48 protein-coding genes and 1 pseudogene (1 of these 49 only partly in view) are annotated in these 57,450 nt (G+C 72.5%); 27 read left to right on the plus strand and 22 right to left on the minus strand.

The features are described from left to right. From ABWI04_RS12935 to ABWI04_RS12950, 4 genes are all read left to right on the plus strand, one after another. Positions 1-607: copper resistance CopC family protein (locus ABWI04_RS12935; RefSeq protein WP_353832529.1), on the plus strand; the 607-nt coding region annotated here is incomplete at its 5' end. A gap of 70 nt (positions 608-677) precedes the next feature. Beyond that, positions 678-1,445, plus strand: coding sequence for a group II truncated hemoglobin (locus tag ABWI04_RS12940; protein ID WP_353832530.1), 768 nt, complete (start codon positions 678-680; stop codon positions 1,443-1,445). A 47-nt stretch (positions 1,446-1,492) separates the two neighbouring features. Next, entirely contained in the window at positions 1,493-2,191 is a 699-nt protein-coding gene (locus ABWI04_RS12945; protein ID WP_353832531.1) for a GNAT family N-acetyltransferase, read from the plus strand. A 145-nt stretch (positions 2,192-2,336) separates the two neighbouring features. After that, positions 2,337-2,873 carry a GNAT family N-acetyltransferase gene (locus tag ABWI04_RS12950; RefSeq protein ID WP_353832532.1) on the plus strand — a complete coding sequence of 179 codons (537 nt, stop codon included), beginning with the start codon at positions 2,337-2,339 and terminating at the stop codon, positions 2,871-2,873. Positions 2,874-2,935: 62 nt separating this feature from the next. Here ABWI04_RS12950 and ABWI04_RS12955 read toward each other — a convergent pair whose 3' ends face one another. Beyond that, entirely contained in the window at positions 2,936-3,406 is a 471-nt protein-coding gene (locus ABWI04_RS12955) for a carboxymuconolactone decarboxylase family protein (protein WP_345180354.1), read from the minus strand. A 138-nt stretch (positions 3,407-3,544) separates the two neighbouring features. On the opposite strand from ABWI04_RS12955, the gene ABWI04_RS12960 reads away from it, so the two are divergent. The 4 genes from ABWI04_RS12960 to ABWI04_RS12975 all read left to right on the plus strand — a co-directional run bounded on the left by ABWI04_RS12960 (position 3,545) and on the right by ABWI04_RS12975 (position 8,478). After that, positions 3,545-4,159 carry a TetR/AcrR family transcriptional regulator gene (locus ABWI04_RS12960; RefSeq protein ID WP_353832533.1) on the plus strand — a complete coding sequence of 205 codons (615 nt, stop codon included), beginning with the start codon at positions 3,545-3,547 and terminating at the stop codon, positions 4,157-4,159. 98 nt (positions 4,160-4,257) lie between these two features. Beyond that, positions 4,258-5,940, plus strand: a complete 1,683-nt coding sequence (locus ABWI04_RS12965) for an AMP-binding protein (protein WP_353832534.1) — start codon at positions 4,258-4,260, stop codon at positions 5,938-5,940. Continuing rightward, entirely contained in the window at positions 5,937-7,577 is a 1,641-nt protein-coding gene (locus ABWI04_RS12970) for an AMP-binding protein (protein ID WP_345180361.1), read from the plus strand. The genes ABWI04_RS12965 and ABWI04_RS12970 overlap by 4 nt, the downstream gene beginning before the upstream one ends. A gap of 79 nt (positions 7,578-7,656) precedes the next feature. Then, the gene (locus ABWI04_RS12975; protein ID WP_353832535.1) at positions 7,657-8,478 is read left to right on the plus strand and encodes a helix-turn-helix transcriptional regulator; all 822 of its coding nucleotides are present in this window, start codon (positions 7,657-7,659) and stop codon (positions 8,476-8,478) included. Here the strand turns inward: ABWI04_RS12975 and ABWI04_RS12980 are convergent. Next, on the minus strand, positions 8,424-9,809 hold the full coding sequence (locus tag ABWI04_RS12980) for an MFS transporter (RefSeq protein WP_353832536.1): 1,386 nt from the start codon (positions 9,807-9,809) through the stop codon (positions 8,424-8,426). The genes ABWI04_RS12975 and ABWI04_RS12980 overlap by 55 nt on opposite strands. A gap of 537 nt (positions 9,810-10,346) precedes the next feature. Between ABWI04_RS12980 and ABWI04_RS12985 the strand changes: the two genes are divergently transcribed. The 4 genes from ABWI04_RS12985 to ABWI04_RS13000 all read left to right on the plus strand — a co-directional run bounded on the left by ABWI04_RS12985 (position 10,347) and on the right by ABWI04_RS13000 (position 14,075). Then, complete coding sequence (locus tag ABWI04_RS12985) at positions 10,347-11,189, plus strand: polysaccharide deacetylase family protein (protein ID WP_353832537.1); 843 nt, start codon at positions 10,347-10,349, stop codon at positions 11,187-11,189. A 132-nt stretch (positions 11,190-11,321) separates the two neighbouring features. Beyond that, positions 11,322-12,620 (plus strand): sensor histidine kinase, encoded by a 1,299-nt coding sequence (locus tag ABWI04_RS12990; RefSeq protein WP_353832538.1) that lies wholly within the window; start codon positions 11,322-11,324, stop codon positions 12,618-12,620. Next, positions 12,584-13,228, plus strand: a complete 645-nt coding sequence (locus ABWI04_RS12995; RefSeq protein WP_353832539.1) for a response regulator — start codon at positions 12,584-12,586, stop codon at positions 13,226-13,228. The genes ABWI04_RS12990 and ABWI04_RS12995 overlap by 37 nt, the downstream gene beginning before the upstream one ends. Before the next feature lie 64 nt (positions 13,229-13,292). After that, complete coding sequence (locus tag ABWI04_RS13000) at positions 13,293-14,075, plus strand: hypothetical protein (RefSeq protein ID WP_353832540.1); 783 nt, start codon at positions 13,293-13,295, stop codon at positions 14,073-14,075. A 17-nt stretch (positions 14,076-14,092) separates the two neighbouring features. On the opposite strand, the gene ABWI04_RS13005 is transcribed toward ABWI04_RS13000, so the two are convergent. Further along, positions 14,093-14,866: an enoyl-CoA hydratase/isomerase family protein gene (locus ABWI04_RS13005; protein ID WP_353832541.1), complete on the minus strand. Its 774-nt coding sequence runs from the start codon at positions 14,864-14,866 to the stop codon at positions 14,093-14,095. A 667-nt stretch (positions 14,867-15,533) separates the two neighbouring features. Between ABWI04_RS13005 and rho the strand changes: the two are divergent. Then, positions 15,534-16,601: pseudogene (gene rho, locus ABWI04_RS13010) on the plus strand (transcription termination factor Rho); the annotation flags it as partial. 24 nt (positions 16,602-16,625) lie between these two features. Here the strand turns inward: rho and ABWI04_RS13015 are convergent. Together ABWI04_RS13015 and ABWI04_RS13020 are read right to left on the minus strand one after the other, a co-directional pair. Then, a complete protein-coding gene (locus ABWI04_RS13015; protein ID WP_353832542.1) occupies positions 16,626-18,272 on the minus strand; it encodes a serine/threonine-protein kinase in 1,647 nt (548 codons plus the stop codon). A gap of 128 nt (positions 18,273-18,400) precedes the next feature. Beyond that, a complete protein-coding gene (locus ABWI04_RS13020) occupies positions 18,401-19,975 on the minus strand; it encodes an acyl-CoA synthetase (protein ID WP_345180379.1) in 1,575 nt (524 codons plus the stop codon). A gap of 219 nt (positions 19,976-20,194) precedes the next feature. On the opposite strand from ABWI04_RS13020, the gene sigE reads away from it, so the two are divergent. Continuing rightward, on the plus strand, positions 20,195-20,743 hold the full coding sequence (gene sigE, locus ABWI04_RS13025) for an RNA polymerase sigma factor SigE (RefSeq protein ID WP_345180381.1): 549 nt from the start codon (positions 20,195-20,197) through the stop codon (positions 20,741-20,743). A 25-nt stretch (positions 20,744-20,768) separates the two neighbouring features. Continuing rightward, complete coding sequence (locus ABWI04_RS13030) at positions 20,769-21,599, plus strand: alpha/beta fold hydrolase (RefSeq protein WP_345180383.1); 831 nt, start codon at positions 20,769-20,771, stop codon at positions 21,597-21,599. 44 nt (positions 21,600-21,643) lie between these two features. Here ABWI04_RS13030 and ABWI04_RS13035 read toward each other — a convergent pair whose 3' ends face one another. Continuing rightward, positions 21,644-22,213 (minus strand): TetR/AcrR family transcriptional regulator, encoded by a 570-nt coding sequence (locus ABWI04_RS13035; protein WP_345180385.1) that lies wholly within the window; start codon positions 22,211-22,213, stop codon positions 21,644-21,646. Between the two features lie 102 nt (positions 22,214-22,315). Between ABWI04_RS13035 and ABWI04_RS13040 the strand changes: the two genes are divergently transcribed. After that, positions 22,316-23,227 (plus strand): alpha/beta hydrolase family protein, encoded by a 912-nt coding sequence (locus ABWI04_RS13040; protein WP_353832543.1) that lies wholly within the window; start codon positions 22,316-22,318, stop codon positions 23,225-23,227. Positions 23,228-23,269: 42 nt separating this feature from the next. Here ABWI04_RS13040 and ABWI04_RS13045 read toward each other — a convergent pair whose 3' ends face one another. After that, the gene (locus ABWI04_RS13045) at positions 23,270-23,815 is read right to left on the minus strand and encodes a hypothetical protein (RefSeq protein ID WP_353832544.1); all 546 of its coding nucleotides are present in this window, start codon (positions 23,813-23,815) and stop codon (positions 23,270-23,272) included. After that, a complete protein-coding gene (locus ABWI04_RS13050) occupies positions 23,812-24,192 on the minus strand; it encodes a dienelactone hydrolase family protein (RefSeq protein WP_353832545.1) in 381 nt (126 codons plus the stop codon). The genes ABWI04_RS13045 and ABWI04_RS13050 overlap by 4 nt, the downstream gene beginning before the upstream one ends. A 97-nt stretch (positions 24,193-24,289) precedes the next feature. Between ABWI04_RS13050 and ABWI04_RS13055 the strand changes: the two genes are divergently transcribed. Then, a complete protein-coding gene (locus tag ABWI04_RS13055) occupies positions 24,290-25,261 on the plus strand; it encodes a GlxA family transcriptional regulator (RefSeq protein WP_345180394.1) in 972 nt (323 codons plus the stop codon). Between the two features lie 70 nt (positions 25,262-25,331). Here the strand turns inward: ABWI04_RS13055 and ABWI04_RS13060 are convergent, their stop codons facing one another. Both ABWI04_RS13060 and ABWI04_RS13065 read right to left on the minus strand, forming a co-directional pair. Next, positions 25,332-26,048 (minus strand): hypothetical protein, encoded by a 717-nt coding sequence (locus ABWI04_RS13060; protein WP_353832546.1) that lies wholly within the window; start codon positions 26,046-26,048, stop codon positions 25,332-25,334. 87 nt (positions 26,049-26,135) lie between these two features. Next, on the minus strand, positions 26,136-26,930 hold the full coding sequence (locus tag ABWI04_RS13065) for a L,D-transpeptidase (protein ID WP_353832547.1): 795 nt from the start codon (positions 26,928-26,930) through the stop codon (positions 26,136-26,138). Positions 26,931-27,168: 238 nt separating this feature from the next. On the opposite strand from ABWI04_RS13065, the gene ABWI04_RS13070 reads away from it, so the two are divergent. Further along, positions 27,169-27,717, plus strand: a complete 549-nt coding sequence (locus ABWI04_RS13070; protein ID WP_345180399.1) for a YceI family protein — start codon at positions 27,169-27,171, stop codon at positions 27,715-27,717. A gap of 47 nt (positions 27,718-27,764) precedes the next feature. On the opposite strand, the gene ABWI04_RS13075 is transcribed toward ABWI04_RS13070, so the two are convergent. Beyond that, positions 27,765-29,108, minus strand: a complete 1,344-nt coding sequence (locus ABWI04_RS13075) for a sensor histidine kinase (protein WP_345180401.1) — start codon at positions 29,106-29,108, stop codon at positions 27,765-27,767. 161 nt (positions 29,109-29,269) lie between these two features. On the opposite strand from ABWI04_RS13075, the gene ABWI04_RS13080 reads away from it, so the two are divergent. The 3 genes from ABWI04_RS13080 (at position 29,270) to ABWI04_RS13090 (ending at position 32,564) form a co-directional block, all read left to right on the plus strand. Beyond that, a complete protein-coding gene (locus ABWI04_RS13080; RefSeq protein WP_345180403.1) occupies positions 29,270-30,739 on the plus strand; it encodes a glutamate-cysteine ligase family protein in 1,470 nt (489 codons plus the stop codon). Between the two features lie 71 nt (positions 30,740-30,810). Further along, positions 30,811-31,497, plus strand: coding sequence for a response regulator transcription factor (locus ABWI04_RS13085; RefSeq protein ID WP_345180405.1), 687 nt, complete (start codon positions 30,811-30,813; stop codon positions 31,495-31,497). After that, a complete protein-coding gene (locus ABWI04_RS13090) occupies positions 31,494-32,564 on the plus strand; it encodes a sensor histidine kinase (RefSeq protein ID WP_353832548.1) in 1,071 nt (356 codons plus the stop codon). Before ABWI04_RS13085 ends, ABWI04_RS13090 begins: the two co-directional genes overlap by 4 nt. On the opposite strand, the gene ABWI04_RS13095 is transcribed toward ABWI04_RS13090, so the two are convergent. Together ABWI04_RS13095 and ABWI04_RS13100 are read right to left on the minus strand one after the other, a co-directional pair. After that, positions 32,542-33,096, minus strand: coding sequence for an NUDIX domain-containing protein (locus ABWI04_RS13095; RefSeq protein WP_345180410.1), 555 nt, complete (start codon positions 33,094-33,096; stop codon positions 32,542-32,544). The two genes, ABWI04_RS13090 and ABWI04_RS13095, sit on opposite strands and share 23 nt — an antisense overlap. Continuing rightward, positions 33,093-33,842 carry a GntR family transcriptional regulator gene (locus ABWI04_RS13100; protein WP_353832549.1) on the minus strand — a complete coding sequence of 250 codons (750 nt, stop codon included), beginning with the start codon at positions 33,840-33,842 and terminating at the stop codon, positions 33,093-33,095. Before ABWI04_RS13100 ends, ABWI04_RS13095 begins: the two co-directional genes overlap by 4 nt. A 126-nt stretch (positions 33,843-33,968) precedes the next feature. On the opposite strand from ABWI04_RS13100, the gene ABWI04_RS13105 reads away from it, so the two are divergent. Beyond that, entirely contained in the window at positions 33,969-34,229 is a 261-nt protein-coding gene (locus ABWI04_RS13105) for a hypothetical protein (protein WP_345180415.1), read from the plus strand. On the opposite strand, the gene ABWI04_RS13110 is transcribed toward ABWI04_RS13105, so the two are convergent. Continuing rightward, positions 34,230-35,549, minus strand: a complete 1,320-nt coding sequence (locus ABWI04_RS13110; protein ID WP_476692261.1) for a PucR family transcriptional regulator — start codon at positions 35,547-35,549, stop codon at positions 34,230-34,232. A gap of 236 nt (positions 35,550-35,785) precedes the next feature. Between ABWI04_RS13110 and ABWI04_RS13115 the strand changes: the two genes are divergently transcribed. Next, the gene (locus ABWI04_RS13115; protein WP_345180418.1) at positions 35,786-36,799 is read left to right on the plus strand and encodes an ABC transporter permease; all 1,014 of its coding nucleotides are present in this window, start codon (positions 35,786-35,788) and stop codon (positions 36,797-36,799) included. A gap of 439 nt (positions 36,800-37,238) precedes the next feature. Next, on the plus strand, positions 37,239-39,236 hold the full coding sequence (locus ABWI04_RS13120; protein WP_345180420.1) for a glycoside hydrolase family 15 protein: 1,998 nt from the start codon (positions 37,239-37,241) through the stop codon (positions 39,234-39,236). Between the two features lie 171 nt (positions 39,237-39,407). Here ABWI04_RS13120 and ABWI04_RS13125 read toward each other — a convergent pair whose 3' ends face one another. The 3 genes from ABWI04_RS13125 to ABWI04_RS13135 form a co-directional block, all read right to left on the minus strand. Beyond that, the gene (locus ABWI04_RS13125) at positions 39,408-39,695 is read right to left on the minus strand and encodes a hypothetical protein (protein WP_353832550.1); all 288 of its coding nucleotides are present in this window, start codon (positions 39,693-39,695) and stop codon (positions 39,408-39,410) included. Positions 39,696-39,723: 28 nt separating this feature from the next. Next, complete coding sequence (locus ABWI04_RS13130) at positions 39,724-40,653, minus strand: RpnC/YadD family protein (RefSeq protein WP_353832551.1); 930 nt, start codon at positions 40,651-40,653, stop codon at positions 39,724-39,726. A 135-nt stretch (positions 40,654-40,788) separates the two neighbouring features. After that, entirely contained in the window at positions 40,789-41,397 is a 609-nt protein-coding gene (locus ABWI04_RS13135; RefSeq protein WP_353832552.1) for a LysE family translocator, read from the minus strand. 108 nt (positions 41,398-41,505) lie between these two features. Here ABWI04_RS13135 and ABWI04_RS13140 point away from each other — a divergent pair, with 108 nt between their 5' ends. After that, complete coding sequence (locus ABWI04_RS13140; RefSeq protein ID WP_185029243.1) at positions 41,506-41,958, plus strand: Lrp/AsnC family transcriptional regulator; 453 nt, start codon at positions 41,506-41,508, stop codon at positions 41,956-41,958. Position 41,959: 1 nt separating this feature from the next. On the opposite strand, the gene ABWI04_RS13145 is transcribed toward ABWI04_RS13140, so the two are convergent. The 3 genes from ABWI04_RS13145 to ABWI04_RS13155 all read right to left on the minus strand — a co-directional run bounded on the left by ABWI04_RS13145 (position 41,960) and on the right by ABWI04_RS13155 (position 50,870). After that, the gene (locus ABWI04_RS13145; RefSeq protein WP_353832553.1) at positions 41,960-42,841 is read right to left on the minus strand and encodes a carbohydrate-binding protein; all 882 of its coding nucleotides are present in this window, start codon (positions 42,839-42,841) and stop codon (positions 41,960-41,962) included. 166 nt (positions 42,842-43,007) lie between these two features. Next, positions 43,008-44,342, minus strand: coding sequence for a crotonyl-CoA carboxylase/reductase (gene ccrA, locus ABWI04_RS13150; protein WP_353832554.1), 1,335 nt, complete (start codon positions 44,340-44,342; stop codon positions 43,008-43,010). Between the two features lie 39 nt (positions 44,343-44,381). Next, the gene (locus ABWI04_RS13155; RefSeq protein ID WP_353832555.1) at positions 44,382-50,870 is read right to left on the minus strand and encodes an SDR family NAD(P)-dependent oxidoreductase; all 6,489 of its coding nucleotides are present in this window, start codon (positions 50,868-50,870) and stop codon (positions 44,382-44,384) included. A gap of 331 nt (positions 50,871-51,201) precedes the next feature. Between ABWI04_RS13155 and ABWI04_RS13160 the strand changes: the two genes are divergently transcribed. After that, a complete protein-coding gene (locus tag ABWI04_RS13160; protein ID WP_353832556.1) occupies positions 51,202-53,268 on the plus strand; it encodes a DHA2 family efflux MFS transporter permease subunit in 2,067 nt (688 codons plus the stop codon). Positions 53,269-53,277: 9 nt separating this feature from the next. Next, positions 53,278-54,507, plus strand: a complete 1,230-nt coding sequence (locus tag ABWI04_RS13165) for a glycosyltransferase (RefSeq protein ID WP_353832557.1) — start codon at positions 53,278-53,280, stop codon at positions 54,505-54,507. 10 nt (positions 54,508-54,517) lie between these two features. Here ABWI04_RS13165 and ABWI04_RS13170 read toward each other — a convergent pair whose 3' ends face one another. Next, positions 54,518-57,256 (minus strand): MMPL family transporter, encoded by a 2,739-nt coding sequence (locus tag ABWI04_RS13170; RefSeq protein ID WP_353832558.1) that lies wholly within the window; start codon positions 57,254-57,256, stop codon positions 54,518-54,520. A 63-nt stretch (positions 57,257-57,319) separates the two neighbouring features. Next, on the minus strand, positions 57,320-57,450 hold the 3' end of the coding sequence (locus ABWI04_RS13175) for a fatty acyl-AMP ligase (protein ID WP_353832559.1). It continues 1,666 nt past the right edge of the window; the window shows 131 of its 1,797 coding nt (coding positions 1,667-1,797); the start codon falls outside the window, past its right edge — the gene reads right to left on this strand; the stop codon is at positions 57,320-57,322.

Below are 57,450 nucleotides of genomic sequence, written 5' to 3' on the forward strand. Positions count from 1 at the left end.
GTCCTGGCGCATTGTGCGGGTCCTTTCGCTGGTGCGGCGGGTGTACGCCGCGGCCTATGGAGGGCCGGGGGAGTCACCGGGTGTGAAGACGCCGGCGCTCACGGCGATCCTGGCGGCGCTCACGGCGATCCTGGCGGCGAACGCGGTCCCGGCGTCGGCGCACACCGCGCTGACGTCGGCGAGTCCCGAGAAGGACGCGACGGTCGCGGCCCCGTCCCAGATCGTCCTGACGTACGGCGACCCGGTACGGCTGCCGCGCGTGGTCGTGACCGACGGGTCGGGCAGGCAGTACCAGACCGGGCCCGCGCGGGCGGTCGACAACAAGGTCACCCAGGCCGTCGGCGGCACGCCGCCCGACGGGAAGTACACCGTGGGCTGGCGCGTCGTCGCCTCGGACGGCCATCCGGTCGAGGGCGCCTACACGTTCACCGTGCGGGGCTCCTCCGGGGCCGCCCAGCCCGCCCCCTCGCCGACCCGGACGACCGTCATCTCCACGAACGATTCGGGGGGCTCGTCGGGCTGGCTCTGGATCGGTCTGGCCGCCCTGGTCCTCGCGGCGGCGGCGGGCGCCGTCGCCTGGTTCCGCCGCTCCCCCCGCCAGGATTGATCGTTGAGCTTCCGGTCGGATGATTACAGGATTACAGTGATAATCCGACCGGAAGCAGCCTGGGGGCACCATGATCGTCGAGTACATCCGCTACAGCATCGACCCGCAGGACGCGGAGGACTTCGAGGCCGCCTATGCGCGGGCCTCCGTCCCCCTCGCCGCAGCCCCCGAGTGCGTGGACTACGAGCTGTCCAGGTGCGTCGACGAGCCGTCGTCCTACATCCTGCGCATCGGCTGGACGTCGGCCGACGGCCACATGCGAGGCTTCCGGGGCGGCGAGCACTTCCCCGCGTTCTTCGCCGAGATCAAGCCGTACGTCCAGCAAATCGAGGAGATGCGGCACTACGAGCGGACGGCGGTGCGCGGCGCCGGCTCGTCCGTCCCGACCATGTACGACTGGGCGGGCGGGAGCGCGGCGCTGGAGCGGCTCACCGAGCACTTCTACACGAACGTCCTCAAGGACGACCTGCTGCGCCCGCTCTTCGAGCACATGGCGCCCGACCACCCGAAGTGGGTCGCGGCGTGGCTCGGCGAGGTCTTCCGCGGGCCGGAGCGCTACAGCCGCGAGCGCGGCGGCTACGCCGCCATGGTGCGCCATCACCTCGGCAAGTCCATCACCGAGGCGCAGCGGCGCCGCTGGGTCTCGCTCCTCATGGACGCGGCGGACGAGGTCGGCCTCCCGGACGACCCGGAGTTCCGCGCCGCGTTCGCGTCCTACATCGAGTGGGGCACGCGCATCGCCCTCGCCAACTCCCAGCCGGACGCGAAGCCGCCCCTCGAAGCCCCCATGCCGCACTGGGGCTGGGGCGTCGCACCGCCCTACGTCCCCGCCGACTAGCATCCAGGGCGCCGAATCCCCCGTACGGCCTGGAGAGGTGCTGCACCATGGCGGACCGCGACGACGCCGCGCTCGACGATCCCGTGCGCGAGTCGCTCCGCGGTCACCACGCGCACCTCGCCCGCCGGCTCGGCCGGACCGCCACCTACCAGCCGGAGGTCTCGACCTTCTCCACGGTGTCCGCCGACCCGGACGCCGCGGAATGGGCCGACCTCGCCCGGCTTCTCGGGCACGGCGAACTCGCCGACATGTTCAGCAGCCCCGCGACCCCGCCGCCGGACTGGGAGCCGGTCTTCGTCCTGGAAGGCCTCCAGATGGTCTGGTCCGGAGGCGGGGAGACCGGCCCCGGCGCGGAGGACCCCGGCATCGTCGAACTCGACGCGGACAGCGTGCCCGAGATGCTCGACCTCGTCGCGCGGACCCGGCCCGGACCGTTCTGGCCGCGCACCCGCGAACTCGGCTCCTATCTCGGCGTCCGCGACAACGGCGTGCTGGTGGCCATGGCGGGCGAACGGCTCCGGCCCCGGGGATGGACGGAGATCAGCACCGTCTGCACCGCCCCCGAGGCGCGCGGGCGCGGCCACGCCGCCCGCCTGATACGCGCGCTCGCGACGCGCGTCATGGCCCGGAACGACCACCCGTTCCTGCACGTGGCCGAGGCGAACACCCGGGCGATCGCCCTGTACGAACGACTCGGCTTCGAGACACGGAGGCACGTGACCTTCCGCGGCTTCCGGGTCCCCTGACCGCCGCGGGTAGTACGCTTTGCGGCGTTCCTGCGACAGGGGAGGTTGATGAATATGGCCCGCGTGGCGCTTCTTCAGCATGCCCTTGTCCGGGCCGCCCGCGACTGAGCGCGGCCCGGTCGTCCAGAACGACCAGGAGCCACACGTGTCCTCTTCCGACCTGACCGCTTCAGGCCTGCCCGACTCCGACCCGGCCCGGCCGGGCCCGGCCGGCGCGGATCTCACCACCGGCCGTCTCGTCCTGCGGCCGTGGACGTCCGGCGAGATCGCCGCCGTCCTGTCCGGCGACAGGCTCGCCCACTGGGCGGACGACTTCCCCGCCGAAGGCGACCGGGCCATCGCCGGCTTCGTCGCCGGGAACCCGTCCGCGCTGGGCGAGCACGGCCAGCGCCTGATCATCGAACGCTCCACCGGCCTGGTGGTCGGCGCCGTCGGCCTGTTCTGGCCGCCCGCGGACGGGGCCGTCGAGTTCGGTTACGGCGTCGTCCCGTCCCGGCGGGGCCGCGGGTACGCCACCGAGGCCGCCCGCGCCATCACGGCGTTCGCCCTGACCGCGCCCGGCGTGGACAGGGTCGTCGCGACCGTGGAGCCGTCCAACCCGGCGTCGGTCCGCGTCCTGGAGAAGGCGGGCCTCCGCCTTGCCGGCACCGGCGAGACCCTCGCCACCTACAGCACCGCCTGACGGCGGACCGCGCGTGCCGCCCCTCCCTCGCGGGACGGGCGGCACGTCCGCGCCCGGGGCGGTCAGCCGAACTGGCCGGGCTCGTAGGAACCGGCGGGCTGCCGGGTGATGACGTTCAACCGGTTCCAGGTGTTGATGAGGGCGATGAGCGACACCAGGGTGGCGAGCTCCTCCTCGTCGTAATGCTTGGCCGCGTTCTCCCAGACCTCGTCGGAGACGCCGGCGCCGTCCGCGAGGCGGGTGCCCTGCTCGGCCAGCTCCAGGGCGGCGCGCTCTGCGTCGGTGAAGACGGTGGCCTCACGCCAGGCCGCGACCAGGTTGAGGCGCACCGAGGACTCGCCCTCGTGGACGAGGTCCTTGCTGTGCATGTCGACGCAGAACCCGCAGCCGTTGATCTGACTGGCGCGCAGCTCCACCAGGTGCAGCGTCGTGGAGGGCACCGTCGAGCCCGAGACGACCTTGGCCGCGGACAGCAGGTGCTTCATGAACTTTCCGCCGGAGGCGGTGCCGTAGTAGTCGAAACGGGGGTTCATAGTGATCTCCTTGCCGTGTGGAGGGTGACGTCAGGTTGACGGGGCGGTCCCCCGGGTTGTGACGGCCTCCCGGGAGTGACTCCGCTCACCTTGGCGGTCCGGGCCGGAATCGGGCGCGCGGCTGGGAACATGGGGGCCATGACGAGGGCGATCGAGGAGCCGCGGAACGCGCGCAGCCGGCGTTCCCGGACGGCGCTGCTGCGGGCGGCGCGCGAGCTCGTCGAGGACCACGGGATGGCGGCCACGACGATGGCGGCCGTCGCCGAGCGCGCCGGTGTCTCGCGGCGGGCCGTCTACCTGCACTTCGCGTCGCGCGCCGACCTGATCAGCGAGCTGTTCGACCACGTCAACGAGGTCGAGGACCTGCGGGGGCGGTTCGCCGCCGTCGGCGAGGCGCCCGACGCGGTGACCGCGCTGGAGATGTTCGCGCGCCGGCACGCCGAGTTCATGGCGCGCGTCCTCGCCGTGGCGCGGGCGGTGGAGCGCGAGGCGGGCAGCGACCCGGACGCGGCCCGGCACTGGGAGGCCGCCATGCGCCGGCGGTACGACAGGAACCGCGCGCTGATCCTGCGGCTCGACGAGGAGGGCGTGCTCGCCCCCGGCTGGACGGTGGACACCGCCACCGACATGCTCCTCGCGCTGATCGCCAACGGGGTGGTCGGGACGCTGCTCGACGACCGCGGCTGGAGCCCCGGCCAAATCGGCGACCACATGGCGCTGTTGCTGCGCTCAACCTTCGTAACGGGCGGGTAAGACCACCCCACTACCCCCGTTCGGGGGTGGCGTGGGTCACCCGGATGGCCAACCATCCTTCTGACCGGGGTGTCCGTGCGGCTACGAGGGAGAAGACCATGCCCGCAGTCGAGTTCCGCGCGGCGCGCGACTTCCTGCTCGCGCATCGCGACGACTACGCGACGGCGTACGAGAAGTTCCGCTGGCCGGTGCTGACCGGTTTCAACTGGGCGCTGGACTGGTTCGACAAGATCGCCGAAGGGAACGACTCGCCCGCGCTGTGGATCGTCGAGGAGGACGGCGCCGAGGCCCGGTACTCCTTCTCGCAGATGGCGCGGCGGTCGAACCAAGTCGCGAACATGCTGCGGCGGGCGGGGGTGCGGCGCGGCGACCGGATCATCCTGATGCTCGGCAACCAGGTGGAGCTGTGGGAGACCGTGCTCGCGGCGATGAAGCTCGGCGCGATCATGATCCCGTGCACGCCGCTGCTCGGCACGGCCGACCTCCAGGACCGGCTGACGCGCGGGAAGGCCCGGCACGTGGTGACCGCCTCGTCCGAGACCGGGAAGTTCGACGGCGTCGAGGGCGAGTACACGCGGATCGCCGTGGGCGAGCCGGTGGAGGGCTGGCTGCGGTACGCCGACGCCTACGAGGAGGGCGAGTCCTTCACCCCCTACGGGCTGACGATGTCGCGGGACACGCTGCTGCTGTACTTCACGTCGGGGACGACGGCGAAGCCGAAGCTGGTCGAGCACACCCACGCGTCCTACCCGGCCGGGCACCTGTCGACGATGTACTGGATCGGGCTGCGGCCGGGGGACGTCCACCTGAACATCTCCTCGCCGGGGTGGGCGAAGCACGCGTGGAGCAACATCTTCGCGCCGTGGAACGCCGAGGCGTGCGTGTTCATCTTCAACTACACCCGGTTCGACCCCGACCGGCTCCTCGACACCCTCGAACGCTGCGGCGTGACGAGCTTCTGCGCGCCGCCGACCGTGTGGCGGATGCTGATCCAGTCCGACCTCGGACGGCTCGGCCGGCCGCCGCGCGAGGTCGTCGCGGCCGGGGAGCCGCTGAACCCCGAGGTCATCGAGCGGGTGAAGCAGGCGTGGGGCCGGACGATCCGGGACGGCTTCGGGCAGACCGAGACGACCGTCCAGATCGCCAACACGCCCGGCCAGCCGGTCAAGCCCGGCTCGATGGGGCGCCCCGTGCCCGGCTACGAGGTGGTGCTGATCGACCCGCTGACCGGGGAGCCGGGCGACGAGGGCGAGATCTGCCTCGACCTGGAGGACCGCCCGCTCGGGCTGATGACCGGCTACCACGGCGACGAGGAGCGCACCGAGGAGGCGATGGCCGGCGGCTACTACCACACCGGCGACATCGGCTCCCGCGACGAGGACGGGTACATCACCTACGTCGGGCGCGCCGACGACGTGTTCAAGGCGTCCGACTACAAGATCTCGCCGTTCGAGCTGGAGAGCGTGCTGATCGAGCACGAGGCGGTGGCGGAGGCCGCGGTCGTGCCGTCGCCCGACCCGGTGCGGCTGGCCGTCCCGAAGGCCTACGTCACGCTCGCGAGCGGCTGGGCGCCGGACGCCGGGACCGCCAAGGCGATCTTCGCGCACTGCCGGGAGCAGCTGTCGCCCTACAAGCGGATCCGGCTGCTGGAGTTCGCCGAGCTGCCGAAGACGATCTCCGGGAAGATCCGCCGGGTCGAGCTGCGGGCCAGCGAGATCGACAAGCATCCCGGCCGGGACGACCGGCCGGCGGGCGAGTTCAGGGAGGAGGACCTGCGATGAGCCTCTCCTACGCGTCGGGCGTCTCGGCCACGCCGCTGCTCGGCGACACGATCGGCGCGAACCTGGACAGGACGGTCGCGGCGCACGCGGAGCGCGACGCGCTCGTCGAGCGGGCGTCCGGCCGCCGATGGACCTACGAGCAGTTCTCCGACGACGTGGAGGCGGTCGCGCTCGGCCTCCGCGACCTCGGCGTCGTCAAGGGCGACCGGGTCGGCATCTGGGCGCCGAACTGCGCCGAGTGGATGCTCGTCCAGTACGCGACGGCCAAGCTCGGCGCCATCCTCGTCAACATCAACCCCGCCTACCGGGTGCACGAGCTGGAGTTCGTCCTCAACCAGGCCGGCGTCCGGACGCTGATCGCGGTGCCGGTGTTCAGGACGTCCGACTACGCGGCGATGATCGAGCAGGTCAGGCCCGGGTGCGCGGCCCTGCGCGACGTCGTGCTCATCGGCACGCCCGGGTGGGACGCGCTGATGGAGGCCGGCCGCACCGGCGAACCGGGCGTCCTCGACGAGATCGGGCGGATGCTCACCGCCGACGACCCGATCAACATCCAGTACACGTCCGGGACGACGGGGTTCCCCAAGGGCGCGACGCTGTCGCACCACAACATCCTGAACAACGGCTACTTCGTCGGCGAGCTGTGCGGCTACGACGAGGAGGACCGCGTCTGCGTGCCGGTGCCCTTCTACCACTGCTTCGGCATGGTCATGGGGAACCTGGCGGCGACGAGCCACGGCGCGTGCGTCGTGATCCCCGCGCCGGCGTTCGACCCGAAGGCGACGCTGGAGGCGGTCGCGGCGGAGCGCTGCACGTCGCTGTACGGGGTGCCGACGATGTTCATCGCCGTCCTGAACGAGCCGTCGCTCGCCGGGCTCGACCTGTCCGGCCTGCGCACCGGGATCATGGCCGGGTCGCCGTGCCCGGTCGAGGTGATGAAGCAGGTCATCGAGCGGCTCGGGATGAGCGAGGTCGCGATCTGCTACGGCATGACCGAGACGTCGCCGGTGTCCACGCAGACCCGCGCGGGCGACTCGCTGGAGCGCCGCGTGTCCACGGTCGGCACCGTCCTGCCGCACCTGGAGATCAAGGTGGTCGACCCGGAGACGGGCGTGACCGTCCCGCGCGGCGTCCCCGGCGAGTTCTGCACGCGCGGCTACTCGGTGATGCTCGGCTACTGGGACGAGCCGGACAAGACGGCCGAGGCCGTCGACACGGCCCGCTGGATGCACACCGGCGACCTCGCGGTGATGGACGAGGAGGGCTACGTCACCATCACCGGCCGGATCAAGGACATGGTGATCCGGGGCGGGGAGAACATCTACCCGCGCGAGATCGAGGAGTTCCTCTACACCCACCCCGACATCGTCGACGCGCAGGTCATCGGCGTCCCGGACGAGAAGTACGGCGAGGAGCTGATGGCCTGGGTGCGGCTGCGCGAGGGCGTGCCGGGCCTGACCGCCGGGGAGCTGCGCGCGTTCTGCGAGGGCAGGCTCGCCCACTACAAGATCCCCCGCTACGTGCACGTGGTGGAGGAGTTCCCGATGACGGTCACCGGCAAGATCCGCAAGGTGCAGATGCGCGCGGAAGCCGTGGACATCCTCGGCCTTGAGGACACCGCCTCCCGGCACGCCTAGGCGCCTCGGCTCGCCGCACGACAAGGTTCGCCCGTTCCGCCACTTTCGTCGCGGGGGTCGCGCAGGGCATTCTCAAGGCATGGGCGATGACGTGGGGGCCGTCCGGTCGGCGGTGCTGACGCTGCAGCGCACGACCGGCCTGCCCATGGTGTTCGGGGGCGCACTCGGCGGCCAGGACCGGCTGGTGATCACCGAGCTGGTCGGCAACAGGACCGAGTCGCTGAACGGCCTCGTCGTGCGGCAGGGCAACGGGCTCGGCGGCAAGGCGATGGCCATGGGACGTCCCGCGTGGGTCAGCAACTACCCGTGCTCGGCGGCGATCAGCCACGACTACGACCGGCCCGTCGGGCGCGAGGGGCTGCTGTCGATCGTCGCGGTCCCGATCGTCGTGCGGCGGCGCGTCCGCGGCGTCCTCTACGGCGCGCTGAGGGAGCCGCTGTCGCTGGCCGACCGCGTCGTGGGCGCGGCCGTGGAGGCGGCCCGCGACCTCGAACAGGACCTCGCCGTCCAGGACCGCGCGGACGAGGCGCTGGCGCGCACGCCGCCCGGCACGTCGGCGGCGCGCTGGGAGGAGGTCCGGGCCGTGCACGCGGAGCTGCGCGCCCTGGCCGAGCAGGTCCGCGACCTGCCCACCCGCGACCGCCTGCGGGAGGCGTCGCTGCGCCTGGCGGCGGCCGGGCTGGACGAGCCGGCCGGCCCGGCGCGCCCCGTCCTGTCCCCCCGCGAGCTGGACGTCCTGTCGTACGTCGCGATCGGCTGCACCAACGCCGAGGCCGCCGAGCGCCTGGGGCTGCTGCCGGAGACGGTGAAGAGCTACCTGCGGTCGGCGATGCGCAAGCTCGACAGTCACACCCGGCTGGAGGCCGTGACCGCCGCCCGCCGCGCCGGGCTGCTCCCCTGATCCTCGCGCCTCGCCGCCCGGCGCCCCGCGAACGAGGCGGCGGCCGCGGCGAGCGCCGTCCCGCCGAAGCCGAGCATCACGGCGGTGAACGCCGGGCCGTGGCCGCCGGGGAAGCCGAGGTACAGGGTCCCGAAGACGGCGACGCCCGCGACGCCCGCGAGCTGGAAGTTCATGTTGGCCAGGCCGCTCAGGTCGGCCGCGTACCGGTCCGGGACGTGCGCCGTCAGCCGCCCGAGCTGCGGCGCGAACCCGAGGCCGAGGCCGAGCCCACCGAACCCGAGAAGAACGGCCAGCGCCGCCCCGTCCGGGCGGGTCAGCCCCGCCACCGCGTACGCCGACGCGAGCAGCAGGTACCCGGCGACTGGCGCGCGGGCGGCCACGCGGGCGGGGAGGCGCGGCACGAGCGCCCCGGCTATCCCGAACGCGGCGACCCAGGGCACGAGCGCCAGGCCGGAGAACAGGGCGCTGCGGCCCAGACCGTCCTGCAGGTACAGGGCGAGGACGAACATCATCGCGTAGAAGGTGCCGGTGGCCATGCCGAGGGCGCCGAGCGTCCACGCCACCACCGGGCGGCCGAGCACGCCGAGGGCGAGCAGCGGGGACGCGGCGCGCCGCTGCCGCCTGACGAACAGGGCGGCCACCGGCACGCAGGCCGCGAGCGACGCCCACGTCCACGGGGGCCAGCCCGCCTCGCGCCCGAACAGCAGCGGGACGACCGCCAGCAGGGCCGCCGCGGACAGCAGGGCGGCCCCGGCCAGGTCGAGGCGCGCACCGCGTCCGCCCGCGTCCGCCGGCAGCAGCCGCGCGCCGACCGCGAGCAGCACGACCCCGGCCGGCACGTTGACCAGGAAGACCGGGCGCCAGCCGAGCCCGCCCACGTCGGCCGAGACCAGCACGCCGCCGAGCACCTGGCCCGCGACCGCGCCGCCGGACAGCGCCACCGCGAGCAGCCCCTGCGCCCGCGCCCGCGCCGGGCCGGTGAAGTGGAGCTGGATGCCCGAGAGGACCTGCGGGACCATCAGCGCCCCGGCCGCCCCCTGCGCCAGGCGCGCGGCGACCAGCACGCCGGTGGAGGGGGCCAGCCCGCACGCGAGCGAGGCCGCCGTGAACGCGCCGAGCCCGAGCAGGAACATCCGCCGGTGGCCGCGCGCCTGCCCGAGCCGCGCGCCGGTCACCAGCAGGACGGCGTAGGCGAGCGTGTAGCCGGAGACGACCAGGCCGAGGGCGCCGCCGGAGGGCCGCAGATCCGCCCTGATGGACGGACCCGCGACGTTCACGACCGCGGTGTCGACGTTAACCATGAACTGCCCGGCGAGCAGAACCGCGAGCATGAGCGCGGGCCACCGGGGACCGGTCTGGGAAGTCTCGCCCGTCGTGGGCGGGGATGTCGAGGACGGGGGTGTCGAGGACGGGGGTGTCGAGGGCATGCGAGCACAACCCCGGCCGCCGCCACCGGGTTGCGGTGCGGCGGGCCGGCGGGGCCTTCACGGGGGTCCGGTGAACACCGCGGGGCCGCGCGGTCTTCGTCGGATCGGGCCCGGCGACGGGGTCAGCGGCGTGGGCGTCGTCCAGTACAGATCGGCCCCCGCGGCGCACTGCCTGGTAAAACGGTCACCGCACGCCGGCTGCGCCGGGCCGTGATCGCTCGGCCGTCCCGCCTCGTTTCCGGGCGGGGACGTCCGGCCCCCGATTCGCACTGACGACCGTAACACCTCCGCCGACACGATCGTCGCCGCCCGCCGCCGGGCCGCCGTCAGTGGCCCGACCTGCGGCGCAGCGCTCACGCCCGAAATCGGACCACTCAGGTGAGTCGATTGTGATCCCATAGCGGCCTCCTACCCGCCCAAAACCCCGATAGCGTGGGACTTGTGGAGGTTGAGGACTCAGGTTGGACATCCCGCCGCAAAGCACTCTGGCTGATGGGGGCGGCCGCGGGTCTCGCCGCGCTCGGCGCGGACGGCGCGGGTCCTCCGCACGGGTCGGGGGAGCCCGGATGGGCCGTGCCCGCCCCCCGCGCGAGACCGGTCATCCATCCGACCCCGACGCCCACCCCGACGCCGACGCCGACCCCCCGGCCCGCGCCGTGGACGCCCGCGAAGCTCACCGCGCTGGAGACCCCCGTCCGCGAGCTGTCGCAGCTGTCGCCCCCGCCGCCCGCCCAGTCGATCGCCCTCACCATCGACGACGGCCCGAGCCCCCTGTGGACGCCCCGCGTGCTCGACCTGCTGGCCGAGCACCGGATCCACGCGACGTTCTTCGTCATCGGCGAGCAGGTGAAGGAGTTCGCCAAGCTCACCCGCCGCATCGCCGACGCCGGCCACCAGATCTGCAACCACACCGAGACGCACCCGATCTACATCGCGAACATGTCGAAGAAGCGGGTCCGCAAGGAGATCGTCGAGGCGCACGACCGGATCGCCGACGTGACCGGCGTCGTGCCCCAGTTCTTCCGCTCCCCCGGCGGCGCGTGGACGAAGACGATCCTGGAGACGGTGGCCGAGCACGACATGCTGCCGATCGACTGGGCCGTCGACCCGCGCGACTGGGCCCGTCCCGGAGTGGGCCACATCCGCCGCACCCTCATGAAGGGCAAGGCCGGCAACATCATGCTGTGCCATGACGGGGGCGGCGACCGCTCCCAGACCCTCAAGGCCCTGGAGACCGTCATCCCGAAGATGAAGAAGCGCGGCCTGACCTTCGTGGCGCTCTGACCTTCGGTCTCCGGGTGTACTCAGGTACACCCCACGCTCGGGGTGCGGGCACACTGTGCTGCGAGGGCGCCGCCAGAAGACTGGACTCCAGACGGCAAGCGACCTGCGGAGGATCCGGTGAACGGTGGACTGGTGGAAGAGACACGGCTGCAACGGCATGTGAGGGCGCCCTGGCGGGGGCTGGCCCTCTGGCTGCTCGGCATCCCCGCGACGCTCGCCGGCCTGTGGTTCATCACGGTGGTCTCGATGATCACGAGTTTCGTCGGGGTGCTGCTCTTCCCGTCCTCGACGATGCTGCTCCGCGAGCGGCTCGACGCCTACCGGGTCCGCATCAACCGGTGGACCGAGGTCCGGATCGCGCGGCCGTACCTGCCCGAGCCGGAGCGCGAGCCCGGAGTCCACGGCATGTTCAAGCGGTTCGTCGCGCTGGTCGGCGACCCGGCCACCTGGCGCGACTACCTGTGGACCCTCACCGACCCGATCGTCTCGGTGTTCACCGCGGCGCTGCCCGGCCTGCTGATCCTGTACGGGGTGTGGGGGTACGTGCTCGCCGCCTTCGCCGGCGAGATGATCGGGCACTACGGCGGCAGCGACTGGTACGCCTACGTCCACGTCACCGAGGGGTACGGCCGCGACACCGGCCGGGTCCTGTCCACGGTGGCCGTCGCCACCGCGTGCATCGCCCTCGGCTACGCCATCGGCCCGAAGATGCTGACCGCCTACGGGCACTGGGGCCGCGCCATCCTCGGCCCGACGCGCAAGTCGGAGCTGGCGCTGCGCGTCCAGCACCTCACCGAGACCCGGTCGGAGGCCGTGGACGCCTCCGCCGCCGAGTTGCGCCGCATCGAGCGCGACCTGCACGACGGCGCGCAGGCCCGGCTCGTGGCGATGGGGATGAGCCTCGGCGCGATCGAGCACCTGCTCGACCGGGACCCGGAGAAGGCCCGCATCCTGCTCGCCGAGACCCGCGCGTCCTCGGCCAAGGCGCTGCACGAGCTGCGCGACCTCGTCCGCGGCATCCACCCGCCGGTGCTCGCCGACCGCGGCGTCGCCGACGCGGTCCGGGCCCTCGCGCTCGACCACCCGCTGGACGTCGAGGTGTCCGCCGACCTGCCGGCGCGGCCCGAGCCGCCGGTCGAGTCCGCCGCCTACTTCGCGGTGTCGGAGATCCTCACCAACGCGGCCAAGCACTCCGGCGCCTCCCGCGTCTGGATCGACATGCGGCACGAGAACGGCATGCTGCGGATCACCGTCACCGACGACGGCCGCGGCGGCGCCACCCTGGAGGGCGGCTCCGGGCTGCGCGGGATCGAGCGGCGGATCGGTACATTCGACGGCGTCCTCGCCCTCAGCTCGCCCGTGGGCGGCCCGACGATCGTGACCATGGAGCTGCCGTGCGCGTTGTCCTCGCCGAAGATCTCGCCCTCCTGAGGGAGGGCCTCGTCAGCCTCCTGGAGTCGCACGACTTCGAGATCGCGGCGGCCGTCGACAACGGCCCGTCCCTGCTGAAGGCACTGGTCGACCACCGCCCGGACGTGGCGGTGGTCGACGTGCGCCTGCCCCCGTCCTTCACCGACGAGGGCCTCCAGGCGGCGCTGGAGGCGCGGCGGCAGATCCCGGGGCTGCCCGTCCTCGTGCTCTCGCAGTACGTCGAGCAGCTCTACGCCCGCGAACTGCTCGCCGACGGCACCGGCGCGATCGGCTACCTGCTCAAGGACCGGGTGTTCGACGCGGCGCAGTTCGTCGACGCGGTCCGCCGGGTCGCCGCGGGCGGCACCGCCATGGACCCCGAGGTCATCTCCCGGCTCGTGGCCCGGGGGACCCGCGACACCCCGCTCGGCCGTCTCACCCCGCGCGAGACCGAGGTCCTGGAGCTGATGGCGCAGGGACGCTCCAACGCGGCGATCGCGGAGCGGCTCGTCGTCACCGAGCGCGCGGTGACCAAGCACACCGCGAACATCTTCGCCAAGCTCGACCTGCCCGTGACCGGCGACGACAACCGCCGCGTGCTCGCCGTCCTGGCCTACCTCAACCGCTGAGCCGCCCGCCGCCGGGCGCGGCGGTGGCGTAGTCTGCCCCGCGAGCAGGCCCGGGGAGGGCGCGATGACCGTGATTCTCGTTCTGCTGTGCCTGGCGATCGCCGGGCGGGAGCTGTGGCTGGCGTTCGAGCGCGGGCGGACGCCGGGCGCGCCCGAGATCGCCGACATCCGCACGCAGCTGCGCGACGCCGACGCTCGGATCAGGTCGCTGGTCGCCCAGATCAACGACCGGCTGGTGCCGGACGTGAGCGGCCGGCTGAAAGAGCAGCGGGAGGCCGCCGAGGAGCAGCGCGCGGCCGTGGAGCGGCTGGCCGCCGAGATGGCCGAGCTGCGCGGGCACCTCGCCCGGCGCCTCGACCAGGCCGCCGCCGCGTCCCTCGGCGCCGACCCCGCCGACCTGGTCACCGGGTCCCTCACCGTCGCGCCGGCCGAGGCGCGCCCGGCGTCGTCCGGTCCCTTCGAGCGGTTCGCCGAGCACCACGGGCTGCGCGTCGAGCTGACCGACGGGGACCGCTACTACCTGTCCGGACGCAGCCCGCGCGGCCTGGAACGCGACTTCATCGATCTCGTGGCGGCGCTGCGCGAGCACCGCGTGGACTCCGCCGACCCGACGCGGGCCCTGCTGGGCGCGCTGCGCGACGCCGACCGGGGCGGGGCGCGGATCGGGCCGCTCCTCATGGCCCGGACACCGGAGTCGCTGGTGTGCGGGGTTCTGCCGCTCGCCGAGCTGCGCCGCCCCGACGCCGCCGGCCTGCTCGACGACCCGGACGCCGCCGCCCGGCGCCTCCACCGCCTCCCCGAAGGCCGGTTCTGCGACGTGTCCGCCTGGCCCGCGCTCAACGCCTGACCGCCGCCGCGCGGCCGCTACCGCAGGGGAGCCTTCCAGGGGAACTCGGGTGCCCGGCGTTCGAGGAACGCGGCGATGCCCTCCTCGACCTCCCCGCTCGCGGCGACCTCGGCGAGCCACCGCCGCGCCTTCTCCTCGACCGGGCCCGCAGCGACGATGGCGTCCACGATGTCCTTGGTCGCCCGCTGGGTGAGCAGGGACCGGGACGCGAGCGTCTCGGTGAACGCGGTGACGCGGTCGTGCAGGCCCCCCGCGGGGACCACCTCGTCCAGCAGCCCGATGCGCAGCGCGTGCGCCGCGCCGACCAGGTCGGCGGAGAAGAGCAGGTACTTCGCCGCCGACGGCCCCACCAGCCCGACCAGCCGCGCCGTCGCGGCGGCCGGGTAGACGATGCCGAGCCGGGCCGGCGTGATCCCGAAGCGCGCGTCGTCCGCCGCGAACCGCAGGTCGCAGGCGGCCGCGAGCTGGCAGCCGCCGCCGACGCAGTACCCCTCGATCGCGGCGAGCGTCGGCTTGCCGAACGCGGCCAGCGCCCGCTCGGCGACCGTCGACAGGTGCGAGTCGTCGTCGCGGTGGATGTCGTCCAGCTCGGAGATGTCGGCGCCCGCGCAGAAGTTCCCGCCCGCCCCCGTCAGCACCACGACCCGGACGTCCGGGTCGGCGGCGAGACCGTCCAGGATGCCGGGCAGCGCCCGCCACATGTCCGCCGACATGGCGTTCCGCTTGGCCGGCCGGTCGATCGTGATCGTCCCGACGCCTCCGGCCGCCTCGAACCGCAGCCCCTCGCCCATCGTCCTCCCTCGCCCCGCGCAGCGCGGCTCATCGTATTCGCCCAGGACCCGGCGCCCGCCGCGGGAGGGCCGTCGGGCCGTCGGAACCTGGAGGCCCGTCCGGTAGTCATAACCATCGTCAGCATGAGCACCGGGGCCGCGACGGGGGGACGCCGCGGCGCCGGACGGACGCAGGGGGACCTCCGCGTGAAAGCCGCCACCGAAATCGGGGAATGCGAAAACGCCCTCGATTGCTGTACTGTCGAGGCAACGTCCTTGGATTCACACGACTCACGTCGAGGACGTCTCTTCCCCGCCCGGGCCATCTGAGCGCCCGGTGAGTTTCGGCCCGGCGCGCACACGGCGTGCGGGGCCACCGCACAAGGGAGCCGACGTCAGCCCGGTGGACCGAGCTGCATCCTTCGCATTCCTCTCGCGTACGCGCCGCGGGTTCCGCCGCCGTACGCGGACTTCGACTCCGGGCGGCGCCGCCCGCCGCGCGCCCGCCTGAGAAGGGACTTGTATGTCCGCCCCCACACTCGAATCAGAACCCGCGGCAGGCCGCAAGGCCCCCGCACGCGGCGCGCACGCCGTGTCCGCGCAGAGCGCCCGCAAGGACGGCCGGCAGCCGCGGCGCCCGGCCGACGACGGCCCGACCGTCCCCTTCCACGGCCTGCTGTCCCTCCAGGACAAGCACGCGTTCGTCCGCACGTCCGGCTACCTCGCCGGCCCGGAGGACGTGCACGTCTCCCTCGCCCAGGTCAGGGCCCACCACCTGCGTCCCGGCGACGTGGTCGCCGGTTTCGCCAAGGCGCCCAAGCAGGGCCGGGGCGACTCCCCCACCCTCGTCCGCGTCGAGACGGTGAACGGCCTCCCGGTCGCGGAGGCGGCGAACCGGCCCGAGTTCGGCGCCCTCACCCCGCTGTTCCCCGAGGAGCGGCTGCGCCTCGACACCGGCCCCCTCGCGACCCGCGTCATCGACCTGGTCGCGCCGATCGGCAAGGGGCAGCGCGGGCTCATCGTGTCGCCGCCGAAGGTCGGCAAGACGATGGTGCTGCAGTCCGTCGCGAACGCCATCGCGGAGAACAACCCCGAGGTCCACCTCATGGTCGTGCTCATCGACGAGCGGCCCGAGGAGGTCACCGACCTGCAGCGGACCGTGCGCGGCGAGGTGATCCACTCGACCTTCGACCGTCCCGCGCGCGACCACACCGCGCTCGCCGAGCTCGCCGTGGAGCGGGCCAAGCGCCTCGTCGAGCAGGGCCACGACGTCGTGATGCTGCTCGACTCGATCACCCGGCTCGGCCGCGCCTACAACCTCGCGGCGCCCTCCAGCAGCCGCATCCTCGCCGGCGGCGTCGCGACGACCGCGATCTACCCGCCGAAGAAGTTCTTCGGCGCCGCCCGCAACATCGAGAACGGCGGCTCGCTCACCATCCTCGCCACCGCCCTGGTGGAGACGGGGTCCCGCATGGACGACGTCTTCTTCGAGGAGTACAAGGGCACCGGCAACATGGAGCTGAAGCTCGACCGGGGCCTCGCCGACCGCCGCGTGTTCCCCGCCGTCGACATCGAGGCGTCCGGGACGCGCCGCGACGAGCTGCTCATGTCCCCCGAGGAGCTCGCCCTCTCCTGGCGCCTGCGCCGCGCCCTCCAGGGCCTGGACAAGCAGTCGGCCATCGAGCAGCTCCTGGAGAAGATGAAGGGCACCTCCTCCAACGCCGAGTTCCTCCTGCGCCTCCAGCACACGACCTGACCGGCCCCGCGATCCGGCCGGGGCTCAGCCGCCGCTCTCCGGCCTGAACGAACTGAGGATCCTGTCGTAGAGGCGCTGGCCCGGCGTCCACTCCGGGTCGGGCGCGTGGAAGCAGAACTCGTACCCGGCCGCGCGACCGCACAGCACGTGCCGGACGGCGTCGTGCACACCGTCCCGCCAGGTGAACTCCCATTCGGCGGCGCCGTCGATGACCTCGGGCACCGGTTCCAGCCGCAGCCGCTGGTAGCCGGGATAGCGGTGCCCCGCCACGGCGCCGCGCTCCTCGGAGCGCAGCCCGGTCAGCGGGTCGCCGGGCGCCGGGGCGATGCGCAGCCCCCGTCCCGTGCCGACGTCCTTCCAGGTCATCACGCTGCCGCGCCGCTCCGCCTGCCAGCCCGCGGGCACCCGCACCGAGTAGGCGCCCGCCTCGTGATACTTCGCCGTCTTCACCGACACGCCCGCCGCCGGGCGCAGCGCGACCGCGTCGCCCTTGCCGATCGACGTCCACCGGGCCGTCCAGGTCCCCGCCCCGGCCGCGAGCGCCGCGAGCAGCGCCACGCTGACGACCGTCCCGGGCCGCGGCCGCCGCGACGGCAGCGCCGGGACCCGCCACCCCGCCTCCCGCGAACCGCACGGCGGCTTGCCGGACGGGTCGCCCGGCGGCCTCCCGCCGCGCAGCGTCCACGGGACCCGCGGCCCGCGCGGGACCGGCGCCCTCGGCGCGTCCCGCGACACCCAGGCGCCGCTGAGCGCCCACGGCACCCGGCGCCCCAGAACGGTGCGGTGCGCGGAGAAACGGCGGGGATGCGGCACCGGCGCGCGGGTGAAACCGGGTTCCGGAACCGTTCCGATGACCCTTTGCAGCATTTCCGCGGTGGCCTCGGCCGTCAATCTGTCCTCCGGCCGCTGCCGCAGCAGCCCTTCGATGACCGAACCCAGCGGACCGGCCCGGACGGGGCGCGCATAGTCGCCCAGGAGAACCGCCACCATCGACGCGAGCGCATGGCAGCGCAGGAAAGGCGAAAAGCCCTCGACCGCCGTGTAGAGCGTCGCGCCGAGCGACCACAGGTCGGACGCCTCCACGCTCGGCAGGCCGTTCACCCGCTCCGGCGGGAGGTACGCGGGAGAGCCCTCGATCCCGGCGAGCAGGGTGTCGGCCGGCTGCGGGCCCTTGCCGGTGTGGACGGCGAGGCCGAAGTCGCTGAGCAGGACCCTTCCGTCGTCGCACAGCAGGACGTTGCTGGGCTTGACGTCGCGGTGCAGGATGCCCGCCGAGTGCGACGCGCGGAGCACCGACAGGACGGCCGCGCCGATCTCCGCCGTCCGGCGCACGCCGAGCGGGCCGTCCTCCGTGACCAGCCTGTGCAGGGAGCACGACTCCAGGAACTCCATGACGATCCAGGGGCGGCCGTCCTCGATGATGAGGTCGTGCACGGCGACCACGCCGGGATGGCGCAGGGCGGCGGTCGCGCGGGCCTCGGAGAACAGGCGCCTGCACATCACCCTGCGCTCGCTCTCGGTGATGCGCGGGGGGAGGTGGACCTCCTTGACCGCGACGTCCCGGTCGAGCATCTCGTCGTACGCCCGCCAGACGGTGCCCATGCCGCCTCTGCCGACGACAGAGAGCAGGCGATACCGGCGCGCGAGCGGTATCAGCCGATCCCCACTCATGGGGCGGTTATTCGCCGGAACGCGCCCAAGGCACGCTCCCTCGGCATCAATTGATTCTTGACTGGCGTTCGCCGGGGAAAGTGCGGCCGCGCGTGGTATAACCCACACACGGTGGCTTTACCAAGACTCTACGCGAGCACGCTCTTGGCCCACTTGTAATCGGACTTCCCGACGGCGGTTCGCTGTACCTCGTCGACCAGGGTCATCTGCCGCGGAAGCTTGTAACCCGCGAGACGTTCGCGGCAGTACTCGGTCAGATCCTCAAGGGTCACCGTCGCGCCGGGACGCGGGGCGACGACGGCGGCGACGCGCTGCCCGAACCGCTCGTCCGGCAGGCCCACGACGACCGCGTCCTCCACGGCCGGGTGGTCCTTGAGCGCGACCTCGACCTCCTCCGGGTACACCTTCTCCCCGCCCGTGTTGATCACGAGGGAGCCGCGGCCGAGCAGCGTGATCGTCCCGTCCTCCTCCAGGCTCGCGAAGTCGCCGGGGACCGACCAGCGCGTCCCGTCCGCGGCGGTGAAGAACGTCGACGCCGTCTTCGCGGGGTCGTTGTAGTAGCCGAGCGGGATGTGGCCGCTCCGGGCCAGCCTGCCGATCTCACCGGGCCGCACGACGTTCAGGTCGTCGTCGAGGACGGTGATGCCGGGCTTCATCATGAACCGGGCCGTCCCCTCCTTGGCCCCGACGGACGGGCCGCAGGCGCCGGTCTCCGACGCGCCGTAGTTGTCGAGGAACATGATGTTCGGCAGGTACTCCAGCAGGGCGGCCTTCGCCCCCTCGGTCAGCGGCGCGCCGCCGGACGCGATCGCCATCAGCGAGGACGTGTCGTGATCGCCGGAGGCGAGCGCCTTCGCGACCGGGCGCGCCATGACGTCGCCGACCAGCATCATCACGTTCGCCTGCTCCTCGGCGAGCAACCTCAGGGCCCTGTCGGCGTCGAACGCGTGGTCGGTGTAAAGGACGACCTTGGCGCCGCTGAACAAACCCATGAACGCGACCCACTGGCCCGCGCCGTGCATGACGGGCGCGCAGTCGAGCACGGCCATGGCGGGCTGGTCGGCGTTGGCGGCCAGCTCCTCGGGGCTGCCGATGGGGTCGCCGAGGACGTTCCCGCCGCCGAGCGCGCCGAAGAAGATGTCCTCGCAGCGCCACTCGACGCCCTTCGGATAGCCCGTCGTCCCGCCCGTGTACATGATGTAGCGGTCGTCGCTGGAGCGCTCGGGGAAGTCGTCGTCCGGGGCGGCGCCCGCGAGCGCCTTCTCGTACTCGACCGCGCCGGGGATCTCGGCCGCGGAACCGTCCTCCAGCACGACGACGTGCCGCAGCGCCGGCAGCTCGCCGCGGATCTCCTCCACCCTCGCCAGCAGCGAACGCTCCCCGACGAGCGCCACCGAGTCGGAGTCGGCGAGGACGTGGCGCAGCTCGGCGGCGACGTAGCGGAAGTTCACCGGGATCGGCACGGCGCGGATCTTGAACGCGCCGAGCATCGCCTCGATCCACTCGGCCCGGTTGTAGGCGAGGATCGCCACGTGCTCGCCCGGCCGCACCCCGGCCTCGGCGAGATGGTGCCCGACGCGGCTCGCCCGCTCGCTGAGCTGCCGGTACGTCCGCCGCTCGGCGCCCGCCACCAGGGCGGGGCGGTCCGGCCCCGCCGCGGCCAGGATCTCGAGCAGGTCGGCCAGGTTGTAGCTTCGCGCCATGCCACGTCCTCGCGTTTCGGGGTGGGGGACTGCCCCCGATCCTCCATGCGGACCGGCGCCGACTCAATCCTTGTCGACATCCAGTCCAATGAGATGAGTCACATCTCACGTGCCTGATCCGGCCACGCTCAAGGTTCTTACACGGCTCTTATCTGGGTACCGGCATGCTTGGTCGTAACGATTGAATATCAGACGGGGGTAGTGGTGAGCGCAGGTGCGATGGCGTGGACCCCTCCGACGTGGGAGGAGATCGTCAGCGAGCACTCGACCCGGGTGTTCCGGCTGGCGTACCGGCTGACGGGCAACCGCCACGACGCCGAGGACCTCACCCAGGACGTCTTCATCCGGGTCTTCCGCTCCCTGTCCTCCTACAGTCCCGGCACGTTCGAGGGCTGGCTGCACCGGATCACGACGAACCTGTTCCTCGACCGCGCCCGCCGCAAGCAGCGCATCCGGTTCGACTCCCTCGGCGACGACGCCGCCGAGCGCCTGCAGGGCCGCGAGCCGGGCCCCGCGCAGGCCTACGACGAGCGGCACCTCGACCACGACATCCAGAAGGCGCTGGACGGCCTCGCCCCGGAGTACCGCGCCGCCGTCGTCCTGTGCGACATCGAGGGCCTGTCGTACGAGGAGATCGCCGCGTCGCTGAACGTCAAGCTCGGCACCGTCCGATCCCGCATCCACCGGGGCCGCGCGCAGCTGCGCGCCGCGCTGGAGCACCGCCGTCCCGCCGAGTGCGCAGTGACGAGCATCACTAGTGACCGCTGAGTAACTTCCGGCCTACCCTTCGCCCGTGGACAACGCGCGGGTGAACATCGCTTTCGAGCGCCGCGGCGAGGGGCCGCCCCTCGTCCTGCTGCACGGCATCGGCCACCGCCGCCAGGGGTGGGCCCCCGTCATGGACCTGCTCGCCGCCGAACGCGAGGTCGTCGCGGTCGACCTGCCCGGGTTCGGCGACTCCCCGCCGCTGCCCGACGGCGCCCCCTACACGCTGGACACGGCCGTCTCCGCGCTCGCGGACGCCTTCGCCGCCCTCGGCCTGGACCGCCCGCACATCGCGGGCAACTCCCTCGGCGGCCTGTTCGCCCTCGAAGCCGCCGACCGCGGCCTCGCCAGCTCGGCGACCGCGCTGTCCCCCGCCGGCTTCTTCAACAACCTGGAGTTCCGCTACGGCATGTCGGTGCTGCGCGCGTCGCGGCTCGGCGCCCGCGTCCCCGAGACGTTCCTCACCCGGCTGGCCCGCTCACCGCGCCGCCGCACGCTCATGTTCGGCATGATCTACGGCCGTCCCGACCTGATGGACGTCGAGACCCTCGCGGGGGACGCCCGCGCCATGCGCGACGCCCCGGGCTTCGAGCCCACCCTCCGCGCGGGCCGCACCACCCGGTTCCTCGGCTCCTGCGCCGACGTCCCCGTGACCATCGCCTGGGGCACGAAGGACCGCCTGCTCCTGCGCAGCCAGGCCATCCGCGCTCAGCGCCGCCTCCCCGACGCCCGCTTCGTCTGGCTGGAGGGCTGCGGCCACGTCCCCATGGCCGACGACCCCGCCCTCGTGGCGAAGGTCCTGCTGGAAGGCAGCGCGCACCCGCTCCGCGGCGCCCGTCCCGAGGCCGCCGCGTCGTAGGCCGTCCTCCGAAGGCGGATCTGGAGTGATCGGTCGTCCCCGGTTCATGCCTCGCGCCGGCATCCGGTGAGGAGGGTGGCGACCATGCGCCTGGCGTCGGCCTGGCCGTAGTCGGGGCCGGTGATGCAGAGGTTGCCGATGGCGCGCATGAGCGTGTAGGCGGAGACGTCGGGGCCGAGTTCGCCGGCGGTGGCGCACGCATCGAGCAACGTCGCGCACGCCGGGACCAGGGTGTCGAGCATCAGGGCGTGGAGGTTCTCCAGCCCTGGATCCCCCGACCCCAGAGCGGCTCCGAGACCGTGCTTGGTCACGAGGAACTCGACGAACGCGTCCACCCAGCGGGTCAGGGCGGTGAACGGGGAGGCCGACTCCTCCAGGAGCCGGGGGGCGAGTGCGGTGGCCGTGTCGATCTGGTGCCGGTAGACGGCGGTGACGAGATCCGCCCGGGTCGGAAAGTTCCGGTAGATCGTGCCGACGCCGACGCCGGCGCGTTCGGCGATGTCGCGGACGGGCGCCTGGACGCCCTGTTCCACGAAGACCGCCGCCGCGGCCGCCAGCACGCCGCTGCGGGTGCGCTGCGCCTGTGCTCGGCGCACTCCGACCGGTTCCGGCACGGGACCCTCCTTTTGCTCGCGGAACAATGTTCCGCTACTTTGGCGGAACAGTGCTCCGCCAAAGTATGGCAGAGCGATCCATGGAGAAAGCGCAGGTCTCCCATGTCCCATCGTCAGCTCGGCCAGCGGATCGTCTCCGTCAAGCCCATCACCGTCCCCGCGCCCGGCCGCGGCGTCGACCTGCAGGTGAAGGTCACCGCCCCGATGTCGGGCCGGAACCTGCCGGTCATCGTGTTCTCCCACGGCAACGCATGGTCCCTGGACGCGTACGAGCCCCTCGTCGACCGGTGGGCTGCGGCCGGGTTCCTCGTGGTGCAGCCCACCCACCTTGACTCCCGCCGCAACGCCATCGGTTGGGACAACCCGCGCTTCGCCACGATCTGGCGCGCCCGGATCTCCGACCTTCACGCGATCCTCGACTGCCTCGGCGACATCCTCGCCCAGGCCGGCGGCCTGGAGGCCCGCGTCGACCGCGAGCGCATCGCGGTCGTCGGCCACTCCTGGGGCGCCCAGACCGCCGGCGCGATCCTCGGCGCGCGCGTGCTCGACGCCGACGGCGTTCCCGGAGAGGACTTCTCCCACCCCGCGGTCTCGGCCGGCGCGCTGATCGCCGCGACCGGGACCGGCGACTCGCTCACCCCGTTCGCCGCCGAACACCTTCCGTTCATGAGGCCGGACTACTCCACCATGACCGCCCCGGCCCTGGTCGTCGCGGGCGGCGAGGACCGGTCGCGGCTCTCCACCCGGGGGCCGGAGTGGTTCACCGACGCCTACCGCCTCAGCCCGTCCCCGAAGAGCCTGCTCGTCGTCGCCGAGGGCGAGCACACCCTGGGCGGCGTCGCCGGCGAGGCGGTCGCCGAGACCACCGACGAGAACCCCGCCCGCGTCGCCCTCGTCGCCGATGCGATCTCCGCCTACCTCCTCGACGCCCTCAAGGTCGACGACACCGCGTGGACCGCCTTCGGCGACGCCGCCGCGGCCGGTGAAGGCGCGTGGAGCGTCTCCAGCAAGTGAGCCCGGCCGGACTGCTCCGTCGCGCTTTCGGGAAGACGGCCTCTACGGCTTCAGGTGGTCGGTCAGGTAGGTGAGGATCTCGTCTCGGGCCTGGAGGGTGGGGTGGCCGTCCTCGTCCACGAGGTGCGCGGTGACGACGCTGTGGGGGGTCGCGACCACGTCGCGGAAGAACGGCGGCGGGTCGGTGTTCGCGACGCCGCCCGGGAGCACGCGTCCGTCGAAGGCGTCGCCGAGCAGAGCCCGGTAGGCGGCGAACCTCTGACCTGTGCACCACCGGTCGTTGTCGAAGCGGTAGGCGAGGACGGTCAGGCCGTCGCGCGCGACGCGCTCCTTGAGCGCGCGGGCGTCGTCGTCGCCGAGTTCCAGGCCGGCGGGGTCGTCCAGCGGCAGTGACGGGTGGTTGACGACCGGCGCTATGACGGCCGGTTCCAGCGCCATGGTGAGGGCGAAGTTCCCGGTGAAGCAGAGCCCGATCGCGCCGACCCCCGGCCCGCCGCACTCGGCGTGGGCCCGGCGGGCGAGCCCGCGCAGCCACGCCGTGACGGGGCTGGTGCCGCCCCCGGCGAACGCCCGGAACTCGGCGCTCACGCAGGCCCGGCGGACGACCCGCTCGCCGTCGCGACCGTGGGGTAGGCGCCGTCGCGGCCGAAGAGCGACGGCACGTGGACGGTGAAGCCCGCGTCCCGCACCCACCGCGCCAGCCGCAGGACGTCCGGACTGATGCCGGGCATCTCAGGCATCAGCACGACGGCCGGGCTGGTGCCCGCGACGTGGACCGTCTTCACCACCCCGTCCACGTCCACCTGCCGCCGCGAGAAGTCGGCGATCGCATCGTCAAGGCGCCCGCCGGCACCGGCCACGACGCCGGCTTTCGTGGCCTGGTCAACGGCTGGGCTCTGGTCGGCGCCCGTGCTCTCGTCGGCGCCGGGGGTGTTCTCAGCGCTCGTCGGTTCCTCGGTGTTCATGGGGACAGCGTGGCCGGGCGGCACGCCTTGCCGGGAGAGGCCGGATCGCCATGTGCGGGGGTAATCTCGCCATCGCGGGTGACGGCGGGAGGCAGGCGTGGGTGCGCTGCGGGTGGGGGTGCTGGCCTATCCGGGCTGCTTCGCGTCGGAGGTGTTCGGCGTGCCCGACCTGCTGACGATGGCCGGGCACGTCGCCGGTCCGGATCGCGCCGGCTACGACGTGGCGGTGGTCTCGCCGCGCCGCCGCGTCGTCGCCTCGGGAGGCGTGGCGCTGGCCGCCTCCCCGCTCCGGGAGGTCGACGTCCTCGTCGTGCCGGGGTTCGAGCTGCGTCCGGGCCTCGACGTGGACGCGAAGCTCGCCGGGCTGGCCCCGGAGATCGCGGCCGTCCGCTCGCACGCCGCCGCGGGAGGCGCGGTGGTCTCGATCTGCGTCGGCGCGTTCCTGCTCGCCGCGGCGGGGCTGCTCGACCGGCGCCGGGCCACGACGGCGTGGCTGTTCGCGGACGAGCTGGCCCGGCGCTGCCCCGGCGCCGACGTCAGGCCCGACCTCCTGGTCGTCACCGACGCGGGGGTGACGACCACGGCGGCGTTCAGCGCCATGTACGACTTCGCCCTGGAACTGGTGCGCCGGCACAGTGGCGCCGGCGTGGCGCGGGCGACCGCGCGGATGGCGCTCGTGGACGACGCGCGCTCGTCCCAGGCCCCCTACGTCGACGCCCGTCTCCTCCCGCGTCCCGGACACGAGTTCTCCCGCCGGGTCATGCGGCACCTCGACCAGAGCCTCGCCGCCCGGTACGACCTCGCCGCGCTGGCGGACGCGTTCAACGTCAGCACCCGGACCCTGCTGCGGCGCTTCGCCGACGAGACGGGCCAGAGCCCGCTGGAGTACCTCCAGTCGGCCCGCGTCCGGCGCGCACGCCACCTCCTGGAGACCACGGACCGGACGGTCGCCACCGTCGCCGCCGCGGTCGGGTACCGCGACGCCGGGACCTTCGCGGCCCTCTTCGCCCGCCACACCGGGCGGCGCCCGAAGGACTACCGCGCGACCTTCCGGCGTCCCGCACGCTGAGGGCCCGCACGCGAAAAGGCCGGGGCCCGCGCACCTGAGTGCGCGGACCCCGGCCTCATGCCGGCTCGACTCAGCCGGTCACCGGGAGGTCGCCGGGAACCGGGGTCGGGGCGGGGGCCTCACCGGGCGGGGCCGAAGGCGGCGCGGGCTGGCCCGGCTGCGACGGCTGGGACGGCTGACCGGGCTGGCTCGGCTGCCCCGGCTGGCTCTTGCCGCAGCTCGCGGACGCGATGCTGATCGTCTGCGTCTTGCCCGCCAGGGTCGCCGACACCTCGATCGCGGTGACCGTGAGGTTCCCGTCGTGCCCGCGGACCTGCTTGTTCAGCGTGACCGTGACGTTGCCGAGGCCCTTCAGGTCGGTGGTGACGGTGGTGTTGGGCGTCGCGCCGAGCTTCAGCGCCCGGGTGCCGAGCGTCGCGCCCACCACGTGGGAGACTCCGGTGCCGTTCTCGCACTTGGCGGAGACGGCGTGCGCGGACAGGCCGAGCTTGGCGACCCGCAGGTCGGCGACGGACGCGCGGCCGTGCCCGGCCCAGGCGGAGCCGTTCAGCAGCCGCGCCTGGACGAGCGGGTTGGCGGGCAGCTCCGCCACGCTCTTGCTGGTGGGCCGCTGCGCCGAGGACGCCACCGAGGACGTCGGCGGGACGACGACGGAGCCGGTGGCGGAGATGGCGACCGCCGAGCCGGCGCCGCCGGGGGTGGCGGAGGCGGGGGCGGCGGACAGGGCGAACGGCAGGGCCAGCGCGCCGGCGACGGCCGCGCACTTGGTGAGTGCCTGCAAACGCACGGTTCTCTCCTCAGGGGGTTCGTGTTCTTGGGGGATGGGGTGGGGTTCGGGCCGCCCGGCCGTGCGGCCGGGTGGATCGCGGGATCGTCAGTCCGTGATCTGGACGGGGGTGCCGAGCGGGACCTGGGCGAGCTGCTTCAGCGCGTCGGCGGGCACCCGCACGCAGCCGTGCGTGACGGCCTTGCCGAACACCGACTTCGTCGGCCAGCCGTGGAACGCGACCGTCCCGGGGCCGCCGCCGAAGGTGTCGAGGGTGGCCGAGTGCGCCCCGACGGGCAGGATCAGCGGGCTGTAGGTGGGCTTCTCGGGGGCGAGCGAGGCGAGCATGAACGTCCGGCCGGTGGGCGTCGGCGTCTTCGGCGCGCCGACCGCCACGGGCCAGGTGCCGACCTGGCGGCCGCCCCGGAACAGGGTCAGCTTCCTGTCGCCGAGGTCCACCTTGACGGCGCTGGAGCTGCGCGCGGCCTTCAGGCCGGAGTCGGGGATCCAGCCGGTCACGCCGTTCGGGCGGCTCGGCAGCAGCACCCGCCGCCACCCCGGGCGGCTCTCCAGGACGGGCACCCAGGTGGGGCCCTTGAGCTGGGTGCTCGGCAGTTCCGCCACGGCGGGCGCGCCCGGCTTCGCCGACACGGGGACGGCGTTGTCCGGATGCACCACGGTCCCGTCGCTCCTGCCGGCCGGGGCCGCGTCCAGCGGCAGGTCGTCCAGCGTCGTGTACGTGGTGGCCTCGGGCAGCTTCTCCAGGCCGCCGGCGGGGGAGGCGCCGGCGGACGCCCCCTTGTGGCCGCCCCCGCAGCCGGTCACGAGCAGGGCCGTCACCAGCAGGGCCGGTGCCGCCGTCCGGGCCGTCCGCCCGGCGGCGCGCGGTGGTTCGTCGCTCACGAAAAACTCCAAGTGATCCCGCCGGAGAGGGGCTCCGGCACGCCTCTGTGCCCGCTCTCTACGCGCGAGGGCACGGGAAGGTTGCACGGTGTGGGGAAGGAATCGCGGTCCGTGCTCCGCGGGCCCTCGCCGATCCGTGCGGCCGGCCGGGAACAAGCGGGGATTGACAGCTGTTTGAACCCTCAACTAACCTTCGACGTGTTCGTTGAAGATTCAAGCATTTGACAAGGGAGACCCCATGAGCATCGCCGCCGTCGCCCCCGAGCTGACCGTCGGAACCTGGAACATCGACCCCGCCCACTCGGAGGTCACCTTCGTGATCCGCCACCTGATGACCAAGGTGCGCGGAACGTTCACCGACTTCACCGGCTCCGTGCAGATCGCCGAGGAGCTGTCGGAGTCCACCGCCACCGCGGAGATCAAGGTCGCCTCGATCGACACCCGCAACGCCGACCGGGACGCCCACGTGCGGACCTCGGACGTCCTGGACGTGGAGAACCACCCGGTCATGACCTTCACGACCAAGGGCGTCCGCGCGCAGGACGGCGAGTACCTCCTGGACGGCGAGCTGACGATCAAGGACGTCACACGCCCGATCACCCTCACGGTCGAGTACAACGGCGTCGGCGAGGACCCGTGGGGCGGCACCCGCGCCGGCTTCTCCGCCGCCACCACGATCAACCGCAAGGACTGGGGCATCGAGTTCAACGTGCCGCTGAAGGGCGACAAGGCCCTGCTCGGCGACAAGGTCGACATCCAGCTGGAGGTCCAGGCCGTTCGCGCCTGAGCTCTCCCGCCACTGACGAAAGGGCCGCCCACCGGGCGGCTCTTTCGCTATTCCAGGGGCAGGCGCAGGGCGAACCGGGCGCCGGACGGGTGGTCCTCGATCCGCAGCGTCCCGCCGTGCGCCCGGGCGATCTCGCGGGCGATCGCGAGGCCGAGGCCGGCGCCGCCCGCCCCGCGGCTGCGCGCGGTGTCCAGGCGGGTGAAGCGCTCGAACACGCGCTCCCGGTCGGCGGGCGCGATGCCGGCGCCGTCGTCGGTGACGACGAGCAGCGCCCGCCCGTCCCGCCTGCCCACCTCCACCGTCACCCGCGACCCGGCGTAGCGCTCGGCGTTGTCGAGAAGGTTGCCGAGCAGCCGGACGAGCTGCATCCGCACCCCGCGCACCACGACGCCGGGGGACAGCTCGGTGACGATCTTCAGCTCGGACGGGCGGCGGCCGACCTCGGCGCCGGCGAGCGCGGCCAGGTCGATCGGCTCCTGCGCCGCGGTCCCGCCGGTGCCGATGCGGGCGAGCAGGAGGAGGTCGGTGACGATCGACTCCAGCCGGTCGGTGTCGCGCAGCGCCGACGCGATGACGCCCCGCAGGTCGTTGTCCTCCGGGTGCATGGAGGCGTCCTCCAGGTTGGCCCGGAGCCCGGCGATCGGGGTGCGCAGCTCGTGCGAGGCGTCGGAGGCGAACTGCCGCTGCCGCGCGACGGCCCGCTCCAGCCGGTCCAGCGTCTCGTTGGCGGTGCGGGCGAGCTGGGCGATCTCGTCCTGGCCCGGCGGCTGCGGCACCCGGCGGCTGAGGTCGGTGGCGCTGATCTCCGCGAGCTGCGCCCGGATCGCCTCGACGGGGCCGAGCGTGCGGCCGACGACGCGCCAGGTGATCCCCGCGGCGACCGCGGCCAGCAGCAGCACGCCCGAGCCGAGCATCCCCTCCAGCAGACCGTTCACGAGGTAGGACGGCTGCCGCGCGGCCGCGTACACGACGACGGAGTCGGGCGCGGTGCTCACGCGGATGGCCTCGGCCACGAAGCATTCGCGGTGCGGCCACCGTCCGCGGCACTCGCTGAAGTCCTGGACCCGCATGTTGCTCGGCGGCCAGAATCTGCTCACCGGCGGCCTGTCCGTTGCGGCGGGTGTGGCGTTCGTCACCCGCCCGCCGGGCTCGACGACCTGGATCAGCACGCGGCCGCGGGAGCCGTCGCGGATCGCGCCCTCCAGCGTCCCGTCGCGCACGCCGCCGCTGACGCGCCGGGCGTCCACCTGCGTCCGGCGCAGCAGTTCCGCCTTGACGGTGCTGCGCACGGCGACGTCCACGCCGATCGCGGTGACGCCCAGCACCAGTGCGGCGATCACGGCGGCGACGAGCGTGTCCCTGGCCCGGATGGACCGGGGGCGCATGCGCATGGGTCCTCCACGACCGACGTACCGGCTTCCCGGCAGGACGACACACGCTACCGGCCGGTCACGAAACGGGGAGCCCGAAACTGCACGCCGTGTTTTCACCTTCGCTTACTGGGACATCCCGTTTTATGACGATTCCCTCCGGAGTACAGGGACGGACACACATGGGCAGGGACGTGGCTTCGGTCGCCATCAGCGGCGAGGACCGGCGGCGGTATCGCGACAAGGTGCGCAGGTGCCTCGACGTACTGGCCCGGATGCTGGGCGAATCCCAGTTCGACTTCGAGCGCCCGCACATAGGCCTGGAGATCGAGCTCAACCTGATCGACTCGCTCGGCGACCCGCTGATGCGCAACGCGGACGTGCTCAAGGCGATCGCGGACCCGGCGTGGGCGACCGAGCTGGGCCAGTTCAACCTTGAGATCAACATCCCGCCCCGCGAGCTCGGCGGCGAGGGCACCGGAGCCCTGGAGACGGAGGTCCGCGACCATCTCGCGCACGCCGACGACCGCGCCCGCGAGGTCGGCGGCCGGCTCGTGATGATCGGGATCCTGCCGACCCTGCGGCGCACCGACATCGGCGAGGAGACCCTGTCGGCCAACGCGCGCTACAAGATGCTGAACGACCAGATCTTCGCCGCCCGCGGGGAGGAGATGCGCATCGCCATCGACGGCCCCGAGCCGCTGCGCATGCACACCGACACGATCATCCCCGAGGCCGCCTGCACCAGCGTCCAGTTCCACCTCCAGGTCAGCCCCGACGAGTTCGGCGCCTACTGGAACGCGGCCCAGGCCATCGCCGGCGCCCAGGTCGCGATGGGCGCCAACTCGCCGTTCCTGTTCGGGCACCGGCTCTGGCACGAGACCCGCATCACCCTGTTCGAGCAGGCCACCGACACCCGTCCCGACGAGCTGAAGAGCCAGGGCGTCCGCCCCCGCGTCTGGTTCGGCGAACGCTGGATCACGTCCGTGTTCGACCTCTTCGAGGAGAACACCCGGTACTTCCCGTCCCTGCTGCCGCTGTGCGACGAGGAGGACCCCCGCGAGGTGCTCGAGCAGGGCGGCATCCCCGAACTCGGCGAGCTCACCCTCCACAACGGAACGATCTACCGCTGGAACCGCCCCATCTACGCCGTCGTGAAGGGCCGCCCCCACCTGCGCGTGGAGAACCGCGTCCTGCCGGCCGGGCCGTCCGTCGCCGACGTCGTCGCCAACGGCGCCTTCTACTACGGCGTCGTCCGGATGCTGGCCGAGGAGGACCGTCCCGTCTGGTCCCGCATGTCCTTCGCCACCGCCGAGGAGAACCTGCACCGCGCCGCGCGCGACGGCCTCGAATCGACCCTCTACTGGCCCGGCATGGGCGAGGTGCCCGCCGCCGAGCTCGTCCTGCGCAAGCTGCTGCCCCTCGCCCACGAGGGCCTCGACCGCTGGGGCGTCGACCCCGCCCGCCGCGACCGCCTCCTCGGCATCATCGAGCGCCGCTGCGTCACCGGCCAGACCGGGGCCGCCTGGCAGATCGACACCGTGCGGACCCTGGAGGAGGAGCACGGCGTCGGCCGCCACGACGCCCTGCGCATGATGACCCGCGCCTACGTCGAGCACCTGCGCGACAACGAGCCCGTGCACACCTGGTAACCCGAAGATCTTCACAGCTCCCGCACAAATCACACCCTGCCTCCCCGAACCGGCCTTCTAGAGTCGGGTGGGTGAGCGCACACGAGACGCGCGTCCTCGTCGTCGAGGACGAGCCGACGATCGCGCGGGCGGTGGCCGACCGGCTGGCGGCCGAGGGGTTCGGCGTCGAGACGGCCGGGGACGGGCCGTCGGCGGTCGAGCGCGCCCGCGCCTACGAGCCGCACCTCATCGTGCTGGACGTGATGCTGCCCGGATTCGACGGCCTCGAAGTCTGCCGCCGGGTCCAGGCGGAACGCCCCGTGCCCGTGCTGATGCTGACGGCGCGCGACGACGAGACCGACCTCCTCGTCGGCCTCGGCGTCGGCGCCGACGACTACGTGACCAAGCCGTTCAGCATGCGCGAGCTCGTGGCGCGCATCCGCGCCGTGCTGCGCCGCGTCGAGCGGCCCGCGATGGACGCCGGGGACGGCCCGGTGCGCGTCGGAGAGCTGGAGGTCGACCAGCGGGCCCGCCGGGTGCGGCGCGACGGGCGCGAGGTGCACCTCACCCCGACCGAGTTCGACCTGCTCGCGTGCCTGCTGCGCAACCGCGGCGCGGTGCTCACCCGCGCCGTCCTGCTGGAGCAGGTGTGGGACTGGGCGGACGCGTCCGGCACCCGGGTCGTCGACAGCCACGTCAAGGCGCTGCGGCGCAAGCTCGGCCAGGAGCTGATCCGCACCGTGCACGGCGTCGGCTACAGCCTGGAGGCCGCGCCGTGACCGCCGAGGGCGCCCGGTTCGCCCGCCGGCTGTGGGCGCGACTGCCCCGGCCGCTGGACCCGCTCCGGTCGATCAAGGTGAAGTTCGGCGTCGTGGTCGTCGTGACCGCGTGCGTCGCCGTCCTGATCGTGCTGTGGGGGTACCCGTTCGGATTCCGTGCCCGGCAGACGATGCCGGTCGGCGTGCTCCTCTCGCTGGTCGTCACCCAGCTGCTCGCCCACGGCATGACCGCGCCGCTGCGCGAGATGACCGCGGCGGCGCGGGCGATGGCGCGCGGCGACTACAGCCGCCGGGTGCGCGCCACCTCGCGCGACGAGGTCGGGGAGCTGGCGCAGGCGTTCAACCGGATGGCCGCCGACCTCGCCGAGGTCGACCGGCAGCGCCGCGAGTTCGTCGCGAACGTCTCCCACGAGCTGCGCACCCCCATCAGCGCGCTGCGGGCGGTGCTGGAGAACGTCGCCGACGGCGTCACGCCCGCGACGCCGGACGTCCTGGAGACGGCCCTCGACCAGACCGAGCGGCTCGGCCGCCTCGTCACCCAGCTCCTGGACCTGTCGCGGGTCGAGGCGGGCGCGGCGGCGCTCGACGTGACCGACCTCGACGTCGCCGCGTTCGTCGCCGACGTCGTCGCGGAGGCGCGGGCGGGCCGCCCGGAGGCGGTGTTCGAGCCGGACGTCACGCCCGGCCTGCGCGCCGCCGCCGACCGCGACCGCCTCCACCAGGTCGTCGCCAACCTGCTCGACAACGCCGCCCGGCACAGCCCGGACGGCCGCCCCGTCACGATCACCGCCCGTCCCTCGCACCCGCCCGGCGGACTGGTCGTCGAGGTGGCCGACGAGGGGCCCGGCATCCCGCCCGAGGAGCGCGCCCGCGTGTTCGAGCGCTTCTCCCGCGGCTCCGCGTCCGGCGCCGGCACCCCCGGCGGCGGCACCGGGCTCGGCCTCGCCATCGCGAACTGGGCCACCGAGCTTCACGGCGGCGACATCACCGTCATGGACACCCCGAGCGGCTGCCGCATCCGGGTCGTGATCCCCCCGGACCCCGCTACCCGGTCGAGTCCATGGTGAGCAGGGCGTACGCGGCGAGGGTCGAGTCGTCGGTGATGCGGCCGTCCCGGACGAGCGCCCTGAACTCCTCCCGCGTCACCCACTTCTGCCGCATGTCCTGCTCCTCGGGCTCCCGGTCGGCCTCCCCGGCCTCCAGGTCGGACGCGACGAAGACGGTGAAGCCCTGACCGCTCGTCCCGTGCGAGCAGTGCAGGTACCCGAGGCGCCGCAGCGTCCCGGCGCGCAGCCCGGTCTCCTCGGCGAGCTCCCGCCGGGCCAGCTCCTCCGGGTCGGCCTCGCGCCGGCCCGGGGCCGAGCCCTGCGGGAAGTTCCACGTGCGCCTGCCGATCGGGTACCGGTACTCCTCGACGAGGTGGAACCCGTCGCCCTCCACCGGGATGACCAGCACGAAGTCTGGCTTGTCGACCACCCCGTAGATGCCGCGCGAGCCGTCCAGCCGCTCGACCTCGTCCTCCCGGACGACCATCCAGGCGTTCTCGTAGACGACCCGCGACGCGACCTGGCGCACGGCGGGCCGCTCCTCGCCGCTCACACGCCCGCCCCGTAGCGGTAGACGAGTTCGTGCCGGTCGCCGACCACCACCCGGTGGGTGGCCTCGACGACCCGGTCGCGCTGGTCGTGGGCGCGGCGCCACAGCGTCAGGACGGGCTGGTCGGGCTTGATCTCCAGTGCCTCCTGCTCCTCCGGGCGGGGCAGCCGGCACGTCACCGTCTCCTCGAACGTGATCCGGTAGCCCGCCTCCTCCAGCCGGGAGTAGATGCCGCCCGGACCCGTGTCGACCTCGCGCAGCACCGGGACCTCCTCCACGATCTCAAGGATCACCCAGGTCGTCGCCGTCTGGACCGGCGGCTCCCCCTCGACGCCCTGGACGCGCGCCCGCTCCAGCACCCGCGTCCCGGGCGGGACGTCCAGGCGGAACGCGAGCCGGTCGTCGGCCTCCACCTCGGCGACGGCCGTCCGGGTGAACGGGGTGCGCCCGTCCCGCCGCGCCGACACGTGGAACCCGCGCCACCCCCCGACCTGCCGGGTGATGTCGGACGCCGCGCGCCGCACCCGCGGAGCCTCCCGCACCTGCGCGCCCGCGCCGTGCCGCAGCCGGACAAGGCCCTGCTCGGCCAGCAGCCGCAGCGCCCGCCGGACGGTGGAGCGGTCGGCCTCGTACACGCGCGCCAGCTCGCGCTCGGACGGCAGCCAGGCCGCCGGGTCCAGTTCGCCCTCGACGATACGAGCGGCGAGCGCGTTGCTGATCGCCTGTGCCTTCGCGGGGGGTCGCGGCATACCAGATCCTGCTCCAGGTCGGTGCATTGACCTCATACCGTACAGATCCCACTCGCTCCCGCCCCCTCTTGGGGTTGCCGCGAACGCATTGTGGTCAGTGTTTGGTGGTTCTATGGTAGACCTACCATGAACCGACCGAGGGAGCCCCGCTTCATGTCGGCGACCATGTGCATGCCCGGTTGGCACAGCGAACGCTCGGACGCCGGCCTGCGCGCGACCCGCGTCACCCCCCTGTCGGACTACCAGCTCCTCAACGGCTGCCTCGAAGAGATCGTCGCCGCCGACGAGGGCGAGCTCTGGCTGCTCTGCGACGCGCAGACCCGGCTGGCCGAGCGCGTCGCCACCGCCGAGCGGCTGCGGTCCTCCCGTCACGCCGCGCAGCCCTGATCAGCCCCGCCGCAGGCTGACGACCTCGCCCGACTCCCCGACCGCCGCACGGGCCGGCGGCATGATCCGCTCCCCCGCGTTGTCGGCCAGCAGCGCCCGGGCGCGCAGCACGATCTCCAGGTCGAAGCGCAGGTCCGGGTCCAGGAGCTGGTCGCCGAACAGCTCCTCCAGCTGGCGCAGCCGGTACCGGACGGTCTGCGGGTGGACGTGCAGCCGCATCGCGACCTCGTTGGCGTTGCGCCCCGACTGCAGCCACGCCAGCAGCGTCTCGGCGAGCCGGTCCTGCTGGCTGGCCCGCAGGTGCGCCAGCGGCGCGAGCCGCAGGTCGGCCAGCGAGGTGATGAGCCCCTCGTCCTGGAACAGGATCAGCGTGGACATGTGCTCCACGCTGCGGATCACGCCGCTGTCGGCCTCGATCACGCCGCGCTGGACCAGGCACAGCGTCTTGCGCGCCCACTGGATCGAGCGCGCCGCCTCCATCAGCGGGACGGTCGGGCCGACGACCGCGAGCGTCCCGGACAGGGCGCGGTCCACGAGCTTGGCGCGGCCGGGGCCGTCCGGGTCGGGGATGATCAGGCTGGGGGTGCGGCGGGTGAGGTCGGCCAGCACGTCCGGCGGGAACGCGGGCTGGCGGGTGTCGGCGTGGTGCCGGCCGAGCGCGACCGCGGCGACCGTCCGCGGGACGGGCCAGTGCGCGGCGGCGGCGAGGTCGGCGATCGCCTCCTGCGCGGCCGGCGGGTCGGCGAACAGCAGGTCGAGCAGGCGCTTGCGGCGGCGCTGCATCTCCCCCGCGACCGCCGCCTTGGCCTGCGAGAACCCCTCGGCGGCCGCGTGCGCGAGCTCGTCCTGGAACTGCATCAGGACCTCGCCGACGGCGCCGAGCGTGCGCGGCGGCACCTGCAGCGCCTCGGCGCCCTCGGTCATCCGGCGCCACGCCACCATGCCGCCGACCCGCATCGCCGTCTGCATCGCGTCGAGGCTGCGTCCCTCGCCCGCCTCGCCGCGGCCGATGGCGCGGAAGAAGTCGGTCACCGGAGCGGGGTCGTGGCCGGGGTCGGCCACCCGCTCGACGAAGAAGTGGAGCACGCGCTCCACGGCGAGCCGGAGGGTCCCCGAGTAGGAGCCGTCCCCCGGCCGGTCGTACTCCCTGACGCGCGTCTGAATCTCCTGGATCATGTCGTCCGCCACCTCGTCGAGGTGGGGTCGCATGTGATCCGCCAGTTCCCTCGGCAGATCCGCCCACGGGCGCCCGCTGGTGGTCGAACCGTCGTTCGCCACAGAACCTCCCAGCTCCGTCCCCCTGCGTTGCGCGCCGTTCACACGGGGTAATTACTTACTTATGGGACCTGTGTGGGGCAAATCATGACCCGCGACGTGCCCGAGGCGCAAAGTCTAGGTCGGCGAACGACCAGGTTCGGCCGGTGACGTGAGAAAAATTCACAAACTTCTCCGGCCGGGGAAGCGGTTCCGTGACTTCCCCGAGACCGCCCTGATCAACAGGGTGCTCATCCTGGGTTCAGGCCCGGTGCGAGGCCGGGCGGACGGGACCGGGACACGTGTTCGCCTACTTCGTCCGGCGCCTCATCGGCGCCGCCCTCATGCTCCTGCTGATCACTCTGGTGACCTTCGGCATCTTCTTCTGGTTACCGAAGCTGGCCGGGCAGAGCACCGACCAGATCGCCGCCGCCTACGTCGGCCGGGCCTCCACCGCCGAGGCGATCGAGGCGACCAAGGAGCGGCTCGGGCTCGACGACCCGGTCGTCGTGCAGTACGGCCACTACCTGGAGTCGATCGTCGCGGGCGCGGACTACGACGCCGGCCCGGTCACCGACCACTGCCCGGCGCCGTGCCTCGGCTACTCGTTCCGCAGCAGCCAGCCGGTCCTAGGAACGCTGCTGGACCGGGCCCCGGCGACTCTCTCCCTGGCCCTGGGCGCGGCGGTCGTCTGGCTCGCGGGCGGCATCGCCACCGGCGTCCTGTCGGCGCTGCGCCGAGGCTCGGCCTGGGACCGCGCCGCCATGATCATCGCGCTGGGCGGCGTCTCGCTGCCGATCTACTTCACCGGCCTGGTCTCCCTCGCGCTGTTCTCCTACACCCTGAAGGTCTTCCCGGGCGGCGGCAGCTACCGGCCCCTCACCGACGACCCCCTGACGTGGTTCCACGCCCTGGTCCTGCCCTGGGTGACGCTCGCGTTCCTCTACGCGGCCATGTACGCGCGGCTCACCCGGGCCGGCATGTTGGAGACGATGACCGAGGACTACATCCGCACCGCCCGCGCCAAGGGCGTCCCGGAGAGGTCCGTCGTGACCCGGCACGCGCTGCGCTCCTGCCTGACCCCGATCATCACGGTCTTCGGCCTCGACCTCGGCCTGCTCATCGGCGGCGCGGTGCTGACCGAGAACACCTTCAGCATCCCCGGCCTCGGACAACTCGCCCTCAGCTCGGTCCAGAGCGGCGACCTGCCCATGGTCCTGGGCGTCACCCTGCTCACGTCCGCCTCGATCGTCCTGCTCAACCTGCTGGTCGACCTGCTCTACGCGGTGATAGACCCCCGCGTGCGACTCGCCTGACCCCCGCGGCCGTATCGCTCTCAACCGAGGCTTCGCGCCCGAATCCTTCAGGTTGGCCGGATACGGCCAAACCGGCGTCCTGGCGCCCCTGACGACGGGACGCGTTGCGGACCGCACCACTCCGGACGGTGACCGCCCTCCACCCATGATCGGCGCCACGGGCCTCATCGTGCCTGGCGGCTTCGCGCGCCGCGCCCGTCCGGCCGGCTTCGCGCCGTCCCGGAACCGGGCTCCCGCTCCGCCGAAGCGCGGCAACTTATCACCTCCCCGTTTCCCCCAACAATGATCAAGCCGGTGTGAGAGGCGGGACGGTAACGCCCGTGGGTCCTGCGTGTGTCGGCTGTGTTGCTTCCGTCTGACATCCACGGACGGTCACGAATGTGTGCCACCTCACGTGGCGCACGCAACACACCCAACAACCCAGAGAGGAGAGAACGCTATGCGTAGCGAGCTCTCAGTACTGCTGCAGCGGATGCGGTGGCGCAGCCCCGCAAACGCCGCGGCAACCGCCGTGGTCGCCGGCATCGCCGACGCCCTCGGCCGCAAGTACACGTCCCCCGACATCGGCGACACCGCCGTCATCGGGAACGGCCACGGCCGCCTCGCGGTCTTCGACTTCGCCGGGAACGTCTGCTCGTGGAACGTTCCCTTCGGGCACGGCGTGCCGGTCTGCAACGGCCTGTACGACGGATCGAAGACCACCGCGTTCCGGCTCGGCGTGGCCGGTGAGGACCGTCCGACGGACATCCGGTTCAAGGCCAACTCGGCCACCCTGGTGTCAACCTGGACGAGCCCCACGGGGCAGGCCAGGGAGGAGGCCGTCATGGTGGGGTCCCCGACGACCCCCGACGGCAACCAGCTGGTGCGAAGGCTCACCTGTGAGAGGGGGAGCGTCACCGCCACGCTGGACTTCCGCCTCCGCTACGGCCACGCGGGCGAGCAGCCGGTCCAGTGGACCGTCCTGCGATCCGGGCGCGGCTTCACGGAGTGCGTCGCCACCGTGGGGAACGTGAAGATGTTCTTCACGACCAACATGCACCTCACGTTCGAGGAGGGCGGGACCTCGGTCAGGGGGTCTCTGCTCCTGAAGGCCAAGAAGTCCGCCTTCTTCGCGGTCGGAGGACACGACAGCCTGTCGCCGCGGACCGACAAGGAGGCAAAGCGCCTCATCGTCGAGTCCGACAAGGGCTGGCTGAAGTACGTCCAGAGCCTGCGGAACCTCCGCGGCAAGTACGCCGAGATCGCGCTCCGAAGCGCGATCAACCTGCGGCTGCTGGGCTTCGGAAACGGGGGCTCGTTCTACGCGGCCGCCACCCGGAGCCTCCCGGAGGACGACCCGCGGCTCGGCCAGGCCGTGCGGTGCTGGGACTACCTGAAGGACTGGGAGCGTGACGGCGTCCTGACGGTGCTCAGCCTGACGGACGCGGGGGACCCGAAGGTCCTCCTGGCGCGCTACCAGTGGTACAAGAAGCTGCACGACATCCGCCGCAGGCTGGCGATCATGCACGAGGTCGACGGCGGCAACGTCGCGAGCAACCTCGAGGTCGTCATCCCCGGGATCGGTCACCGCGGCTCGGTCTACCGCGTCGGCAACGGCGCGGGCGACCAGAAGCAGCACGACTGGATCTCGTACGCGGCGGAGGTGTGCTACCGCCTGGCGCTCCAGGGTCTGATCGACCTGGAGTTCGTGGCGTCCCTGGCCGTGCAGGCCAGGGCGGCCATGTTCGAGCCGTGCTCCGGCGTCTGGGAGATCCGCCCCGCGGAGAACCAGGAGAACGGCGCGAAGTTGCGGGTCTACGCCTCGGCGCAGATCCTCAACGGCCAGGCTCTGGCCTACTTCTCCAAGATCTTCGAGATGGCGGGGGAGCAGGAGAAGGCCCGGGAGTACAAGGCCCTGGCCGCCAAGGTCATGCCGTGGGTGCGGGACGAGTGCGTCAAGCACGGCGTCATCGTGGCCGCGCCCGACATGCCCGTGCTGGACTCGTCGATCCTCCTCGCCTTCATGCAGGCGCCGGACATCTTCGAGTCCGTGGACGAGGAGCTGGTGCGCGCCACGGCGCTCGCCATCGACGCGCCCCACACCGCCGCGGGACCCCTCAAGGGGCTCCGCGTCGGCAAGGGGCACGTCCGCTACCACGCGGCCGAGTTCCAGGACGGCATCTCCCTCGCCGAGGAGGGGCTGTTCAACAACATCACGGGCTGGCTGGCCATCGTGTTCCTCCTGCTCGGCATGCCCCGACGTGCCGAGACCCTCATGGGGGAGCTGATGGGCATCCTCAACCGGGTGCGGCAGGCCACCGAGGAGAACACCCCCGAGGGCCACGCCCTCGGGAACCTGAACCAGGCGTACGTCTACCAGGCGATCATCTGGTTCGCTCTCCTCTTCGAGGCCCTCATGGCCGAGATCGAGGAGGCGCTGGCCGCTGAGGCGGTCTAGCACACCAGCCGCACCGTGCAACTCGCGGTACGGCAGCAAGTGAATCGTGCCGGCCCGTGCCTTCGGGCACGGGTCGGCACGACCACACCAGAACACCGGTCCGGCTCGTACCCTTCGGGGCACGAGCCGGACTCTTGTGTGAACCGACGCGCCAGCCCCCGGACCAAGCCCTCAGTCGAAGAGATCCTCAGCCGAATCAGCACTGACCGCACGCCGGATCCAGCGCTCGATCTGCTCGGAATCGCTACAACCCTCGACCTGAGCACGAACACCCGCAGAGACATCAAGCCCGCGCGCCTCAAGCAAGAGAAGAAGCCCCTTGGCCAACCCCTTGGCCAACCCCTTGGCCAACCCCTCGGCGAACCCCTCGGCGAACCCCTGGCGAAACCCCTCCGCGAACCCTTCGGCGCGGTGGGTGAGGGCGAACTCTGACTGCCACTCGTACTTGTCGAGCTTCACCACGTCCTCCATGAGGTCACGGGCAGTGTCAGGTGAAGAGATCCTCAGCCGAGTCGGCGCTGACCGCACGCTGGATCCACCGCTCGATCTGCTCGGGATCAGTACATGCTTCGACCCGCGCGCGGACATCCTCGGAGACATCGAGACCGCGCGCCGCAAGCATCAGCAGCAGAGCCTTCACCTCCCCCTCGGTGCGCCCCTCGGTACGCCCCTCGCTACGCCCTTCGGCGCGGCCTTCGGCACGCCCTTCCGCGCGGCCCTCTGCGCGGCCTTCGGCGCGGTGGGTGAGGGCGAACTCTGACTGCCACTCGTAGTTGTCGAGCTTCACTATGTCCTCCATGAGTTTGCGGGCGGCGTCAGAGAACCGCGACATTACGTAGTCATGATAGAGCGCTCCGGTGTCGCCGGTGAGTGAGCCGATGGCGGCGGAGAGGCCCCGGAGGACGGCTTCCGACTGCGGGCCGTCCGCGTGGGCGGGGGCGCTGAGGACCGCCAGTTCGGGGAGGCGGCGGGCCTGGTCCGGGTCGGTGATGGGGGGCAGCATCTCGGGATGGACGGTCAGGGGCTTGAGCACCCAACCGGGGTGTCCCATGTCGATCGGGACGGCGCATCCTCGTGCCGTGGCCTGGTCCGGGCACAGGACGAGAAGCACCACGGGGCAGCGGCGGCGCAGGCGCAGCGACGCCAGGTAGGCGGGCCAGCTGTAGGTCTTCTGGCGTAAGGCTCGTAGCTGGGATTCGACCACGACGCCCAGAACGGGGGACTTCGGGTCGCCGAGCAGGACGGTGGCGTCGCAGCGCAGTTCAGCAGGGTTGGTGTCGGCGTAGGACTCCGACGCCAGCGTGGCTCGCGCGTTGGTGGACACGTTTAGTCCGAAGACGCTCCGCAACATCTCGGGGACGAGCTGCGGCCTGTTGCGGACCATCTCCAGCGGTAGCTCGTGTTCGTTGGTGGGCATGAAAGCAAGCTAAGAGTAATCACTTGGCAACGTAGAGCTATCGAGCCGATTCGGTCCCTGCGTGCCATGGCAGGGAGGATCGCCATAGCTCGATCGCGCTATCGAACTGGCCGGGGAGGGCGGTTGGTGTGCTGGTCAGGGGAGTAGGTGGGGGAGGAGGAGCCAGGTGCCCAGGGCGGTCATCGCGGCTCCGGAGAGGCGGGTGATCGTGCGGGCGGCTGCGGGGCGGGGGTTGAGGATGGTGCGGGTCAGTGTGCCCAGGCAGAGGTAGAACGCGGCGCAGGTGGCCATGAAGGTCAGGCCCAGGACGGCGAGTTGGGCGGGGACCGGCCAGGCGTCACGCGGATCGGTGAACTGGGGCAGGAGGGCCAGGAAGATCAGCAGGCCCTTGGGGTTGAGGCCGCTCACGCCGACGCCGCGCAGGAAGGTGCCCCAGCCGGTGCCGGTGCCGGTCCGGACGTCGAGGGGGCCGGGGCGGGCGAAGGTCGTCACGCCGTGCCAGATGAGGTAGAGGCCGCCGACGACGGTGAGGGCCGTCAGGGCGGACGGGGAGCCGGCGACCAGCGCGCCGACGCCTGCCGCGACGATCGCGGTCACCACGGCGTAGCCGGTGACCAGCCCGGCCACGGCGGGTACGACGCCGCCGCGCAGTCCGGTGGAGAGGGTGAAGGCCCAGTCCGCGCCCGGGACGGCGATGAGCAGCAGGGACACCACCCAGAACGCGAGCACCGATCCCGCTGCCATCGCATTCCTCCCCTTCTGGCGGCCATTACGGGGAGAATACGTTTGAACTGGCGGAAGATGGTTTCGATTTTTGGCCGTTCAGAACCCTTTTGTGGAAGAATCTGCTTTGTGGACGCCATCGATCGGAAGATCCTTGCCGTGCTCCAGGAGGACGGCCGGTTGACGGTCACCGAACTGGCGGCGCGGGTGGGGTTGAGCGTCTCGCCGTGCCACCGGCGGCTGCGGGAGCTGGAGCGCGGCGGCACGATCCGCGGGTACCGCGCGGTCGTGGACGCCGCCGCGCTCGGCCTGACCTTCCAGGCGCTGGTCTTCGTCACCATGCGGCAGGAGGACCGCGACACGCTGCTCGGCTTCGAGGCCGCTGTCGCGAGGGTGCCGGAGGTGGTGCAGGCCCAGCGCCTATTCGGCGACCCCGACTATCTGCTGCGCATCGTCACCGCGGATCTGAAGGCCTATCAGGAACTGGAGGACGACGTCCTCGCGGCGTTGCCGGGGGTGCAGCGGCTGAACTCCACGCTGGTGATGAAGCACGTCGTGAACGATCGGCCGCTGCCCACCTGAGCTACTGCCTGACGATCCAGTGGTCGTTCGCGCCGGCGCGGACGAATTGCAGGGACGGGCACAGATAGTCGCGGGGGTTCGGGGTCGCGGTCGGCTGCCAGGGCGAGTCCGTGGCGGTCGCCGGGCTCCAGGTGCCGTTCCTGCGGAGCAGGATGGAACTGCTCTCGAAGACGACGTTCTTCGCGTCCGCGCAGTAGTAGGCGTTGCCCGTGCTCGGGTCACGGGACGCGTAGATCTCGAAGATGTCCCAGCCGTAGGTCAGCGAGCTCGTGTCCCGGCCCGACTTGCTGTAGAAGAGGCTCCAGGAATTCGTCGTGTAGTTGTACAGGTAAGCCGACCACGCGTTGGTGGAGGCGTTCGTCCTGACGAGCTGGACGCTGTAGGCGGGGTGCCCGTTCACGCTCTTGGTGTAGGTCCGGAGGAAGTTCGCGTCCATCTTCACCTCCTTGGCGGGCCCGTTGCCACCGCACCAGTCCCAGGCCCAGATCTCGTTTCCGACGGCCTGGGAGTAGACGGTCGTGATCTCCATGCAGGACCCGGCGGCCTTGACGGTGGGCGTGTAGGTGAAGTCGGCGCTGTTGGACACCCGATAGCTCGTGTCGACGCTGTGGGTGGCGGTCAGCCCGTCGTGGGAGCCGGCGGCCGGTTCGACGCCCCAGAAGTGGTGGATCTGCTCGCGGCGCAGGCGGGAACGGTGCAGGTCGCGGAATCTCTGCACGGCCCGGGCGTTGCGGGCGTCGGGGACGAAGGTGCGGGCGCCCGCGACGTGCCCGCGTTTCGGGGCGGTCGGGTCGGCAGCGGAGGGGGCCGCGGAAACGCTCGCGGCGGGAATGGCGGTAAAGGCGGCGAGAACGGCGCAGGCGAGCAGGGTTCGACGCTGCATCACGCGACTCCTTGTGGCGGGGGGCGGTCTGCTAGCGCGCGCTGGTGCCGTCCCAAAGAATCGCTATCCGCGCCTCATACTGTCAACGAAACGTTTTTCAACCCGCCTTCAGAAAGCATAGAAGAAAGGGACGGGCCCCGCGCTCCGGGCCCGTCCCGCACGCGTTTCAGCGGCGGTAGAGGTTCAGCTTCTCCTCGCCGATGCGCTCGCGCAGCGCCGGGTCGTCCACGCCCTGGCCCTCGCCGGTGGCGCCGCACAGGACCGCGACCTTGCCGATGTGCTGGTTCGTCTGGACGGCACGGGTCGCGTTCCCCGCCTCGTCCAGCGGGAAGACCTTCGACAGCGTCGGGTGGATCATGCCGAGGCCGATCAGCCGGTTGATCTCGACGGCCTCGTGGTAGTTGAAGCCGTGCGAGCCGATGATGCTCTTCAGCCGCATCCAGAGGAACCGGTTGTCGTACTCGTGCCGGTACCCGGTGGAGGAGCCGCAGGTGACGATCTTGCCGCCGCGCTTGGCGACGTAGACGGACGCGCCGAACGTCTCGCGGCCGAGGTACTCGAACACGATGCCGGGGTCCTCGCCGACGAGCCGGCGGATCGCCTCGCCCAGCATCCGGCCGGCCTTCGGGTGCCGCAGGCCCTGCTCGCCGAGCTCCAGGTCGTTGCGGTTGATGATGTGGTCGCAGCCCTGCGAGCGGACGATGTCGGCCTTCTCCTCGGAGGAGACCACGGCGACCGGGATACCGCCGCCGTTCTTCACCAGCTGCGTCGCGAACGAGCCGAGCCCGCCGGTCGCGCCCCAGATCAGCACGACGTCGCCCTGCTTCATGCGGGCGCCGTGCGACCCGACGAGCATCCGGTAGGCGGTCGCGGCGCACAGCGTGTTGGAGCCCGCCTCCTCCCACGTCAGGTGGGCGGGCTTGCGGATCAGCTGGTTCGCCTTGACGATGCAGTACTCGCCGAGCGACCCGAAGTTCGTCTCGAAGCCCCACGCGAGCTGGCTCTCCGACATCATGCCGTCGTCGTAGGAGCCGTGGTCCTCCTCGTCCACGTAGGACGGGGACAGCACGACCTTGTCGCCGACCTTCCAGCTCTTCACGCCGCTGCCGGTGCGCACGACGACGCCCGAGCCGTCCGAGCCGAGGATGTGGTACGGCAGGTCGTGCCGGGCGCCGTACCAGCCCTGCCGGCCGAACTTCTCCAGGAACGCGAACGTCGGGACCGGCTCGAAGATCGCCGACCAGACGGTGTTGAAGTTGATCGCGGCGGACATCACCGCGACGACGCACTCGTCGGGCGCGAGCTCGGGCATCTCGACCTCGCCGACGTGCAGGGAGCGGCGCACGTCCTTGTCGGTCTGGCCCTCGAAGATCCCGACCTCGTCCTTGCGGGTGAACGCCGCGCGGAAGCGGGTCGGCAGGTCGATCTCCTGCAGCTCGGGACCGCTCGCGCCGGACCGGACGGCGTCGAGCAGGGCGTGGGACGGGCCGGGGTGGGCCATGGGGAAGTCCTCCGTGGAACGGGGTTCGGGGGGCGGCCCTCAGCGGACCGTGATCGGCGCGGGGACGGCGTCGCTCTCCCGCCGTCCCGCGAGCCTGGCCTCCAGGTGCGCGGCGAGAACGCCCACACCGGGCGGATCGAGCAGGTTGAGATGGTGCGCGCCGGGGATCGTGACGATCTCCAGGTCGGCGCAGAGCCCGCCGAAACCGTTGGTCCCGTCGAGCACGTAGCGTGCGTCCCGCACGGCCCAGGGGGTCTCCTCGGGCGCGTGGTACAGGATGACGTGCCCGTCGTAGGGCTCCGGCTTGTACGCCTCCAGGGAACGGGTGTCCTGGTGGGACGTGAGCTGGTGGGTGAGCGCCGCCGGGGGGATGTGGTCGACCAGCGGCGCCGCACGCTCCATGACCAGCGCGAACTGCGACTCCTCGTCCAGCCCGGACAGCTCCTCGTAGGTGAGGGCGACCTCCAGGCCGTAGGTCTCGTTGATGTAGTCGGCGAACGCGGAGAAGCGCCGGGCGAGCGTGTCGGACTCGTCGTCCACCGCGAGCGGGAGGCCCGCGTCGAACAGCGCGACGAACTCGACCTCGCGGCCCGCCCGCGCCAGCTGCCGGGCGGTCTCGTAGGCGAGGACGCCGCCGAACGACCAGCCGCCGAGCCGGAACGCGCCCTCGGGCTGCGCCTCCACCAGGTGCCGGACGTAGCGGGCGGCGCGCTCCTCGACGGGCGGCGCGTCCTCGAACCGCTCCAGCCCGTACACCGGCTGGTCGTCGCCGAGCAGGTCGACGAGCTGGCGGTAGCAGGCGGTGGTGCCGCCGGCCGGGTGCGCGATGAAGATCGGACGCCGGTCCCCGGAGGATCTGAGCGGCCGGACGGTCTGCCGCGCCGCCTCCTCGTCGGCCGCCCTGAGGTACTCGGCGACGTTCTGCGCCGTCGGCGTCTCGAACAGCTCCCCGCGGGTGACCTCGCCGCCGACCTCCCGCGCGACGAGGGCGACGACCCGGTCGGCGTCGCGGTCCCGGCCGCCGAGGTCGGCGAAGAAGTCGGCGGTGACGCCGACGCGGTCGAGGCCGAGGACGTCCTCGAAGATGCGGACGGCGAGGCGCTCGGCGGCGTCGCGCGGCATGACGTACCCGGACTCGGCGTTCGACACCGCCGCGGGGGCGGGGGCGCCGGCGTCGGCGAGGCCGAGCTCGCGGGCCGCCCACTCCTCGAAGACGTTCACGCTGGCGCCCTGGAGCAGCACCGACGCCGGGACGGTCAGCCCGAGGTCGTGCTCGACGCCGCTCTTGATCCGGACCGCGACGAGGGAGTCGAGGCCGAGGTCGGTGAGCGGGACGGACGGGTCGAGGCGCTCGGGGTCGAAGCCGAGCACGGCCGCGATCCGGTGCCTGACCTGAGCGGCGATCATCTTGCGGGCGGTGGCCGGGTCGAGCTCCCCGAGCGCCTCCACGCCGGGCCAGTCACCGGCGTCGCCCGCGCCCAGCTCGTCGGCCGCCTCGGTGAGCGCGGCGAAGTAGGGCATGTTCCGGATCTCCGGGAACAGGCCGACGGCGGTGGCGGGGTCGAAGCGCAGCACGCCCGTCGCCGCCCTGCCGTGCACGAGGAGGGCCTCCAGCGCCTCCGCGCCCTCCGCCGGGCTGATCGGGTCGATGACGGCGACCGACGTCTCGGCGGCCCCGCCGACCCGCGACCACGTGCCCCAGTTGATGGTGGTCCCGGGGCGGCCGTTCGCGCGCCGGTACGCCATGAGCGCGTCGGTCGCGGCGTTCGCGGCGGCGTAGGCGGCCTGCCCCGGCGAGCCGAGCAGCGCGGCCGCCGAGGAGTGCGTGACGAGCCAGTCGAGGTCGAGGTCCCAGGTGGCCTCGCTGAGCCGCCGGGCGCCCTCGACCTTCGCCGTCCACACCCTGTGGAGATCCTCCGGGCCGAGGTCGGCGATCAGCCGGTCGTCGATCGCTCCGGCGCCGTGCACCACCCCGCACAGCCTGGCGCCGCCCTCCTGGGCGACCGCGACCAGGCGTTCGGCCGTGCCGGGCCGGGCGATGTCACCGAGCACGACGCCGACGTCGACGCCGTCCTCGCGCAGGCGGGCGATCACCTTCTCGGCGTCGGCGTCGGGGCCGCCGCGCCCGGACAGGACGATGCGCCCGGCGCCCCGTTCGGCCAGCAGCCGCGCGGTGACCAGGCCGATCCCGCCGTACCCGCCGGTGATGACGTACGCGCCGCCGCGCCGGACGGCGCGCTTCTTCCTGGCCGGAGTCTCCGGCAGGACGGCCTGCGCGAGGCGCGCCACGTGCCGGGTGCCGGCGCGCCAGGCGACCTCCCGCGCGTCGTCGCCCGCGAGCAGTTCCGCGACCAGATCGGCGGGACGGTCGACGTCCACATGGGTGGCGCGCTGGACGGTGCGTTCGAATGCCAGAACCCTGGTGAGCGCGCTGACGAACCCGTGGCCGGGCACGCCCTCCCCTGCCAGGGGCAGCGCGGAGCGGGTCGCGATGTAGAAGCGGGGGCCGTCGGGCAGCGAGCGGCTCACCCCGGCGACTGCGAGGACGAGTTCCTCGTCCACGAGATCGGCGGGCGGGACCAGCACGACGCCCTCGACCGGCTCGGCCATGGCCGGATGGTCGTCCGGCGGCCGGTTCGTCGGCCGGTGCCGGATGACGCGCCTCCCGCGCTCCTCCAGCCCGGAGGCCGCCGCGTTGCCCAGCGCGTCGTCCTCGTCGGCCAGCACCAGCCAGGTGCCGCCTTCGGACGGCTCGGCGCCCTCCGGGAGGGGCGTCTCGTCCCAGACGAGTTCGACCAGCTTGTCGGCGAGCGGGACGGGGATGTCGTGGCGCTCGACCCGGCGGAGCACGATGCCGGTCGCCTCGGCGAGGACCTGGCCGTCCGCCGCCAGGAGCGCGACCGAGCCCGTCACGCCCTCCTCGCCCCGGACGACCCTCGCCTGGACGTGGCCGCCGCGGTGCGTCGGGCCGAACACGCGGAGGCTGCCGATCGTCTCGGCCTGCCACACGCCGCCGTCGCCGCCCGCCGCCTCGTCCGACAGCACGGACAGGCAGCGGTCGAAGACCTCGGGGTGCAGCCGGTAGTGGCGGCTGCCGCGCTCGGCGGCGGCGACCTCGGTGGCCGCGCCCGGCCCGGACGCGGCGGGGGGACGGCGGTCCTCTCCGACGTCCGCGCTGGCCAGCCGCGCCCACGTGCCCGCCGGGGTCAGCGCGTGGATCTCCACCCGCTGCTCCGCCTCGGTGAACGTCGTCGTCACGGTCGCGTGGTCGGCGAGCGCGAGCGGCCGCTCCATCCACAGGCTGTTGACACGGACGTCCTCGGTGCCGAGCGCGGCCGCGCCGGCGGCGAGCGCCATCTCCGCGAACGCCGCGACCGGCAGGGCGTGGACCCCCGCCTGAGCGCCGGCGCCGGCCGCGCCGCGCAGCCACGGCTGCGCGGCGAGCCCCACGTCGGCGCGCCAGGCGTGCCGGTCTTCGCCGGGAAGCTCCACATGCGCCCCCAGGAGGGGGTGTTCATCGCGCTTGCCCGATGTGCTCGCCGACAGGTCGACCCAGTGCCGCTCGTGCCGCCACGGCGACTGCGGGACGTCGACGATCCGCCCGTCCACGGGCCTGCCGATCGTGTGCCCGTGCGCGGCCAGGGTGGCGAGCTGCGCGTGGAACGTCAGCGTGTCGTCGGTCTCCTGGCCCTTCGGCGCCCGCCTGAGCGTGTGAGTGACGAGCGCGCCCGTCCCCTCCAGGGTCTCGCCCACCGCGTGCGCGAGGATCGGGTGCGCGTTGACCTCGACGAACGTCCGGAAGCCGTCCTCGGCGGCGGCCGCGACCGCGTCCGTGAGCCGCACCGCGTTCCGCAGGTTCGCCGCCCAGTGGTCGACGCCGAGGGCGGACGCGGAGTCGAGGTACGCGCGGGGATCGTCCTGGGCCGTGGTGTAGAGCCTGATGCCCTCGGCGAGCGGGGCGCCCCGCTCGGCCCCCACGCCGGCGAGGAGTTCGCGCAGCTCGGGCAGGAGCGGGTCGACCTGGGGCGAGTGGCCGGCGCCCTCGGCCTGCACCATCCGGGCGAGCCGGCCCTCGGCCTCGGCCCGCTCGACGATCTCGGCGACCTGTCCGGCGTCGCCGGTGACCACGGTCTGCCTCGGCGAGGAGTGCACGGCCGCGTAGACCTCGGGCAGCCCCTCGCCGAGCCGCGCGACCTCCGCGGCGGACGCGCCGAGGACCGCCATCGCGCCGCCGCCGACGAGCCGCGTCAGCAGGCGCGACCTGCGGCAGATGACGCGGACGCCGTCCTCCAGGGTGAGCGCGCCCGCGACGACGGCCGCGGCGACCTCGCCCATCGAGTGGCCGACCACCGCGCCGGGCGTGACGCCGTACGCCCGCCACATGCGGGCGAGGGCGATCTGGATCGCGAACAGGACCGGCATCGTGTCGGCCGGGCCGTCCGGTTTGCGGCCCTCTTCGAGGAGCGACCACAGGTCGGGGCCGCCCTCCTCGGCGAACAGGCCGTCCAGGTCGTCGATGGCCTCGGCGAACGCGGGCTCCTCCTCCAGGAGCCGCTGCGCCATGCCCGCGCGCTGCGCCCCGTACCCGGAGAAAACCCAGACGGGACGGCCGGGCGCGCCAAGGGCCGTCCCCGTCACCACGCCCGGGTGGGGACGCCCTTCGGCCAGGGCGGTCAGCCCTTCGACGAGCCCTGCGCGGTCTCTGGCGGCGACGGCGGCGCGGGCCCGTCCGCGGCCGGCGCGCCGGTGCAGGGTGCGGGCGACGTCAGCGAGCTTCACGTCCTGGTTCGGGAGCCACTCGGCCAGCAGGGCCGCGTGGTCGCGGATGCGGTCGTCGCTGGTGTCGGACAGGGGGAACGTCCTGACCACGGCCGGTTGGACGGTCGTCTCCTGCGCGGGAGCCTCTTCCAGGACGACGTGCGCGTTCGTCCCGCCGAAGCCGAACCCGGACACGCCCGCCCGTGCGGGCCGCCCCCGGTCGGGCCACGGCGTCTCCTCGGCGACGACCGCCAGGCGCAGCTCGTCGAACGGGATGTGCGGGTTGGGCTCCTTGTAGTGCGCGCTGGGCGGGATGACCCGGTGGTGCAGCGCGAGGACCGTCTTGATGAGGCCCGCTATGCCCGCCGCGGACTCCATGTGCCCGAGATTGGACTTCGCGGAGCCGAGCAGCAGCGGCTCTCCGGGGCCGCGGCCCGCGCCGAGGACCTCGCCGACCGCCTTGGCCTCGATGGGGTCGCCCAGGAACGTCCCCGTTCCGTGGGCCTCGACGTAGTCGACCTCTCGCGTGTCGACGCCCGCGCTCGCGTAGACGTCCCGCAGCAGGGAGCGCTGCGCGTCGGAGTTGGGGGCGACGAGGCCGTTCGAGCGCCCGTCGGAGTTGACGCCGGAGCCGCGGATCACGGCGAGGATCCGGTCGCCGTCCCGCTCCGCGTCCGACAGCCGCTTCAGGACGACGGCACCGCAGCCCTCCGCGCGGACCATGCCGTCGGCGGAGGCGTCGAACGCCTTGCAGCGCCCGTCCGCCGCCGTCCCGCCGGCGAGGTCGAACGTCATCGTGACGGTCGGCGACAGCAGCAGGTTCACGCCCCCGGCCAGCGCGACGTCGGCCTCGCCGCCGCGCAGCGCCTGCGCGGCGAGATGCACCGAGACCAGCGACGACGAGCAGGCCGTGTCGACGATCATGCTGGGGCCGCGCAGGTCGAGCAGGTACGACAGCCGGCCCGCGATGATGCCGAGCGACGCGCCCGTCGCCGTGAACGGTTCGAGCGAGGCCAGGTCGGACGCGGTGAACGCGGCGTACTCCGGCGCCGACACGCCGACGAACACACCCGTGCGGCTGCCGCGCAGCGACGCCGGGCCGATGCCCGCGTGCTCGAACGCCTCCCACGCCACTTCGAGGACGAGCCGCTGCTGCGGGTCCATGACCGCGGCCTCGCGCGGGGTGATGCCGAAGAACTGCGCGTCGAACCCGGCGACGTCGCGCAGGAACCCGCCGAGCCGCGTCGTGCGGTCGAGCAGGTCGCCGACCTCGGGGGAGCCGTCGTCGAACGCGTCCCACCGGCCGTCCGGCACCTCGCGGATCGCGTCGCCGCGCCCGGTCAGGAAGCGCCAGTAGTCGTCCGGCCCGGTCAGGTCGCGGCCGCCGCCGGGGAAGCGCAGCCCGGCGCCGACGACGGCGATGGGCTCATCGCTCGCGGCCCGCCTCGCGGCCGGCTCCGGCGCCGGGGTCTGCGCGGGGGTCCCGCCGGCCAGCGCGACGGAGAGCTTGTTGATCGTCGGGTGTTCCCAGACGAGGGTGGCGGGGAGGGCTCGCCCGAGCATCTGCTCGAGCTCGCCGGCGATCGCGACCGCGTCCCTGGAGGCCAGACCGAACTCCTCCAGCGGCCGGTCGGGGTCGACTTCGGCGGCGGTGGTCCTGGAGCGGCGCGCGATCTGCTCGATCAGGTGCCGGCGGACCGAATCCTCGCTGATCCGTGTCTCGTCCTGCGCGTTCTCCCGCGCGGCTCCGGAACGATCGTTGCTCTGCATGCGGTGCGTTCCCCCCATGAAACCGGGATCGTTCGTCGAAGCGGAGGGACCACTTTGTCTCACGATGACCGACTCACGATGCGCACCCAGACCACTTTTCTCCCCCACGTCTTGTCACGGTGATGACAAGACTCGGCAGTAACCAATGTGGCCTGATGGGATAGTTGTGGTACCGCGGCCTGGAGTCAGGGCCGAGTAACGAAGCGCCAACCAATAGTAACAATAGCGACGACTGTTTTTAGGGGGAAGCGGCGGATTTCCGCGGCCGGTGCGGGAGTTCACGCCGTACGGACTGTTGACCCGCGGCCGATACCGATGGGCGCTGGCGGTGGTGGCCGTCAGCGCATTCATGATCACCATGGACAACACGGTGGTCGCGAACGCGCTGCCCACCATCATGAGCGACCTCGACATGTCCAACTCGGCCAAGGACTGGGTCGCCACCGGCTACATCCTGATGTTCTCCTGCCTGATGGTGGCGGGCGGGCGGCTCACCGACGTCTTCGGCTGCCGCGTCACCTTCGTGTCCGGGATGGTCGTCTTCACCGCCGCGTCCGCCGTCTGCGGCCTCGCCCCCGACTCGGCGACCCTCATCCTCGCCCGCGTCGCGCAGGGCGCCGGCGCCGCCCTGGCCCTCCCCGCCACCCAGGTGATGGTCACCGTCGGACGCACCGACAAGCAGCGCTCCCTCGGCACGATCGTCTGGGTCGGCGCCGGCTCCAGCGCCACCGCCCTCGGCCCCACCATCGGCGGCTTCATCGTCCAGCAGTGGAGCTGGGGCTGGATCTTCCTGATCAACATCGTCCCCGGCGTGCTGGTCATCCTGCTCGGCCTGGTCGTCCTGACCGGCAAGGGCGAGAACCGCGACGCCCGGGTCGACCTGCCCGGCGTCCTCATCTCCGCCACGATGCTGTTCGCCTTCACCTACGGGCTGGAGTCGGGCAACAAGCACGGCTGGGCCGACCCGTCCGTCCTCAGCGTGTTCGCCCTCGCGTTCATCGCCCTGGCCTGCTTCGTCCTGGTGGAGAGCTGGGCCCCCGACCCGATGATCAATCTGCGGTTCTTCCGCAACCGGGTCTTCGCGGGCGGCCTGCTCTCGCAGATGCTCTACGGCATCGGCTTCAACGGGATGATCTTCTATTCGGCGACGTTCCTGCAGCGCTTCCTCGGCTTCTCCCCGCCCCAGGCGGGCCTGGTGATGCTGCCGCCGTCCATCGCCATCATGGTCATGACGCCCGTCGCGTTCTGGCTGGCCGCCAAGCTCGGCCCCCGCCCCGCCATCGGCGGCGGCCTCGCCCTCATGGCCTTCGGCATGTTCCTGTTCTCCACCATCCAGCAGGGGGACGGCTACGCCGACCTCATGCCCGGCGTCATGATCGTCGGCGTCGGCGCCGCGATGGGCATGCCGCTCGTCATGTACGTCCTTAAGGCCGTCCCGGAGCAGCAGGCGGGCGTCGCGAGCGGCATCATCAACGTCATCCGCGAGGCGTCGGGCGCCTTCGGCATCGCCATCATCGGCCTGCTCGTCCACCACGTCCCCGCGGAGGGGGCGAGCGCCGCCGAGCTGGAGACGTTCCGCAGCGGCACCGCCTCCGGCCTCATCCTCGGCGCCGTCCTGGTCCTCGTCGGCGGTCTGATCAGCGGCCTCACCCTCCCCAGCCGCCGCGGCTGGCTGGGGCCCAAGCACGGCAAGTCCTCACCCCTCGTCGAACCCGCGCCCCGCGGCTCCGACCCGTCCCCCCGCGACCCCGTCCCCGCGCTGACCGCCCCGGTCGCCGTCGCCGCACCCCCGGGCGAGCCCCTCCCACTCCCCCTCACCTGGGAGGAAGACCCCATGCCCGAACCCACGCCGGGCCCCCACTGGTGGACCGACACCGATCCGAAGCCCCAGGACGACACCTCCACCTGGGCAGCCGAAACCCCCTGGCCTCCGCCTCCTCCCGCTGCCAACCCCTGGAAGGACTGGCCCACCGCCGAGCCGCCGCCCGGCGCTCCCGCGTCCGAACCATCGGCAGAGGCCCCCGCACGAGTTCCGCCACCGGCGACCGAGGCGTTCCCCTTGCCCGGCGAACAGGGCGCAGCCGAAGAGGGGCCCGGCGACACCTCCCCCTGGACGCCCCCAGAACCCCCACCGAGCGCCAGCGAGATCGCCGGACCACCTGCCGCGCACGAAGGGGCAACGCCGATCGAAGGCACCCTGACGGAGCTCCCGGAAGAACTCCCGGCCGAAGACGCGAAAACCCTGCCGGACGAAGGCCCGAGAGAGCCCGGTGTGCGGGCCGACCTCGACGACGACGGGGAGCGTCCGGCGCCGCCGGAGGGGTGGTACGAGCCCTATGTGCCCGAGGCGGAGCCGGTGGAGGAGCCTCGCATCGTCCCGCGCAGTGACGCCTGGTAGGAGGTGGACGTGAGCCGGATCGTGATCTTCGCGGCGGGGTCGCGGGGGGACATCCAGCCCTGCGTGGCGCTGGGGCGGGCGCTGCGGGCGCGGGGGGACGAGGTGCGGCTGGTGGCGAGTGCGCGGTACGCGCCGATGGTCGTCGCGGCGGGGCTGGAGCTCGCGCCGCTCACGGCGGATCCGACGGAGATCCTCGAATCGGACGCCGGGCAGGAGTTGCTGGCCGGGGGCCGGAATCCGGTGAAGTTCCTCGGCGGCTTCCGGCGGATCCTCGGGCCGATGGCCGAACGGTTGCTGTCGGAGTGTTCGGACGCCTGTAAAGGCGCGGATCTGATTCTGGGACCCACACTCGGATTCCTTCCCCGGCACCTGGGCGAACATCTCGGCGTTCCGTGGGCATTGGTCCATTTCCAGCCGAGCGAGCCGACTGGGGCGTTCCCGCACCCGTTCGTCCCGCAGGCGCGCATGCTCGGGCCGTGGGCGAATCGGGCGAGCTTCCGCGCGGTCGATCAGATCGCGTGGCAGCTGTCGCGCCCGTTCATCAACCCGTGGCGGGACGAGGTGCTGGGGTTGCCGCGGCTGCCGCTGCGGGGACGGCGGTCCGACGGCGGCCCGGTGCTCGCGTGCTTCAGTCCGGTGGTGGTCCCGCGCCCCCGAGACTGGGCGCCGAACGTGAACCTGACGGGCTACTGGTTCCTTGACGAGCCGGAGTGGGAGCCTCCCGCGGACCTCGCGGATTTCCTGGCGGCGGGGCCCGCCCCGGTGTACGTCGGGTTCGGGAGCATGGTGCCGAAGGACGCCGAGATGACCGGGATGGCCGTGCGGACGGCCCTGAGGCTCGCCGGAGTCCGCGGCATCGTTCAGGGCGACCCGGCGACGTCGGACGAGGACGTGCTCGCCGTCCGGGACGTGCCGCACTCGTGGCTGTTCCCGCGCATGGCGGCGGTCGTGCACCACGGGGGCGCCGGCACGACGGCGGCGGGGCTGCGGGCGGGTGTGCCCACCGTGGTGTGCCCGTTCTTCGGCGACCAGCCGTACTGGGGCGAACGCGTCGCGGCGCTGGGGGCGGGGCCCGCCCCGCTGCCGTTCCGCGCGATGACCGTCCCGCGGCTCGCCAGGAAGATCCGCCGTGCGGTCGGCGACCAGGGGATGGCCGACCGGGCGAGCGAGGCGGGGCGGCGCATCCGGGACGAGAACGGCATCGGGCGGGCCCAGGAGATCATCGACTCGCTCCTGTGACGGGCGGGTGTCAGGAGGAGTCTTCTTCCTCGCCCCAGTGCCAGCCCGAGCCGTCCGCATTGGGGACGATCACGCGCCGGCGGCGCGGCGCGGGGCGCGGCACCGGCTGCGGCGGGCCGTCCGCCCACGGCGCCCAGGGCGCGCCCTCGGGCTCGGGGGCCCGGCGGAGCCCCGCGCCGTCGGCGGCCGACTGGAAGACCAGCTTCGGCGACGCGTCCGCGTTCGGCTGCGGATCGGACTGGAACGCGGCGTTCGCGTCCACTCGCTGACGGGCGCGCGGCACGTCCGCGGGCGCCCCGTTCGAAGGGGCGTCGGGCTCGACGGTGTCCGGGCGGACGTTTCCGTTCGACGGCACGGCATTCGCGGGACGCGGGGTCGATTCCGCCCAGTCGATGGCGTAGGGGAAGGGCTGCTCGTCGGGGAGGCGGGGCGGGGCCACGGTGGCGCCGTCCGGGACGAGGACGGTGCGTTCGCGCAGGTCCATGCGAGCGTGCAGGCCCGCGAGGAAGCCCGGCAGCCACCAGTTGGCCGCGCCCATGAAGCGCATCGTGGCGGGGACGAGGAGGGAGCGGACGAGGGCGGCGTCCACGACGACGGCCACGAACATGCCGACGCCGATCAGCTTCACGACGGTGATCCCGGCCATGCTGAACGCGGCGATGACGAGGAGGAAGAGCAGCGCGGCGCTGGTGATGATGCCGCCCGTGTGCTGCATGCCGGACGCGACCGCGACGCGGTTGTCGTGCGTGAGGTCCCATTCCTCGCGGATCCGGCTCAGCAGGAAGACCTCGTAGTCCATGGACAGGCCGAACACGACCGCGAGGATGAGGATCATGCTGGTGGCCTCGACCCCGCCGGTGGGGGTGAAGTCCAGCAGCCCGGCGAGGTGCCCGTACTGGAAGCCCCAGACGATCGCGCCGAACGAGGCGCCGATCGACAGGACGTTCATGACGATGGCCTTCAGCGGCAGGACGATCGAGCCGAAGAACATGAACAGCAGGAGGAACGTGGCGACCCCGACGACGAGCGCCATCTTCGGCAGGGATCTCATCAGGCTCGACATCAGGTCCATCTGGCCGGCCGTGCTGCCCCCGACGTCGATGTGCATCGGGTAGCCGTCCTTGGTCAGGCTCATCGCGCGGATCTCGGTGACGAGGTCCTGAGCGTGCCGGTCCATCGGCTCGTACTTGTGCGTGACGGAGATGCGCACGCCCCCGTACGAGCCGGAGTAGCCCGTGAACTGGGCCTCGGTGACGCCGGGAAGGGACGCGAGCTGCTTCCGGAACTGCTCCAGGTAGGGCGGGATGGGGTCGCCCTTGCCGGACGGCGTCCAGTCGCGCGGGATGAGGTCTCCGGACACCACCACGTCGATCGGCTCAACGGTTCCGTTGGGGAAGTCCCTCTTGATGGTCTCCACCACGGCGCGGGTGGGGCTGTCCTTGGGAAGGACACGGGCGTCCACACTGCCGAACTGGACGTTGAGGAACGGCACGAACATCACGCCCAGGATGACGAGCACGACCGCGAAGTACGGGAGCGGATGCTTCATCACGCTGTGGCCGAGCCGGTACCAGAAGCCGCTCTCCGGGTCCCGCCGCGCGCGCTTGGCATTGGGGCGCCGCCACCACATCTGCCCGCCTTCGACACGCGGCCCTAGAAGAGCCAGGAGCGTCGGCAGCAGGACGGTGGCTCCGAACACCGCGACCATGACGGTGGCTATGCCGGCGAGCCCGATCGTCCGGAGGAACATCTGCGGGAAGAGCAGAAGGCCCGCGAGAGCCGCGGAGACGGTGACGCCGCTGACCATGATGGTGCGGCCCGCGGTCGCCATGGTGGCGGCCAGCGCGGCCTCACGGATGGGCTTGAGCGCCGTCCTGTGCGCCTCCTTGGCGGCCTTGCGCGCCGCCTTGTCGCGTTCTCGCTTCCAGGGCTTTCCCGGTGGCAGGCCTTCCGCGGTCATGCCGCGCTGAAGTTCCTCACGGAAACGGCTGATGATGAACAGGGAGTAGTCGATCGCCAGGCCGACGCCCATCATCGTGACGACTTCCAAAGCGAAGGACGTCACGTCCGCCGCGTACGTCACCACGTGCAGGACGGCCAGCCCGCCGACCGTCGAGAAGACGCCCACGATGATGGGCAGGACCGAGGCCGTCACGGCGCCGAACAGGATGACGAGCAGGATGAGCAGGGGCAGCGCGGTGATGGTCTCCGCGCGGACGATGTCGGCCACGACCTGCTGGCCGAACTCCTCGCCCAGCGGGACGCTGCCGCCGTACCGGACGTCGAGCCCCGGCGCGGCCAGGCTGTCCTTGACGGCGTGGTAGTTCTCGAACTTGTCCGCGCCCTCCGTGCCCTTCAGTTTCACCGCGACGAAGGTCGAGTGCCGGTCATGGGAGGCGAACGTGCGCGCAGCCTCGCCGTTGAACGACCAGTAGGAGATGATCTCGTCGACCCGGGCCTTGGGCAGCCGCGCGATGGTGGTGACGACGCTCGCCTCGAAGCGCGGGTCGTCCACCGTCATGGTGTCGCTCGAATACAGGACGAGGACGTCGGGGTTGGTGCTGCCGAAGTAGGTCGCGCCCAGCTTGGCGACGAGCGTCGAGGACGCGTCGGGGTCCTCGAAGCCGCCCTCCTTGAACTTGGCGAACACGCCGAGTCCCCAGGCGCCCGCCACCCCGGTCATGATCAGGATCAGGACGAGGCTGGTCCAGCGTCGCCGGTGGATGAGACGCCCCAGCCCCGAAAGCATGATCCTCCTGTTTCGCCGCGGCCGCCCGGAGGCTCCCTCGCCCCCGCACGGCCCGTTCCGTCGTCACCTGCGAGACGCCAGGCGCTCCGCGGTCGTCGCCAGGTCGCCGTCCAGGTAGCGCTGCCGGGTCGCGGCCCGTGCGATCTTCCCGCTGGAGGTGCGCGACACGCCACCCGGTTCGATCAACACGAACG

The organism is Actinomadura sp. NPDC000929 (genome assembly GCF_040492065.1).
In the GTDB taxonomy this organism is placed as follows: domain Bacteria; phylum Actinomycetota; class Actinomycetes; order Streptosporangiales; family Streptosporangiaceae; genus Spirillospora; species Spirillospora verrucosospora.

What these genes read in the sequence shown, in the direction of transcription:
- ABWI04_RS12940 (WP_353832530.1), top strand. Translation starts at nt 678, where the DNA reads ATGATCGTCGAGTACATCCGCTACAGCATCGACCCGCAGGACGCGGAG.
- ABWI04_RS12945 (WP_353832531.1), top strand. Translation starts at nt 1,493, where the DNA reads ATGGCGGACCGCGACGACGCCGCGCTCGACGATCCCGTGCGCGAGTCG.
- ABWI04_RS12955 (WP_345180354.1), bottom strand. Translation starts at nt 3,406, where the DNA reads ATGAACCCCCGTTTCGACTACTACGGCACCGCCTCCGGCGGAAAGTTC.
- ABWI04_RS12960 (WP_353832533.1), top strand. Translation starts at nt 3,545, where the DNA reads ATGACGAGGGCGATCGAGGAGCCGCGGAACGCGCGCAGCCGGCGTTCC.
- ABWI04_RS12965 (WP_353832534.1), top strand. Translation starts at nt 4,258, where the DNA reads ATGCCCGCAGTCGAGTTCCGCGCGGCGCGCGACTTCCTGCTCGCGCAT.
- ABWI04_RS12970 (WP_345180361.1), top strand. Translation starts at nt 5,937, where the DNA reads ATGAGCCTCTCCTACGCGTCGGGCGTCTCGGCCACGCCGCTGCTCGGC.
- ABWI04_RS12975 (WP_353832535.1), top strand. Translation starts at nt 7,657, where the DNA reads ATGGGCGATGACGTGGGGGCCGTCCGGTCGGCGGTGCTGACGCTGCAG.
- ABWI04_RS12980 (WP_353832536.1), bottom strand. Translation starts at nt 9,809, where the DNA reads ATGCTCGCGGTTCTGCTCGCCGGGCAGTTCATGGTTAACGTCGACACC.
- ABWI04_RS13000 (WP_353832540.1), top strand. Translation starts at nt 13,293, where the DNA reads ATGACCGTGATTCTCGTTCTGCTGTGCCTGGCGATCGCCGGGCGGGAG.
- ABWI04_RS13005 (WP_353832541.1), bottom strand. Translation starts at nt 14,866, where the DNA reads ATGGGCGAGGGGCTGCGGTTCGAGGCGGCCGGAGGCGTCGGGACGATC.
- ABWI04_RS13015 (WP_353832542.1), bottom strand. Translation starts at nt 18,272, where the DNA reads ATGAGTGGGGATCGGCTGATACCGCTCGCGCGCCGGTATCGCCTGCTC.
- ABWI04_RS13020 (WP_345180379.1), bottom strand. Translation starts at nt 19,975, where the DNA reads ATGGCGCGAAGCTACAACCTGGCCGACCTGCTCGAGATCCTGGCCGCG.
- sigE (WP_345180381.1), top strand. Translation starts at nt 20,195, where the DNA reads ATGGCGTGGACCCCTCCGACGTGGGAGGAGATCGTCAGCGAGCACTCG.
- ABWI04_RS13040 (WP_353832543.1), top strand. Translation starts at nt 22,316, where the DNA reads ATGTCCCATCGTCAGCTCGGCCAGCGGATCGTCTCCGTCAAGCCCATC.
- ABWI04_RS13050 (WP_353832545.1), bottom strand. Translation starts at nt 24,192, where the DNA reads ATGAACACCGAGGAACCGACGAGCGCTGAGAACACCCCCGGCGCCGAC.
- ABWI04_RS13070 (WP_345180399.1), top strand. Translation starts at nt 27,169, where the DNA reads ATGAGCATCGCCGCCGTCGCCCCCGAGCTGACCGTCGGAACCTGGAAC.
- ABWI04_RS13075 (WP_345180401.1), bottom strand. Translation starts at nt 29,108, where the DNA reads ATGCGCATGCGCCCCCGGTCCATCCGGGCCAGGGACACGCTCGTCGCC.
- ABWI04_RS13080 (WP_345180403.1), top strand. Translation starts at nt 29,270, where the DNA reads ATGGGCAGGGACGTGGCTTCGGTCGCCATCAGCGGCGAGGACCGGCGG.
- ABWI04_RS13100 (WP_353832549.1), bottom strand. Translation starts at nt 33,842, where the DNA reads ATGCCGCGACCCCCCGCGAAGGCACAGGCGATCAGCAACGCGCTCGCC.
- ABWI04_RS13105 (WP_345180415.1), top strand. Translation starts at nt 33,969, where the DNA reads ATGAACCGACCGAGGGAGCCCCGCTTCATGTCGGCGACCATGTGCATG.
- ABWI04_RS13120 (WP_345180420.1), top strand. Translation starts at nt 37,239, where the DNA reads ATGCGTAGCGAGCTCTCAGTACTGCTGCAGCGGATGCGGTGGCGCAGC.
- ABWI04_RS13130 (WP_353832551.1), bottom strand. Translation starts at nt 40,653, where the DNA reads ATGCCCACCAACGAACACGAGCTACCGCTGGAGATGGTCCGCAACAGG.
- ABWI04_RS13135 (WP_353832552.1), bottom strand. Translation starts at nt 41,397, where the DNA reads ATGGCAGCGGGATCGGTGCTCGCGTTCTGGGTGGTGTCCCTGCTGCTC.
- ABWI04_RS13145 (WP_353832553.1), bottom strand. Translation starts at nt 42,841, where the DNA reads ATGCAGCGTCGAACCCTGCTCGCCTGCGCCGTTCTCGCCGCCTTTACC.
- ccrA (WP_353832554.1), bottom strand. Translation starts at nt 44,342, where the DNA reads ATGGCCCACCCCGGCCCGTCCCACGCCCTGCTCGACGCCGTCCGGTCC.
- ABWI04_RS13155 (WP_353832555.1), bottom strand. Translation starts at nt 50,870, where the DNA reads ATGCAGAGCAACGATCGTTCCGGAGCCGCGCGGGAGAACGCGCAGGAC.
- ABWI04_RS13170 (WP_353832558.1), bottom strand. Translation starts at nt 57,256, where the DNA reads ATGCTTTCGGGGCTGGGGCGTCTCATCCACCGGCGACGCTGGACCAGC.